Below are 57,671 nucleotides of genomic sequence, written 5' to 3' on the forward strand. Positions count from 1 at the left end.
GAACAATTCCCGACCCGTATTCGCTTCACCGGCGCATCGCTCGCTTATACTTTTGCCGGGATTATCGGCGGTGGATTCGCTCCCTTGATCATGGCGGCGCTGTTCAAAAGCTATTCGGGCTCCAACGCCATCTCGATCTATGTGGCAGGCGCGGCTTGCGTGACGGGATTGGTGCTCTTGCTTGCGCGCGAAACAGCGCATGAACCTCTGGAGGAGTAGCGCTTCTTTCGTGAAACTGGCAGCGACCTCAGGCCGTTGCCGGTCAAAGCAGCGGCGTACAGCTGGCACTCTGCAGGAAGGAACCGACTTCTTCCTTCCAGGACTCATCCGGCACGAAACTGCGGATGACAACAAAGCCTTCGTCCATGTCGGCCTCGATCAGCACGGAGTTTTCTGCCGCCGCAGGCTTGGTCTTGTTGAGTTCAATCATTTGCAGCGGTGTCGCGATGACGAGATCGAGCTGGTCGGCGATCGCGGTGCGATCGTTGATCGAATAGATGTTTTCGCCTTGGCGGTTGTAAACGGAGATTGACCAATAAGGCGTCGTGCCTATGCCGGTGATGTGAGCGGGAAGGTCCTCGATATCGAAACGGCAGGCTGCTGCCTGGAACAGTGGATCGAAGGCGAGCGGCACGGTGCCGGGCGCCCGGTCTCGAGTCACGCTATGGAATTGCCAGTCATCGCCATAGGCGGAAATGCGCGACCAGGCGTTGCGATCGGAATAGAAGGGCACGAGCAGCACAACCGCGATGTGAACGATGCCGGCTCCGATGAGACCAAAGAGCAGGGCGCGAAAAAGCTTACCCATCGCAACTGATCCTCGTGACCGCCGGGAATGTCATGTCGACGAGGCCCGAATTGCTGCCGACAGGCGTGTCATAGAGTGTCATCACCAGCACCATCCGGCCGGCGCCCATCGTGGCAAGCCAGTTTCCCGGTTGCGCCTTGGGCGAAACGAGCACGACGAACTGGCCATTCTCCTGGCGGAGTATTTGCCGCGAATGCAGCGCGGGCAGGCGGTCCTTACCCGGGTCAAGTGCGATCAATGAGCGGTCGGCCGCGTAAAGCGTCCAGAAACGCGAATTGGGACTATTGCCTTCGATCCTGTAGGAGCAGCGCCGGTCCAATGCCTGGCCCTGATTATCATCATAGGCGTAAAAGGCGAGACCCTCGGCAGACCCAAGCGGAAAGGCGCCTTCGCGGGCCGCGCGCGCCTTGGCATAGGGATCTGAGAGGAGGGTGCCGGCTTCCGGATGCCCGGTCCATTGGCCGACGGTCAGCGCGCCAAAGCCATCGAAACGGTTGACCGCATACCATGCGCTCAGCGTGCCGCCGCCAACAGCAATCACAAGCGCAATGAGGGCGAGGAGAACATTTCGAAGCATCGAATCAGGAGTACACGGGAGCGTCGGTGCACGCAATCAAAGCGCGGAGACTTTTGAGGGCAGGATTGGCAGTTTGAGCTGCGGCGCGGCCTTCAGCGCCTGGCCGATTTCGCGGATGGCAGTTGCGGTGGCGCCTGAAAGAACCCGTGGCCGCTCTTCCGCTTTCAGCGCGTCGTCGTCAACGGCTTCTGCCTCTTTGGCCGCCGCCACCTTGTCCTGCTTCGGCATGGTTGGGTCGATGCCCGGGATGGCTTTGAGATCGATGTTCTGATGCGCATAGTTCATGAAGCGCTGCCAGGTCATTGCCGGAAGGATGCCGCCCGTCAATTCCTTGGTCGGCGTGAAATTGTCATTGCCGAACCAGACTGCGGCCGTGTAGTTGCCTGTGAAGCCAACGAACCATGCATCGCGATAGCTTTGCGTGGTGCCTGTCTTGCCCGCCGCGCGCGTCATCGGCAAAGCAGCGCGCCGGCCTGTGCCCCATTCCGGCACCTGCGACAGCATGATGTTCATGTTATCTGCCGCCGTTTGCGAAAGCACCCGATGCGGTTTCACGCCATCCTTCTTCCAATCCCACAGGATGTCGCCATTCTGGCTCAAAATCTGCGTGAAGGGATGACGCATGCCGGCGATGCCGCCAGTCGCGAAGACGTTATAACCGGTTGCCTGATCCATGACGGTCATGCCGGAGGTGCCCAGCACCATGGTCTTGTGCGAGCTGATCGGCGACTCAACGCCAAAAGCCTTGGTCAAGGCTACGATGGGCGCGGTCGTCAGGTAATCCTTGGCGAGCCGCACGGGCACTGTATTGATGGATTTGACCAGTGCGGTGGTCAGGTCGATCTTGCCCAGATATTGGCGAGAATAATTCTGCGGCGACCAGTTGCCCCATGAAACCGCGCCACCGGAGACCAGCGTCTTCGGTGTCATGCCCTTTTCCATGGCGGCAGCATAGACATAAGGCTTGAACGACGAGCCCGCCTGCCGCAGCGCGGCCGTGGCGCGGTTGAACTGGCTTTCGCCATAGTCGCGGCCGCCGACGATCGCCCTGACAGCGCCGTTGTTTTCAAGGACGACGATTGCAGCCTGGGTGACGTGATATTCCTTGCCGAACTGACGAAGGTGATATTCCGCGGATTCCTCCGCTGCCTTCTGGATTCCCGTATCGAGCGTGGTGCGGACGACGAGCGTATGGGTCGGCATTTTCTGCGCGACCTTCTTGACCTCATCGAAGGCCCAATCGAGGAAATAATCCGGGCTTTCCGAGCGGCCCCGATCAACCACGGTTGCGGGATTGCGCCGTGCGCCGACCACCTGGCCTTCGGTCATCAATCCGCCCTGGACGAGATTGGTGAGCACCACGTTGGCGCGGGCACGCGCTGCCGGCAGGTTGACATGCGGCGCATATTTCGCTGGTGCCTTGAAAAGCCCGGCCAGCATTGCCGCCTCAGCCAGATTGACATCCTTGACGCTCTTGCCAAAGTAAAATTCGGAAGCCGCCGCGATGCCGAACGTTCCGCCGCCCATATAGGCGCGGTCGAGATATGTCTGCAGAATTTCCTTCTTGGTGAGGTTTGACTCCAGCCATAGGGCAAGGAAAGCTTCCTTGATCTTGCGGTCAAGGCTTCGCTCATTGTTGAGAAACAGATTTTTCGCCAGCTGCTGGGTAATGGTCGAGCCGCCCTGGACAACGGAATTGGCGCGCAGGTTTTCCGTCATGGCGCGCGACAGCCCGAGGAAATCAATGCCGAAATGGTCGAAGAAGCGACGGTCTTCAGTTGCAAGGACGGCCTTGATGACGTGGTCCGGCAATTCGTCGATGGGTACGGCACTGCGGTGCAGAATACCTCGCTGGCCGATCTCGTTGCCATAGCGGTCGAGGAACGTCACGGCGAAATCATCGCGTGTACGCCAGTTCTTTTCGGTTTCATGAAAGGCCGGGATAGCCAGCGTCAGCATGAGCACGGAACCGACTGTACCCCAGGTGAATGCTTCGCCCAGAACTTCGAATATAGCGCGACGCCAGCCCGTGACATGGAAGCGGCGGAAGAAGATGGTGGTGTCTTCCCAGAATTCTGCAAGGCGAAAGCGCGTTTCGTAAAGGGTCGAATCGATCCAGGCATCAAGCCCAAGCAGTGGCGAGACCTTGAATCGCTTGCGTTTCTTGTCCGGCCTTGGCGCGTTCATCAAACTTCTTGCCTGCCCTGTGCTAAGCCATGCTTGCCCCTGAAGGCACATGGTTTAGCGGATATCACTTAACAGCTTCTTGAGGCGGCTGTTTAGGCTTTAATATGGTCATTTCATCCCACAAAAAGAATACCGCCTTTGTGATTAATGTCACAAGGGTAAGCGCCTCCGATATGGAGATTTGACCGGGACTGTTGCCAAAAAGTTTCCACTTGCAATTGCGCCTGTCCGGTGGATTGGTGTCATTTTTCCAGGTGGGAGCATAGGCATGTCCATTGAACATTGGCTGGCATTCGTTGCTGCATCGGCAATTCTTCTCGCTATTCCTGGTCCGACGATCCTTCTCGTCATCTCCTATGCGCTTGGCCATGGCCGGCGCTTTGCGGCGGCGACGGTTGCGGGTGTTGCGCTCGGTGATTTCACTGCGATGACTGCCTCCATGCTTGGACTTGGCGCCTTGCTCGCGGCATCGGCAGCGATCTTTACCGTGCTGAAATGGGTTGGTGCCGCCTATCTTATCTACCTTGGCATCAAGCTCTGGCGTGCGCCGATCGCCAATCCTGAAACCGGCGAAACGCCGGAAAAGAACGAGAAGGCCCACCGCATCTTCCTCCACGCCTACGTGGTGACTGCTCTCAATCCGAAAAGCATCATTTTCTTCGTGGCTTTCCTGCCGCAGTTCCTCGATACGACCCGCCCGATATTCACGCAAATGGTGATCTTCGAAACGACCTTCCTCGTTCTCGCGACACTGAATGCTGCAACCTACGCTGTGATGGCATCGATGGCGCGCCAGACCATCCGCGAGCCGAAGGTCCAGCGTATCGTCAACCGGACAGGCGGATCGCTGATGATCGGGGCAGGGTTGCTGGCGCTCAGCTGGAAAAAGGCATAGAGAACCTCGATAACTTCACCCTGATGGACATCTGATGCGATTTTCTGCGCTTCCGGTGCTCACGGACCAAAACGTCCGCTGCGCTCCGGTTCTCGAAAACCACACCAGCTGCCTCATCAGGTTGAATTCTCAAAGTTCTCTTCTCACGCAGTTAAGAAAATTTTCTCTATTAAGAATATAATCCTTGACTGCGTAACGGTTGTCCTGTAGGTTTTAGTCATCGTCGGAAATGTGTCCAATACTTCGCGGGCCGGTTAGCCGGGGCGAGTAGATCCGTTTCGGCTCCTACCTCAAGGACAATCCATGATCGTCAATTTTGCCGCCGCCATGCGCCGGCGAAGCGCATTTGCGCTATGCCGCGAATATGGCATATCGGCCGCCGAGGTCGTGCCGCTGCTCGGGCTGACAGAAGGCCAGTTCCTGCGAGCGCTCAAACGCGACGGCCTGTCTTATAGCGATATGCAACAGGGAAGCCGGCAGTTGCGTCTTGCCCAGCGGATCATGGATCTGCTGCGCAAGGAACTGGATACGCTTTCCTCGCTTGATAAAGAAGCGTCGGGCAAAGCGAGGCTCGATGCCCTGGCGCTTCTTGCCCGCACAATTGAGCGCGTGAGCGATCTACAAGAGCGCTTTGCAACAACAAGAGCGCAAACCGTGGGTAGCCTGAGTGCCGATGAGCTTCGCGCCGTCCTGAAACGCATTGATGAAAGGATCGATGAACTTGCTGACAGCCGTGCAAGAGAACTGGTCCAGGAAGAACTTCAACGAAAGGGAGTCGGTAGCGCTCGAACGGGAGTGGATTTGCGAGGGAAGGACGAGGCAGCAACCGCCACACGGTGAATGGCAGACATGGCTGATCCTTGGCGGGCGCGGCTCCGGCAAGACCCGGATAGGCGCGGAATGGGTCAACGGCGTCGCACAAAACTACCGGCCGTTCGCTACGCGTGGTTCATGCAACATCGCGCTGGTCGGCGAGACATTGGCGGATGTGCGCGAAGTCATGATCGACGGGCCGTCGGGTATCATGAAGGTGTCCCGCGCAGAGAGACCACGCTACGAGATGACCCGGCGGCGTCTCGTTTGGTCCAACGGCGCCACGGCGTCGATGTTTTCATCGGAAGACCCGGACAGTCTGCGCGGCCCGCAATTCGACGCCGCCTGGTGCGACGAGTTGTGCAAATGGAAACATGTGCAGGAGACCTGGGACATGCTGCAATTCGGCCTGCGTCTCGGGTTGAACCCGCGGCAGGTCGTAACGACGACGCCAAGACCGCTGCCATTGCTCAAGAATATGCTCGCCGATCCGGCAATTCGTGTGCGCCGCATGACAATGCGCGAGAATGCCGCCAATCTTGCTCCGGGCTACGTCAAGCATGTGAATGGCCTTTATGGCGGCACGCGGCTCGGGCGGCAGGAACTCGATGGCGAGTTGATCGAGGAAAGCCCGGACGCGCTGTGGTCCCGGCTGATGATGGAGAACGTGTTCTCGCCAGACGTGCCGGAACTGAAGCGGATTGTCGTTGCGATCGATCCTCCGGCCAGCGCAACGAAGAAATCCGATGCTTGCGGGATCGTGGCGGCCGGCCTCGATGAAAACGGCATGGCCTGGGTGCTGGCTGACGAGAGTTTTGCACCGGCCAAGCCGCATGAATGGGCGAGACGGGCGATTGCGCTGTTTCACAGGCTGGAGGCTGATTTGATCATTGCCGAGGTCAATCAGGGCGGCGATATGGTCGCTGCGGTGATCGCAGCGGAGGACGATGGCGTTCCCGTGCGTTCCGTGCGGGCCAATCGCGGCAAGGCGCTGCGCGCCGAGCCGATCGCGGCACTCTACGAACAGGGCAGGGTGCGCCATGCGGCGCGGTTTCCACTGCTGGAGGATGAAATGTGCGACTTCGCGCATAATGGCTTATCGAACGGCCGCTCTCCGGATCGTGTGGACGCGCTGGTCTGGGCTCTTAGCGATCTCCTGCGCCGCCGCGATGGCAGCCCGAGGATACGCGTGGTGAGGTGACATTCACGCCATGACGGCCTGCGTCATATTCCTGTTTCTGTTCATTGAAACGCCTTAGCGCTTGGAAATGAAATGGAAAATGTTATATTGGCTTTGGAGTGGGGAACGAGCTTTCGCCTGTCCCCCTTTCCTTATTTGTGAAATTGGACCCGGATTTCGAGATGGTAGCTCGTCCGGGTCTTTTTCATAATAAGGGTGATGCGAAACGGTAAAAACCGCATTGCTGCACCTCCAGGTTCGAAGGCAAGGCCCTGCCCAAGGTCGGGAGGCCAATCTTCTCGATGCAGCGGCTACCTCGATGCTTCTGCTTTTGCCCTCGAAACTCGTATCTCGACCACATTCATGGAATTGCTGCGCACGGCAACGAACGTAGGGTTGTAACTTCGTCGCGCACGACGCGTAGGCGGTTGTCCGCAAGACTGACGCTTTTCAAACAACAGAAAGTACCCCTCGCATGGCACTCAACTGGCCGTGGCGCCGACGCGCTGCGAATGAGAACCCGTATCTGCAGCAGAAGTCGGCGCAGGGCTTTGTCGCCTTGCAATTCGACCGCGAGGCGCGCTGGTCGCAGAGCGGTTATGTCGGGCTTTCGCGGCAAGGTTTCATGCGCAATCCCGTTGCCTACCGCTGCGTCCGTCATCTGGCGGAAGCGGCCGGCGCAACACCCTGGCTGCTCTATGAGGGCAAGACGGAGCACAGCGAGCATCCGATGCTCGATCTTCTGGCGGGCCCGCACCGCGGCACCGACGGCGCCAGCTTTCTCGAAGCGCTGTATGGCCATCTGCTGCTCTCCGGCAACGCTTATGTGGAGCGAGTGCAGAGTGGCGGCGGGGCGAGCGAACTGCACCTCTTGCGGCCGGATCGCGTTCGTATCATCGCCGATGACAATGGCTGGCCGATTGCGCTGAACTACGGTGTCGGCGCGCAGAAGCGCACAATCCCGCTCGATGAGGGGCGCGGACTGCACCTGAAGCTCTTCCATCCGCTCGATGATCATTACGGCTTCGCGCCGCTCGAAGCCGCGCTTATGGCGCTCGATATCCACAACGCTTCCGGCTCGTGGAACAAGGCGCTGCTCGACAATTCTGCGCGGCCCTCGGGAGCGCTCGTCTATGCGCCGGGCGAAACCAGCCACCTGACAGAAGATCAGTTCGAGCGGCTGAAGGGCGAACTGGAAGAGGGCTATACCGGTGCGGCGAAGGCTGGTCGTCCATTGCTGCTGGAAGGCGGGCTCGACTGGAAATCCATGGGACTGTCGCCGCTCGATATGGATTTCATTGCCGCCAAGAACACCGCAAGCCGCGATATCGCGCTGGCCTTCGGCATTCCGCCCATGCTGCTCGGCATTCCCGGCGACAACACCTACGCCAACTACGCCGAGGCCAACCGCGCCTTCTATCGCCTGACGGTGATCCCGATGGTGACACGTACGGCCAAGGCTTTCGCTGCCTGGCTCGGTCCGGTTTACGGCAATGAACTGCGTATTGAACCCGATCTCGATCGCGTCGATGGGCTCTCACAGGAACGCGATGCGCTGTGGCAGCGGATCGGCGCTGCGCCGTTCCTCAGCGATGAGGAAAAGCGAGAAGCAGTCGGCTACGCCCCAACAAATCAGGGAGAATAAGATGACACACTGGTCCGATGCCGCCTGGATTCTGGCGGCAAAGGCGGCGGGCGCTATTGCAGGCTCCGCCGTCTCCCTCGCCTACATGCTGCCGCGCGACAAGAGCGAAGCGGCCATCCGCTTCATCGTCGGCATTGTCTGCGGCCTCGCCTTCGGCGGCGTAGCCGGGATCAAGATCGCTGCCGAACTCGACATTGGCGGTGAGCTCGGGAAAACCGAATTGATGCTGATGGGTGCGACGGCTGCAAGCCTCGCCGCCTGGACCGCGCTTGGCATTTTCGCCCGCATCGCTGCGCGCATCGGTGAATCAAAACCTCCGCAAATCGATAGAAGTCCCTCTGACGAAAGGGATATCGCCAATGTCCGATAGGCGTTTCCTGCCAAGACTTGAGAAAAAATATACCGGACTGACCGTCGAGACCGTGGCGGAGGATGGCAGCTTTTCCGGCTATGCCAGTCTGTTCGGCGAGGTTGATCTGGGCAAGGACGCGATTCAGGCGGGAGCCTTTCTGAAGTCGATCCACACACGTGGCGCCGCCGGCATCCGCATGCTGTGGCAGCACGATCCGAATCAGCCGATAGGCACCTGGACGGAGGTTCGCGAGGACAAGCGCGGGCTCTATGTCGAGGGCAAGCTGGCCAAGGGTGTCGCCAAGGCTTCCGAAGTGCTGGAGCTGATGCGCTCTGGCGCCATCGATGGGCTTTCCATCGGCTTCAAGACGATCAAGGCCAAGGCGGATACGGGTGGTATCAGGCACATCCACGAGGCGGACCTTTGGGAAATCTCGGTGGTGACTTTTCCGATGTTGCCATCGGCGCGGGTGGGGCAGGTGAAGAGCCTGCCTGCGGACGCCATGCCGGACAAGGATTATTCCAACCAGCACAGGCTTTTGTGGAACATCAAGGCCAATGAGGTCCTGATCGAGGCGCTGAAACGTTCGCCGCAGAGCGATTACAACTGCCGCTGGCTGGCGCGCTTGCGGGAAGAGAACGCGGAGCTGAAAAGCCACTCGACGTTCTATGAGCCGTTCCAGATCTGGTACCGCAAGTACAATCCCGACCAGCCGCGTGTTTCAGCGGGAAACCCCGATGGCGGGCAATGGACGGATGGCGGAAGTGGAAGTGGAAGTGGAAGTGGGGGAGGTGAAAGTGTTGTCGGATCGACTAAGAATCCGTCGAGCGGTCAAAGGAACCGTTCGGCGGTTCAGAGAAGCCAAACGGGAAGAGTTGGAGAAAAAATTGACGAAAGCTCATCTTATCGGAGGGGCAAACGCAGGTATCAGATTGCGGGTACCGTTCTTCGTGTTTGTGTAGCGGAAGGCATTTCCCGCTCGCAAGATAGTTATGGCAACAAAAGGTTTAAGATCACCTATGGATGTGCTAATGGGCAGACTATTGTAAAGGAGGGAAGTGGGGATGGGCGAGGGTTCATCAAGGATCCATATTTCTATTTTTAAATCTATGAAATTTGCTGTTGTTTCAGTTTTGTTTTTCATTTCGAGCGGAGATATTTCCATGAGTTCCGAATTAGTCAAAGGACCACTTCCGGATGGATACCAAAGACCAGGTGTGGTCAGCGTTTCACCAGCCGCTTTGAAACAGGCGGAGGATTTCCTTGAGGCTGTCCGGCAATTGCGTCCTGATGAGGAATGGATAGCCGTCTTTGAATGGTATACGGCGCAGAGTTATATAAACAAGGGCGAGACGATCGAACACGACCTCGGCCCTGGTCTTGGTTTGGGTGCTGCTGAAAGACGCGAATTGCCGGAGGAGGCCATTCAGAGTCATGGGGATAGCAAATTCGCTGTACAGATTCCGGCAGAGATTTTGGAGAAATCGGTAGAGCGCTTGATTGATCTAGACGAGAACGCGCAATTGATACTGCGTAACTGATGAGCCAAGATGGCCGGCAGTGGACGGCGATGGGAGCGGGCCCCAATCCATGAAAATACTGCCCGAATTTACCGAAATGTGCGTTTGGTTTAACCCATCTATCTTGGTGGCGTTCCCAGAGGTCAAGGACGAGTTCGCCTTTGCTCTGTCACAGGTTACAGCTCAGCAACGATAGGTTATCAAGCAGTTTCTGTCGGATGTGCTTGAAAACGTGCATGACTCCAAGGAACTAAACAGAATATGGCAAGGAGCCAACTCCAACACCCGCTTCGATAGCGACGACGGTATACGCATGTATTTGGAAGAAATCGTTCGGCGCATAGACTAATCGGAAGGCGCACCGCCCGAACCAGGCTATCGGCACATGGACGGAGGTTCGCAGCGCGACTGCTGTGTAGAATATTACGAATAGATTTGTTTATGAATTTTGAGATCGACGCTGCATTTGCGTTTGCAGGTCAAGCCATTAGCCCGCCGCCCCAAATAATCAGCCGCATTAGAAATCTGATACTACATCCATCCTGAAAGCAGGATTTCCCGCATAGCAACCTTGAAACTTCGCCCGGACTACCGGCGCGGGGCGGCAAGGCTGTGCGCATTTTCAACACTGCATTTTAACAACCAAAAGGAAGAAGAATGAGTAAAGCCAAGCAAGTGCTCGAAACCAAGACTACGAGCGACCCTGAGAGTTTTGAAGAATTTTCCCGCACATTTAACGAATACAAAGCCGCGAATGACGTTCGCCTCGGCGATATCGAGAAAGGTAAGAGCGTCGATGTTCTGACCGCCGATAAAATGCAGCGCCTGGACATCGAAATGGATGCGCGAAAGCGCGCCATGGATCGCTTGGAATTGAAACAGGCGCGTCCGGCGCTGGATGGCGGCGTTCGCCAGGTTTCTTCGCCCGAGCACAAGAACGCCTTTGAAACCTATGTGCGGCGCGGCGATGAAAGCGCTCTGCGTGTCATCGAAACCAAGGCGCATACGATTGGCTCGGCAAGCGATGGCGGCTATCTGGTACCGGAGGAACTGGAGACCCAGATTGGCGCGCGTCTGGCGCAAATCTCGCCGATCCGAGGTATTGCTTCCGTGCGGCAGGTGTCGGGCTCGGTGCTGAAGAAGCCCTACTCGATCAAGGGCCCTTCAGTTGGCTGGGTCAGCGAAACCGATATCCGGCCGCAGACGGAAGGCTCCAAGCTGGCCGAGCTGCAGTTCCCCACCATGGAACTCTACGCCATGCCGGCGGCAACATCCTCCTTGCTCGACGATAGCGCGGTTGATGTGGAGCAGTGGATTTCGACGGAAGTGGAAACGGCCTTTGCCGAACAAGAAGGCAAGGCCTTCATCAGCGGCGATGGCATCAACAAGCCGCGGGGCTTCCTGACCTATGACGTCGTGGCCGAAAGTGCCTGGGCTTGGGGCAAGCTCGGTTCGCTTTCCACGGGCGTTGCCGGCAAGTTTCCCACTGCCGATGCTTCCGACATCCTGCTCGATACCATCTATGCGCTGAAGGCCGGCTATCGCCAGAACGCCAATTGGGTAATGAACCGCAAGACGCAGGCCGAAATCCGCAAGCTCAAGGACAGGGACGGCAACTATCTCTGGACGCCGCCGGCGACGCCTGGCGCCCAGGCCTCGCTGCTCGGCTTCGGGCTTGTCGAGGCGGAGGACATGCCGGATATCGCCGACAAGGCGACGCCGATTGCCTTTGGCGACTTCGCCAGGGGCTATCTGGTGGTGGATCGCACAGGCGTGCGCGTGCTGCGCGATCCTTACTCCGCCAAGCCTTACGTGCTGTTCTACACGACCAAACGCGTTGGCGGCGGCGTGCAGGATTTTGATGCGATCAAGCTGTTGAAATTCGCGGCCTGATCCTCAACCCATTCAGACCAGGACGGCCTGCAAATGGCGTTTTTCTGCGGTCCGGTGCTCACGTACCAATATGTACGCTGCGCTCCGGTCCTCGAAAACCACCATTTTCGTCTCGTCCTGGCCAGAATGGCATACGCCAAATCTTCCTAAGACCTTCGTCGAATTGCTCATTTCACCCAATCCAGTAGTTTCCGGAGCGCACATTTCATGGCAGCGCCATACAATTCGCATCAGCTGAGAATACTCTGGAATATCAAGGCCAACGAAGTTTTGATCGGGGCTTTGAAGCGTAGTCCGCCGCGGGAACATAACCTCCTTTGGCTGGCTAGCCTGGCCCAAGAGAACAATGAACTGAAAAGCCGCTCACTACTCTATGAGCCTTTCCAGATCTGGGTCAGAAAATACAATCCAGACCAACCGCGTGTACCCGCCGGCAATTCCGATGGCGGGCAATAAACGGACGAGGGCGGGAGCGGCGGAGTGACAGGTGGTGCGCAGCTCGCCTCCGGCCATGGGCGGTTTGGCGGTGCGGTGGTGGTTGGACGCAAACCAGAGACTGGCCCCAAGGCACCGGATGGTACCGCGGGACAGTTCGTGGGGCGTGCGGGTGGCCGCGTGCCAGTGGATCAAGGCAGTTCATCCCAACCGGCCACGAAATTCACGGGAGAGACAAGGAAGTTTATCACCCGGCACGCTGCGACAGCGCAACGTGTTGCCGACAAGCTCGGTGTTTCGCGCAATGCAGTGATAGGTGCGGTGGCCAATGAGTACGACACACGCCACAATCCGGATCTCAGCCTTGGCTTGCGAGGCGGGACGGCGCAGGTCGAGAGCGATCAGAGAGCATTGCGATTCAATCATCAGCAACTTGCAGATAATTACAATGCGATTAAAGGCGGCAGTCCCAATTGGGGTGATAAATGGAGAAATCCGGCGATGATAGATGTCGGGCCCGGCAATATCAGAATTGAAACAGCGATTGACCTTTTGGAAGAGTATCACGCGGAACATGCCGCAAGCGGTGATGATCCGCTCGATCTGAATAAATATTTGGGCCACTACGACAAGATGGTTAAGGATTTGACCAACTTCAACAAGACAGACACAACCTTTGCATTTGCCGCGCTGACGATAAGGGATGCCGACAGGTTCTTCTCGAGCAAAGATAATGCTGCCTGGAACGGAATATCCGGCGATCTGAAAGACGCTCTGCGGGTCAGCTATTACAAGATAGGTGAGAAAACGCTGTCGAAAAACATTGACCAGAGAATCGCCATGTCCAGACGCAGCAAGGTGCAGTTTGATTTCAATCCGCATGGGGATGGCGGTCAACAGCATCTCAACAACCTTGAGGTAATCTTGGAAGCTATCAAAGCAGGCGTTGGCTTTGGTGGGCGAAAACCATGAGAACCGCAGTTACATTTAAGAATAATTCACGCTGCGTATAAGTAATACTGTCCATATGGTTCCGATTATAAAAAATGATATCCACAAAATAACCAAAATCGTATAAATCGCATTGCCTTTTTTGAAGAAAAATAACAAAAACGATAGAAACAGCATTATTATTGCTTGAGGTGTCGCGTCTACGAATCTAGATGCAGTATAGTATATTCCTTCAAAATAGTTAAAATCTTTTAAAGATAAATTGGCTATCCATAAAGAAATGGCAAAATAAAGAACTGATATCAAAAATACATGCAAAGTAAGTTTGGGAAATTTCATATTATTATGCATCGCAAGTAACATCTTTTCTAGAGTAAACATAGCCGCTTCCAAGCGGAATCGCGTGCGATTTGATTTCGATCCCCATGGCGATGGCGGTCAGCAGCACCTCAATAATCTTAAAGAGATTCTGGAGGCAATCATGAAGGGACTTGGCTTTAGTAAATGAGAACTTGATCCGCACAATTAGATCAGGAGTTTATGACCAAATACATAAGTAAAATTGTCCAAATTGTGCCAATTCCAAAAACAAACTCCCAAAAAAATGCAACCACTCGATAGTAAATTCCAGTACTGTCTAAAAAAATCATTGCAACCGACAGTATAAATAAAAAAATTGATTGAGGCGCAATGCGCAATAATCTATACACAAAATGAGAAAATTCATGTAAATTTGTCAAATCATCAATCGAAAACGTCAATATCCATAAAGAAAAAAAGAATATATAATCGATATTGCGAAAAAGCATAGAGTTTTTTTGAATATTTTTTCACTATGTTTCATGGAGATTCCTCGCTTAAAAAATAAAATAAAAAAACTGAACAACTGTACTCTAACTATAAGTCACTTTATTGAAAATAAGATTGTGGCATTTTTTAGAGATATTGAAAAAACTTCATAGTAATCCACTTCGATAGTTCCGCCGAGCGAAGGCATGAAGTCCGAACCAACTTGGTCTGGACCTGAACGACAGATTAAACGACGACGTCCTCTCCCCGATAAGGACCCCAAACATGACCATGACACTGATCAAGCCACCGGCTCTTGAGCCGGTGACACTGGCGGAGGTGCGCCAATTCTTACGCCTGGACAGTGATAGCGAAGATGCATTGCTGACTGGCCTTATCAAGGCGGCGCGCGAAACACTCGAGGCGCAGACCGGCCTCGCCCTGATCAACCAGACCTGGCGGTTCTATCCCGATAGCTGGCCGAAAAGCGGTGTCGTCCGGATCGCGAAATATCCGGTTCGCTCCGTCGTTGTTGTGACAGCATATATTGAAGATGGCGCGCCGGTTTCGATTGCCGAGCACGACCTCCATCTCAGTGCCCACGCGAGGCCGGCGCGGCTCTATCTTGCGGCACGCAACCGGCCGGACCAGCCCCTAAGCGGGCTAGAAATCGATTTCATTGCGGGTTTCGGTGAAACCGGAAACGAGGTTCCCGACGCCTTGCGCCATGCCATCATGACGCTGGTTGCGCATTGGTACGAGTTTCGCGGTGTCTATGGCGCTGCGCAACAGCCTGTCTCCTATCCGCCGGCTTTTGAACGGGCGATCGGGCTTTGGCGCAGGGTATCGCTCTGATGCCGGCGCTCTTCCTTGATCCGGGCAGTTTGTCGCGCGAGCTTTTGCTTGAGAAATCCATAATCACTGCCGACGACACGGGCGAACTCGTGGAAAACTGGGTCGAGATCGCCAGCGTCTGGGCGCAAATCGAACCGATGGAGTCCGGCCTGCGCATCCTCGGCGAGCAAGGCCTGCCCGAGATCACGCACCGTATCACACTGCGGATGCGAAGTGACATCGCCAGCACCATGCGCCTGCGTAAGGGGCTCCGCATTTTTCAAATCCTGACACTGCACGATCCCGACGATAGCGGCCGCTATCTGGTCTGCCGCGTGCGCGAGGAGAGCCGATGAAGATCACGATGCAGATGACCGTCGCCGATCTGATCCAGACTTTGCGCTGGCAGGCGATCGAGCTGGCGGAAGATACGACTGCTGGATCTGAAAAAGATCCAGCTGCGAATTCGAAGCGTAACCGCAAGGCTACGAACGAGGCCAAGCCATGACGAGTGCCGGGCTGGAATTGCAGAAGGCACTTCTCGCGCTTTTGAAGGCGGATGGCTCGCTCGAAAAACTGATTGAGGGCCGGGTCTATGACCGTGTGCCGGAGAAGGCGGAGTTTCCCTACGTGACGCTCGGCTCCTCCAATATCTATGATTGGGGCACAGGCACCGAACGGGGCAGCGAACATCTGTTTACGCTTAACATCTGGAACCGGGCGAGCGGCCGAAAATCAGTATTCACGATCATGAACATCATCGAGCGGTTGTTAGAAAAATCGGCACTCACGCTTGTTGGGCACAGGGTGGCGAATCTGGGATTGCAGTATTCCCAGGCGCGCGCCGAGGACAACCGCGATGGCTATCTCGGCATCCTTCGCTACCGGGCCGTGACGGAAGAACTCCCCGCCTGAACTCAAAATCAATCCGAAAGGAAATTCTCATGAGCGCCCAGAGAGGCAAGGATATTCTGTTGAAGGTTGCCGACGCTAGTGGCAGCTATGTGACATGTGCCGGCCTGCGGTCGAAGCGCGTTGCCTTCAACACCGAGACGATTGATGTGACAGACGCCGATGCAGTCGGTCGCTGGCGCGAGCTTCTTGGCGGTGCAGTCCAGCGCGCATCAGTCGGTGGCGGGGGCATATTCAAGGATGCGCAGTCGGATGCGCTGTTCCGGCAGGCGTTTTTCGATGGCGATATCCCGGTCTGGCAGATTGTGTTGCCGGATTTCGGCATGCTGCAGGGACCGTTTCAGATCACAGCGCTTGAATATGGCGGTGCGTACAATGGCGAAGTCACGTTCGAGATCGCGCTGGAATCCGCGGGGCCCCTCCGCTTTACGGAGATTGCATAATGGTGAACCGGCATCGCGGCGAGATCAGCGCGGTCCTGGATGGCCGCGAATGGACACTGTGCCTGACACTTGCGGCTCTTGCGGAATTGGAAGATGCCTTCGGCGCGGAAGATCTGGCCGTCTTGTTGAAACGGTTATCCACGAGCGCACTCTCGGCAAACGACATCGTTAAAATCATCGGAGCCGGGCTACGTGGCGGCGGCAATGAACTGGTGCCGGAGGCAATCGCGCAGATGCGCGCTGATGGCGGAATAACCGGCTTTGCCCGCATCGTTGGCGAATTGTTGAGCGCGACCTTCGGTGAATCAAATTCGGAGCAAGCCGGATCAAGGCTTTGAATATCAACGAGGATCATACCGAGCCATTTCCCTGGGCGGCCATGATGGCGGCGGGGTTCGGCATCTTGCGGCTGTCCTCCGCAGAGTTTTGGGCAATGACACCACGCGAACTCAATGCAGCCTTCCATCGGCCCGCCGTTCGTGTTGTCCCAACACGCACAGCTCTTGAGCAATTGATGCAAGCATTTCCGGATGAACAATAGGAGAAGCAATGCCCGACAACCCTGAATCCACGGTTGAAGTAAAAGGTGATACCAGCGGCATCGACGCAGCCCTGGATGCATTGCAGAAAAAGTCAGAGCTTTTCGGTCGCACGCTGACGAACTCGCTGAAAAGCGCCGCGGTCAGCGGCCAGGATCTCGGCGAGGTTTTGAAACAGCTGGCTATGAGCATCGCAAATATGAGCTTGAGTGCAGGGTTGAAACCCCTGCAGGATCTGGCTTCAGGACTGTTCTCCAGCTTCATCGGAAGTTTCAAAAAGGAACCCGGCGCCTTCTATGGCACACCCCCGTTACCTGCCGACAGGCCGACATTTTTTGCCAAGGGCGGCGTTGTTTCCAACCCTACGTATTTCAACGCAGGCGGGTCGCTTGGCGTGATGGGCGAAGCGGGCACCGAGGCGATCATGCCCCTGACGCGTGGGGCAGACGGGCGACTTGGCGTTGCCACACAGGGTGGCGCCTCAGGGGTGCACGTGACCTTCAACGTGTCGACACCGGACGCCACATCCTTCCGCAAATCCGAGGCTCAGCTTACCGGCATGCTTGCCCGCGCGGCACGCAAGGGCGCCAGAACTTTTTAGGAAACCGATCATGACAGCTTTTCACGATGTCCGGTTTCCGATTGGCGTTTCCTTCGGCGCGACCGGCGGGCCGGAGTGGCGCAATGAGATCGTCCCGCTGACTTCCGGCTTCGAACAGCGCAATTCGCGCTGGGCGCAGTCGCGGCATCATTATGATGCGGGGACGGGGTTGCGATCGCTTGCCGACCTCGACGATGTCATGACGTTCTTCGAGGCACGGAGAGGTTCGCTCCATGCCTTCCGTTTTCGCGATCCGTTCGATCATCTGTCGTGCCGGTCCGGAAAGATGGTTGCACCGGGCGACCAGTTCCTTGGCAATGGCGACGGGACCAATGCCGCGTTCCAGCTGGTAAAACACTACGGCGATTACGTGCGGCCAATCACCAAGGCGCAGGGAGGCAGTGTTCGTGCGGCGGTAAACGGTGTCGAAAAGACAGAGGCGCTGGATTTCGTCGTCGAGCTGGCTACCGGGAAGGTTATCTTCCAGCCGGGTAGAATACCGCCAGCGGGCGCAACAGTGACGGCGGGATTCGGCTTCGATGTGCCGGCGCGGTTCGATACGGACCGGCTGACGATCAGCATCAAGTCATTCAAGGCAGGCGAGATCCCGACCATCCCAATCATCGAGGTAAAGGCATGACAGCAATTCCTCCTGCGCTTGAATCACATCTTGCAGGTGAAGTCACAACACATTGTTTCTGTTGGATCATCCGGCGAAAGGACGGTGTGATATACGGCTTCACGGACCATGATCGGACATTGCTTGTCAGCGGGATCGCTTGCGAGCCGCAAACCGGCCTCAGTGCCAGCGAAGCAACCAACTCGCTGGGGCTTGGGGTAGATAGCGCGGAGATCGAAGGCGCCCTTTCGTCGGCCAGCATCAGTGACAGTGATATCGAGCGAGGGGCATTCGACGCGGCAACAGTGGAAACGTGGCTCGTCAACTGGGTGTCGCCGGATCAATTCACTCTCCTGCGCAGCGCGCGCATCGGCGCGATTACACGTTCAGGCGGCAAGTTCGTGGCCGAAACGAAAAGCAGCTCGGTCGATTTCGACAAGGTCAGCGGCCGGCGGATCACGCGCCACTGCGATGCCCAACTCGGCGATAACCGCTGTTGCTATGCGGGCGGAAATCAAGCGGGGACCGTCACGACGATCATATCGGATCGGGAGATCGTTGTTTCCGGGCTTCAACCTCCAAGCGCCGACTGGTTCGACAATGGTAGGCTGACCTGGACGTCCGGGAACAGTACGGGGCGTACGAATGTTGTTCTTAATCAGGCGCCTAATGGCAATGGCATTCGGCTGAGCCTGCGCGACGCACAGATACCCGATATCGTGCTGGGGGATGGTTTCGCGTTGCTGCCGGGCTGCGACAAGAGCTTCGCGCAATGCAAGGCGAAGTTTGCCAACAGCGCCAATTTTCGCGGGTTTCCGCATCTGCCTGGCAACGATGCCGCCTATAATTATGCCGATGGCAGGGGCAATTTCGATGGAAAGCCACTGGTGCCGTGAGCATAGCAGAGGAAGTTTTGTTCGAAGCCCGCCAGTGGATTGGTACTCCCTACCGGCACGGCGGATCGAGATGCAAGGTTGGTTGCGACTGCCTTGGACTGGTGCGCGGTATCTGGCGGGCACTCTACGGGCAGGAACCGCAATTGGTTCCAGCGTATTCCATGGATTGGGCTGAGACAGGCACAGCCGATCCGCTGCTCGATGCGGCGCGTCTGCACATGACGGAAAAACCGATTATCGGGGCCGAACCCGGCGACCTGCTGGTGTTTCGCTGGCACGATGGTGTAGCTGCCAAACATCTCGGCATCCTCGCAGATCATGGTCGTTTCATTCACGCCTATGAGGGCCACAGCGTTATGGACTCGGCTCTGGTCCCGCAATGGCGCAAGCGGATAGCTGGCGTGTTCGCATTTCCAGATCGTAGTCAGATCCAGTGTTAATTCGGTAATTCCAGAAAGAATTCAATTGCATGGCGACACTTGTTCTCACTGCCGCAGTTGGTGCTCTTACCACCTCGGGAACAATAACTGCAGCGATTGCCTCGGCCGTTGCGTCGGTCGGCGGTTATCTCATCGACCAGGCGCTTTTCGGGCAGACGATCGAAGGTCCGCGCATGTCCTCGATGCGGCCAATGTCCGCCGAGGAGGGCGCGGCGCTCCCACGCGTGTATGGTGCGGTTCGGTTGGGCGGCACGCTTATCTGGGCAACCCGCTTCGAGGAAGTGAAAACCACCTCGCGTCAGGGTGGCAAAGGCGGGCCGAAAGTCACCGAATATACTTATTTTGCCAATTTTGCGATTGCCGTCGCTGAAGAGCCGATCAGCATGATCCGCCGCATCTGGGTCGATGGAAAGGAGCTCGACCAGACACGGTGCACGATCCGTTTTTATGGGGGTACAAGCAGCCAACCGGTTGACCCGTTGATCGAAGCGAAACAGGGACAAGGCAACGCGCCCGCCTATCGCAACACGGCCTATGTCGTGTTCGATCGCTTCGCGCTGGACGATTATGGCAATCGCATTCCGCAGTTCCAGTTCGAAGTCGTCCGAGCGGTGGGCAGCGTCGCGAGTAATCTGAAAGCGGTGGCCCTGGTTCCAGGTGCAACGGAGTTTGGACTTTCCCCACAACTGGTTACCAGTGAGCCATCAAAGGGTAAGACAAAGAGCCTGAACCGCAATTGCCTGCGTGCTGCTACTGATTGGCAGGCCTCAATGGATGAACTCCAGCACCTTTGTCCTTCGCTAAAACATGTCGCCATTGTGGTGCCCTGGTTCGGCGCAGATTTGCGTGCAGCGAACTGCGCAATCAAGCCCGGCGTCATGGACAAGTCCGGATACAAGGAAAGTAGTACCTGGAGGGCAGGCGGGGTCTCGCGGTCACAGGCTCATCTCATTTCGCGCGCTGGCACGGGCGCGGCCTATGGTGGGACGCCTTCCGATCAAAGCGTTATCGATGCTATTCGCGATGCCAAGGCGCGAAACGTGAGTGTCACCCTTTACCCTTTCGTGATGATGGACATTCGCGCCGACAATAATTTGCCGGATCCATATGGAGGACCACGGCAAGGGGCTTATCCATGGCGTGGGCGTATCACGTGTCACCCTGCGCCCTACCAACTGGGCAGCCCCAACAAGTCCGAAGTGGCCGCCGCCCAGGTCAAAACGTTTCTTGGCAGCGTGAAAGCCAGCGATTTCCGGATCAAAAACGATCTGGTCAGCTATCGAGGAAACAAGGACGACTGGGGCTATCGCAGGCTGGTCCTGCATCTGGCCCACCTGGCAGTGTGTGCGGGAGGAGTAGAGACCTTCATAGTCGGATCCGAACTTTGCGGGCTGACGATGATCAGGGATCAGTCCAACGGCTTTCCCTTCGTCAACGCCCTATGTGATCTGGCTAGTGACGTGCGCGGCATTCTCGGCAAAGATTGCAAACTAACCTATGGTGCCGACTGGACAGAATATTTCGGTCACCATCCGCAAGACGGATCTGGTGACGTATTTTTCCATCTCGATCCGCTGTGGGCGCATCCGGCGATCAACGCAGTCGGCATCGACAATTACATGCCGCTCAGCGACTGGCGCGATGAGGATTACAGTGTTCCAAATCCGGACGGGTTTACCTCGCCCTATGATCTGGGCGCTTTGCAAGGTCAGATCGCCTCGGGAGAAGGGTTCGACTGGTACTATAAATCGGCTGATAATCGAGCATTACGGACGCGCACGCCCATCACAGATGGGGCCGGGAAGCCTTGGGTCTATCGTTACAAGGATCTCAACTCCTGGTGGAAAAACAAACACTATAACCGGCAGGGAGGTGTCGAGAGCACGGTGCCGACAGCATGGCAGCCCGAAGGAAAAAAATTATGGCTGACGGAATTGGGCTCCCCGGCCGCCGACAAGGGCCCCAATCAACCCAATGTCTTTCCGGACATGAAATCGTCCGAGGGCGCTTATCCCTATTGTTCCGACCACGGACGCAGCGATCTTGCGCAAAACCGCTTCCTGCGCGCGCATTTCAATTACTGGAACAGTGGTAACAACGGCGCCATGCTTGATCCGGATCGCCTGTACGTCTGGGCCTGGGATACACGGCCCTATCCGGAATTTCCGCTGAACCGGTCGCTTTGGTCCGACGGAGACAACTGGACGACGGGACACTGGCTCAACGGGCGGGTGTCCGGTGTCGCTCTTGATGAACTGCTGGACCTAATTCTTCGCGATTTCGGTATGGCCAATATTGATACCAGCCCTGTGGATGGTTTCGTCAGCGGCTACGTCATCGAAGAACCGACCAGCGTCCGAGCCGCTATCGAGCCCCTGCTTGCCCTTTACGGTGTCGATAGTTTCGAGAGCGGCAACAGCCTGGTTTTCCGGAGCACGGCGCATATGGATGCCACGGCGCCGCTCATCGATGAATTTGTGGAACAGGAGGAAGGCGGACCGGTTATCTGGCGGATGCAGGAACTCACGGATCAGCCTGCACGTATCGAAATAGGCTATCGCGACCCGATGCTGGACTACCAGGCAGCGATGAGTTTTGCCGAGCGCCTCGACGGCAAAGGCACGGAAAACATCGGACTCCCGGGCATGATCGATACGGCGCAGGCGAAATCGCTGGCTGAGGAGGCGTTGCAGACACGCCGGGCCGCGCGGCGAACCGCATCGTTTGAAGTGCCCTGGAAGCAGGCTGCCCTGAAGCCGGGTGATCGGGTGAGAGTTGCCGGCAACACCTCGGCGCCGGATTTCGTCGTGACCTCTATCGAAGATGGGGCGACACGCCGGGTCGAGGCCAGGGCCTTGCCGCAGCATGTCCGCTATCCCGTTCGAGGCGCGCTGCCGGTGCCTGCCGATGGCGGAAAATCCGCGGTTCGCGGGCGGCCATATTTCGAGCTTCTGGACCTACCGATGTGGCCGGGCGTGGACAAGCCCTCGGACCAGTTTCGCATCGCGGCCTTTGCCGATCCCTGGGGCGGGACGAGTGTTTACGCTTCACCCGAAGCAGTTGATTTCAAGCAACGAACTTCAATTGCCAACCGCGCAGTAATGGGGGAGCTCATTGCGCCGCTGGCGGGTGGAACGAGCGGCCGATTGCTGAACGGACGGGCGCTCGACGTGCAGCTCTACCACGGTGAACTGAGTTCAACTTCGTTGTCGCAGATATTCAGCGGCGCAAACTCTGCACTGGTGGCGACTTCCGACGGCAATTGGGAGGTGCTGCAGTTTATCAACGCAGAGGAAATGCAAAGTGATGTGTGGCGATTGAGCGGGCTATTGCGCGGCCAGTGCGGTACCGAGCGCGAGGCTATGCTGTCAAGACCTGCGGGCACACCGTTCATCTTGATGACTGATGCGGTGGGCCCGGCCGGATTGAAATCGGAGGAGACAGGTCTCGAACTTTCCTGGCGCATTGGCGCTTCCGGAGAGGATTTCACCGATCAGTTCTTCAGTACCGTTCAACGGACGGGCGGGTTGCGCGCTCTGCAGCCGCTCGAACCCGTGCAAATCCGGTCACGGACCGCGCCGAACGGTGACGTCCACATCAGTTGGATAAGACGTGGACGAATTGATGCAGACAGTTGGCTCGCGCCAGATATTCCGCTCGGCGAAGAGCGTGAGGCTTACCATGTTGAAATAAGAAAGGATGAAAAGCTGGTTCGATCCGTTGATGTGGAAGGGCCAAACTGGACATACAGTTTCTCTGAACGACAATTCGATCTTGGCACCCTGACGGCCGAAATCGACTTCAGCGTTGCGATGATATCAGCCAGAGTCGGGCCGGGGCGGGCTGCCCGCCGCAAACTGCACTTTAATTGATTCTCAAGTTAACCGTTTTGAAAAAGGAATTTAGGATGAGCACTGAAAAAGCATGGTATCTGTCGAAAACCGTATGGGCGTCGATCGTGACGATCCTGCTTTCCTGTTCAAGCTTCTTTCACATCTCCACCGATGGCATCGACCAGGGAGCGATCACCGATACTATTGTGCAGTTTCTGACCGCCTTGAGCGGTATTGTTGCACTTTTTGGTCGCGTCAGCGCCACTACGCTCATAACACGTAAAGAAATATAGTGTTAAAAGGCGTGAACTTGTGGCAATCCTGACAGTCACATTACCAAACGTTCATGCATCGTTCAGACAGCAACCGATAATAATGACGCCATGATGAAACACCTCTTTATCTCCCTGCCCCTTGCGGGCCTGATCTCGGTCGCTGGCGTCCTCAACGCCGGCACTGCCTTTGCTGCAGATTGCTCCTCTGTGGGGCAACGGGTGGCCGATTCGCAAGGCGGGACACTTGCGCGGGCCACCTCGGTTGTGCAGAACGGCAAGGAAGTCTGCGTCGTGGTGGTTCTGATCCCCGGCAAGGATGGCGAACGTCCGCGCCGTGTGGAAGTCGCCGTACCAGCAAACTGATCCGCCTGATCCACGCCGGCAAGGGAAATCCTGCATGAGAATACTCGTCGTCGAAGATGATCGTGATCTTAATCGCCAGCTCGTCGAAGCTTTGACCGATGCCGGTTATGTGGTCGACAAGGCTTCCGACGGCGAGGAGGGCCACTTTCTTGGCGATACCGAACCCTATGACGCCGTGGTCCTCGATATAGGCCTGCCGCAAATGGATGGACTGACCATCCTTGAGAAATGGCGTAGGGATGGGCGCGTTATGCCCGTGCTGCTGCTCACCGCGCGTGACCGCTGGAGCGACAAGGTCGCCGGTATCGATGCGGGTGCCGATGACTATGTCGCCAAGCCATTTCATATCGAGGAAGTTCTGGCGCGTTTGCGGGCCCTTATCCGGCGCGCTGCGGGTCATGCTTCGTCGGAAATCACCTGCGGGCCACTGCGGCTCGACACCAAGACCTCGAAGGCGACAGTCAACGGTACTACACTGAAGCTCACTTCGCATGAGTTCCGGTTATTGTCCTATCTCATGCATCACATGGATGAGGTGGTGTCCCGCACCGAGCTGGTCGAGCACTTGTACGATCAGGATTTCGATCGGGATTCCAACACGATTGAAGTGTTTGTTGGCCGTTTACGCAAGAAAATGGGTATGGATCTCATCGAGACGATCCGCGGGATGGGATACAGGATCAAATCGCAGGACAAGTCGTAGGACAGCGAGTCGTAGAACATTGGGCGATTCCACCCTCCTGAACGCCATCAAAAGGCAGGACAACGTGTGACAATCCCGCTGACCAGCTATCTTCCCAGCCTGCGTTCCCTGTCGCTGCGTGTCATCATGCTCTCGACGCTGTGGACCATCATTTCCTTCGTCGCCATTGCCACCATCATTTCGACGATCTACGGCGAATCACGCCTCCAGAGCTTCAAGCAGCTGCTTTCCGCCCATCTCTTCAGCGTAATCGCTTCGGTCAGCGTCAATGACGGCACACTTGCCGGTCGTCCGGACCCGGGGGAGGTTCGCTATTCAAGCCCGCTTTCCGGCTGGTATTGGTCAGTCGAACCTGTCGCCGACAATCTGAAGGGTTCGCTCAAATCCGTCTCGCTTGGCGACCGGGAGATAGACTCGCCCTCGACACTCAATGTTCCCTTCGATACGTCTTTTCAACGCTCTTATATAGAACCAGGTCCCAACGGCCAGCAGCTTTCCGTCGTCGAAACCGAAGTTGTTCTTGACGCAGAAAACCGCGTTGCCCGGTTCAGGGTCATGGGAAATCTGAGCGAGGTCGAAGGCGAAATCGCCCATTTCCGTAACACCCTCTATTTCTATCTCGGTATATTTGCTCTTGGTGGCACGCTGATCAACGCGGCCGTGATCCTGTTCGGTCTGCGTCCGCTCGACCGTGTCCGCCGCTCCCTCGGCGATATCCGCGAAGGCAAGGTCTCGCGGCTGGATGAACGCTTGCCCGACGAAATCGCGCCGCTCGCACGCGAAATGAACGCGCTGATCGATAATAATCGCCGCATCATGGAGCGATCGCGCACTCAGGTCGGCAATCTGGCGCATTCGCTCAAAACGCCGCTCTCCGTCCTGGTAAATGAAAGCCGGACGATCGGCGGGAGCGAAGGGCGAATTGTCGCCGAGCAGAGCGAGGCGATGCAGGTCCAGGTACAGCACTATCTCCAGCGCGCGCGCATAGCCGCACAGCGCGACAGCGTGGTATTTCGTGCGCCGGTCACCCCGATCCTCACCCGCCTGGTGCGGGTCGCCACGAAACTCAATCCCTCAATGGATGTTCAGTTTAACAACTACATGGATGATGCGATTTTTGCCGGTGAGCAGGAGGACCTCGAAGAAGTCGTCGGCAACCTTCTGGAAAATGCAGGAAAATGGGGCCGCAGTGTTATCAGGCTTACGCTCGCGAAGGTGGATAGCGGGCTTGAGATCAGCGTCGAGGACGATGGGGCCGGTCTTGCGCCAAGGCAGATCAAGGACGCGCTGACACGCGGCAAGCGACTGGATGAAAGCAAGCCGGGGACAGGCCTCGGTCTCTCGATCGTCAACGACACGGTCCGGGAATATGGCGGTACGCTGCGGCTGGAGCGGAGCCACGAGCTCGGTGGTCTGGCTGCGCGGCTTACACTTCCGGTTGCGGCTACCTGAATCGAGCTTGCAAGCGAGCGACTAATCAGGCCATAAAAGGCCACTACAAAGGACACCCTAAAACGGACCGATGATGAAATTCCATATAGTCATTTCCCTGCTTGCCGCCGCTGTTTTGGCGGGATGTTCCACGACGTCGGCGCCCAAGAGCAATGGCGGAAGCACGTTGAGCAAACTGACGGGTGGCTCCAAACAACCCGCCACAACTGGGGTTCTCGCAGCACTCGGCAATGGTTTGATCGGAAACAATCCATCTCTGGACGCATCGGATCGCAAGCGGGCCCTGCAAGCCGAATACCAGGCGCTTGAATATTCTCCTGCCGGCAAGACGGTCGAATGGAAAAACAGCAGCGGCAGCCACTCAGGTGAGGTCGTCGCGGCGCAGCCTTATCAGGTCGGCTCGCAAAATTGCCGGCAATACACGCATACCGTGCGGATCGACGGTACCCCGCAATCAGCGCGCGGTACTGCCTGCCGGAACGAGGACGGCAGCTGGACACCGCTGACGTAAAGTCTGGCAAGCCAATCTCATTTTAATCGGACGAAGTCAGCCGCGAGCAACCCTCGCGGCTGATTGCATTTATTCGATCTTTTTTCTCCATCATTTCAGGATTTCATTTTCATGGCTGCTTCAGCATTGAACGGGTATTCCTATCAACTCCGTCTATTATCGAACATCAAGGCGAATGAGGTTTTGCTTGCTGCCTTGAAGCTGGCAAATCCAAGCGGGGACAACCGGCAATGGATAGCAAATCTAGAGGCAGAAAATCGTGAGCTGAAATCCTGGTCGACGCTTTATGAGCCGTTCCAGCTCTGGTTTGCATTGAAATATCGCCCGGACCAACCACGCGTGCCCGCCGGCAACCCCGATGGCGGACAGTGGACGGACGACGGTGGAGGAAGTGGTGGAACTGGGGGAACCGCAGCGGGCGGTTCCCGGTTCGTCTCCGGTCGTGGGCGGTTTGGTGGCGCGATTGCGAAAAAGCCGGAGACCGGCCTGACAACGCCCGATGGGACGTCGGTTCAACTTGCGCAAACGGGTGGTGGTGGCCGGCGGAGTGGATCGTCATCCGGCCGGATGATTGGCGGACGGCGCATTCAAACGACGCCGCAGGAAGAGACGCGTATCCAACTCTCGGCGATGAATGCTGAGGCGGCGGTGCGCCGGGTACAAGAACGCGATCCAAACTGGAAGCCACGACCTGGCCTCTATGACAGCGCCGAAGGTGAAATCCGTAACAATGAGCGGATAACCCGCGAAGCGGAATACCGGATGATGGAGCTTGGGCGCGGTGCACAACCGGTTTACGAATGGACGCCCTATGGCTTTCGCACTGTGCAGAACTATACGGGATTCCGCCAAAGTATAAGAGACGGCCTTCGCGATGCGGGCTATAACGATGTCAATGTTTTCATCCGTGGTAGCGCTGTGACAGGGCGAAATTTCAAACAGAATTCGCCCTTCGACGGCGCCGATCGCAGTGACTACGACCTCGCATTGGTAAGTCCGTCCATGTGGCGGAGATTGAACGATTTTGGGACGCCAATGCGGACGGAACGGACACGGACTGCGCCACTGAAAAAGGAGGTTCTCGACGTATTGGGGATTGGGAACCTGAAGCGTTCCCTCCACGCCCAAACAGGACGTAATGTCAGTTTCATGATTTACCGCTCGGAACAGGATGTGGCGTTGCGACCAGGTGAATATATAAGACTTGAATTGAGGATCGAACCGTAGGGAAAAGCAATGATAACGGACGTGCTCTTTGGTATTAAAAACGAAGACATGGAGGAGATAAAGGAAATACTCGAAGATATACTTGACAGAGAACTTCAAGCGAGAGAGGGACTTCATATGGGGGAGTACTACAGTCTACCTTTTCCTGAGGACTATTTATACCTGAGACACAATGCAAATATCGAAGATGGTGAAATTGAAGAGGAAGAATTCCCCGAGTATCCTCTCATTCTATATGTAGAAGATGCCGCTAAATATCCCGAGTATTTCGCTGCAATTCAGGCTAGGTCGGACATTTTCGTTAGATTGCGAACAAATCAATGGCAACCACGTGGAGAATAGAAAGCAAACGCGATCTACCATTTCATAGCGTCAGATAATGACCTCGCGCTGGTCGGCCATCCGTGTGGCGGCGACTGAGCGATATGGGATGCAACTGGGCGATAGGGCGCAAGATCAGTTTCATCGTCCTCTACACTAAGGTATCGCGTCGTGAGTGGGCAACGCTTACAAGATGGAGCACATCTGGGAGCGCACCCCATTCCCGCTGGAGCTATGAACGCCGCCAACCTTTGCGGCGAATTGCCCTATCAATTTAAATCCATTTGGATTTTACGCGGGGGTGGGGGTATGTCTCAGCCATGGTTTTCTGGATTTCCGCTGCTGTTCTGACCGTAGTTGCGACGCTGCTTGTGCTTTTGCCATTGACGCGACGCGTTCAAGCGCCCGTGTCGGACAATCAATATGATGTCGAGGTCTATCGCGATCAGCTGCGCGAACTCGAAGCCGATGAAAAGCGCGGTCTTATCGACCCCGTCAGCAGCGAACAGGCACGCGCCGAAATCGGCCGTCGCCTTCTCAAATCGGCCAAGGCTGTGGAGGACGACAAGGCGATTGTCCGGTCAACGAAAAGCGCGACTCGCGAATGGCTTACGCTTGCAACTGTTCTTGCCATCCCGTTGATTTCGTGGGGTATATACACCAAGCTCGGATCTCCGGATTTGCCGGCCCAGCCGCTGGCTGAACGGCTTGCGAAGCCGGCGGATCAGAGTACGCCAGCCGAATTGGTTGCCCGCGCCGAGGCGCATCTTGCGCTCAATCCCGATGACGGGCAGGGCTGGGAAGTGCTCGCGCCGATCTATATGCGGATGGGGCGGCCCGGAGATGCTGTTGCCGCCTATCAGAACTCCATAAGATTGAATGGAGACAGTGCGGGCCGGCAACTCGGCCTGGGGCAAGCCTTGGCTGCAGAGACTGGTGGTAAGATCACCGCCCGCGCGGAGGAAGCCTTCCAGCGCGCAATGACGCTTGATCCAAAAGACATGCGGCCGCAATTTTATATCATCGATGGCTGGATGCAGCAGGGCCGCCTGCCAGAGGCGCGTGACCTTATCCGCAAGTTGTTGGCGGAAGCGCCTGCGGATGTTCCGTGGCGCGATCAGGCACAAGCCGCCTTGACGAGGCTAGATCATGAGATCGCCGGTGATGCGCCGGACGTCAGCGATGTCGAGAAAACCGGACCGGACGCCTCGCAGGTCGAGGCTGCTGCCGGCATGAACAACCAGGACCGGGCTGCGATGATCGAGGGCATGGTCGCGAACCTTGCCGAAAAATTGAAACAATCGCCTGATGATATTGAAGGCTGGGAGCGGCTTGTCCGATCCTATGTCGTTCTCAATCGGCCCAATGATGCATTGGAAGCGCTGGGCCGGGCGAGAAAGGTGCTGAGTGCAGACAAGCTTGCGCGGCTCGATGCGGTGGCCAACGAGCTTGGCCTTGCCGACGAACCGGATAAACCGGAGAACAATTGATGACGCGCAAACAGAAGCGGCTTTCGGTGATCGGGGGAGGGCTGTTCGTCCTGGCGGTCGCAGCGGCACTGGTGCTATTCGCGCTGCAGCAGAAGATCGCATTCTTTCGCATGCCGTCCGACATCCAGACGTCCGATGTGGAATCGGAGTCGCGCTTCCGCCTTGGCGGGCTCGTCGAAAAGGGCAGCGTCGTACGCGGCGATGGCACGAGGATCAGTTTTTCTGTCACCGATCATGTCAAAAGCGTTCCCGTAACCTATGATGGGATCCTGCCAGATCTTTTCCGTGAAGATCAGGGCGTCGTGATCGAAGGCAAGTTTATGCCCGGCGGCGCGTTTGTGGCCGACAGTGTGCTTGCCAAGCACGATGAGAACTATATGCCGAAGGAAGTTGCCGATAGCCTGAAAGCGAAGGGTGTCTGGCAGGGAGGGAGCAAGCAGTGACCGTCGAACTCGGACATTTCGCCCTGGTGCTAGCCCTGGCGCTTTCGATTATCCAGGCTGTCCTGCCGGTGCTTGGCGCACGCCGCAATGACGATCGCATGATGGCTGTTGCGGTGCCGGCATCGTTTACTGTGTTCGCCCTGATTGCGCTGTCTTTTGCGGCACTGACCTCCGCGCACGTTCTCTCCGACTTTTCCGTGCAGAACGTTTTTGAAAACTCACACTCGCAAAAGCCGCTGCTCTACAAATTCACGGGTGTGTGGGGCAATCACGAAGGCTCGATGCTGCTTTGGGTTTTGATCCTCAGTTTCTTCACAGCGCTCGTCGCCTTCTTCGGTAACAATCTGCCGCCAACGCTAAAAGCCAACGTCCTCGGCGTGCAAGCCTGGATCGGCAGCGCTTTCCTGCTGTTCATCGTTGGCACGTCCAATCCGTTTGCGCGGCTCAATCCGGCCCCCATCGAAGGCCAGGATTTAAACCCCATCCTCCAGGATATCGGCCTCGCGATACACCCGCCGATGCTCTATCTCGGCTATGTCGGTTTCTCGGTCTGCTTCTCCTTTGCGGTGGCAGCGCTGATCGACGGCAGGATAGATGCTGCGTGGGCACGCTGGGTGCGTCCCTGGACACTGACTGCCTGGATATTCCTGACCGGCGGCATCGCCATGGGTTCCTATTGGGCTTACTACGAACTCGGCTGGGGTGGATGGTGGTTCTGGGATCCGGTCGAAAACGCGTCATTCATGCCTTGGCTCGCGGGTACGGCGCTGCTGCATTCGGCGCTCGTCATGGAAAAGCGATCGGCGCTGAAAATCTGGACCGTTCTCCTTGCCATTCTGACTTTTTCCCTGTCGCTGCTTGGTACATTCCTCGTTCGCTCGGGCGTGCTGACTTCAGTCCATACATTCGCCACCGATCCGGGGCGTGGCCTGTTCATCCTGGCAATCCTTGTGCTGTTCATTGGCGGATCACTGGCGCTCTTCGCCTGGCGGGCGCAGACGCTGGCGCCCGGCGGGCTGTTTCAGCCGATTTCGCGCGAAGGCGCGCTGGTCTTCAATAACCTGTTTCTGACCACCGCAGCAGCTACCGTACTGATCGGCACGCTCTATCCTCTGCTGCTGGAATCGCTGACCGGCGAGAAGATCTCGGTTGGCGCACCGTTCTTTAATCTGACATTTGGCCCGTTGATGATCCCGCTGCTTGCAGCCGTTCCATTCGGACCGCTGCTGGCTTGGAAGCGCGGCGATATCCTCGCCGTAGCGCAGCGATTGATGACGGCTTTTTTTGTGGCGCTGCTTGTCGTCGCTTTCGTCCTCTACAAGACCTCGGCTTCCGGCGTGCTCGCCGCCTTCGGAATCGGCCTTGCTGTTTGGCTGATGCTCGGCGCAGTGACCGATCTGTCGCTCAAGGCCGGCATCGGCAAGACCTCCCTTCGTGGGATGGCGCAGCGTATCATGGGCCTGCCGCGCTCGGTATTTGGCACCACCTTTGCGCATTTCGGCCTTGGCATCACGCTGCTTGGCATTGTTGCCACGACGACCTTTGCAACTGAAAGCGTATTGGTGATGAAGCCGGGCGACGGCATCAGAGCTGGTGGATATACACTGCGGTTCGATCGCGTGGATGCTGTCAAAGGTTCGAACTACACCGAGGACCAGGGCAAGTTCACAATCCTGAACGACGAGGGGCAGCCGGTGACCGATCTTGTCTCGGCCAAGCGTTTCTTCCCCGTTCGCAAGATGCAGACGACCGAGGCGGGCATCAAGACATTCATGTTCAGCCAACTCTATGTTTCGCTCGGCGATGCGGCCAAGGATGGCGGTATCGTGGTCCGGATCTGGTGGAAGCCGCTGGTGACGCTGATCTGGCTTGGCGGCGTGGTAATGATGATTGGTGGCGGCATGTCATTGCTCGACCGGCGTCTGCGCATCGGCGCACCCGCCAAGTCTAAATTGGGCAAGCCGCGACCGGCGCGAGCCATCTCATGAGATCGCTGTTTGCAGCTCTCGCCCTCGGCCTGGCACTTTGCTTTGCTGCGACTGGCGCGCAAGCTCTGTCGCCGGACGAAATGCTGTCCAATCCCGTGCTGGAAAAGCGGGCACGTACCATCTCCGCTGAATTGCGCTGTATGGTGTGCCAGAACGAATCCATCGACGATTCCAATGCCGATCTCGCTCGTGATCTACGCGTTCTGGTTCGCGAAAGGCTCGTGGCCGGCGATACGGACGAGCAGGTACTGGCGTTCCTCGTCGCGCGCTACGGCGAGTTTGTTCTGCTCAGGCCGCGCTTGCAGATGAGCACGCTGTTGCTCTGGGGGTTCCCCATTATCGTTCTGCTTGCGGGCGGTGTGGCGATCATCCTGTCGATCCGCCGGCGCCGTACGAGTTCTGTGGAAACGACGCCGCTTTCAGACAGCGAGAAAAAGCAGCTGAAGAAGCTATTCGTTGCCCCGGGCGATTGACGTTTAGCCCTTCGCGGGCAACATGCGTGTTAGCACACGGTCCTTCAGCACGTAATGATGCAATAGCGCTGCGAGGGCGTGAATTCCGGCGATAATGATGATCGCCCAGGCGACGTTGTTGTGCAGCCAGCCAAAAGTAGACCGAAGACCTGGCGCTAGGGCAACGTGAGGGATGGTGAAGAGGCCAAAGAAGGCGAAAGGCTCGTTCTGCACCCAGCGAAACAGGAAGCCGAGTGCCACTTGCAGGCATAGCAAAACGTAGAGCGCGATATGAACGGTCTTGGCGACAATTGCTTGAAGACCGGTCGTTGCAGGCGGCAGCCGACGCCCCAGCGCCAAGCGCCAGACGATACGCGTCGCTATAATGGCGGCGAGCGAAATCCCGAGCGAAATGTGCAGCGTTTGCAATTCCCCGCGCAGTGCAGTTCCCCTTGGTAAAAACCCCCACGTCTCGGCACTGGCAAAAAGCGAAACCACCAGGACCGCTGTCAGCCAATGCAGGATTATCGTCCCCCTGTCATAAACTTGCCGCGTTGACTCCGCGGCTGCGGTGCGGACACCTGGATCTGGCATGATATTTACTCCTGAAATCGCAATCTGGAATGGAACACGCGAAACCGTCGATTATTCGGGCGAGAATGTAAAATGTATTATTTGTAATGGTTTGCGGCGAAAATCAGGCTTCCTCGAAGCCCTTCAAGACCACACTGACATTGCGCGCGTGAACGGATTCGTAGGGCGCGTAGTAGCTGATCGCGCCCGAGGCGAAATCTTTCGCGGCAAAGGTTCTGAGGTCTTGTTCCGCCAGCTCCGGTTCGTGGGGCAGGCATAAGAGCTTGGTTACATAATTGCGTGTGGCCGCGATCAATTCCGGTCCGTAACCGCCCGCAACGATCATTTCCTCCGCACCATGATTGGGCAGGATTTTCTCGATATCCCACGTCGCCATGCGCTCCAGATCACGCAAATGATGTTCCAGCCGTTTCGGCTCAGCGACGTAGGTGATCGGCTCTTCGAGCGCATCGCCGGCCAGCATCAGCTTGCGCTGCGGCAGGATCAGCATCGTCCCGTCATGACTGTGAATGTCGACGCGACGCAGTTCCACATCGATATCGCCGACCTTCAAGTTCAGCTCTGTCTCAAAGGTGCTGTTCGGCATGATGAGCGGTTTGATTGGCGGATTGTCGTTCTCCAGCCGCTCGCGATTGCTGTGCATTGCCTGCAAGGTCAACTCGTTGGCGATGATCTCGCAGTCAGCAAAGACCTCGTTCCCGGCCACGTGATCCACGTGCCAGTGGCTGAGCACAACCCGGATATTGCTGGCCCCGGCATCTTCTAGCGTCTTACGGATAAGCCTTGCATGGGGCAGCGAAATGCTGGTGTCGTAGACCAGCGCTTCGCCGCCAGACACGATCGCGTAGGAACAAACACCCAGTGAGTAGGCGCCGTCGTCAAGCCAGTTTGGCTTGTCCGAGTAAGCCCGCACGCCTTCCATCCGGCCATCATAGAAGGCGAGAACCCCCGGATAGGGCTGGTGAACGCGCATAGTTGATCCGAGCGGCGGCATGATGATTAAACTCCAAATGATGACAATGACTAATCGAACTTCTCGGCGAAAGGCGAAGGATTCAACCTACAGTATATGGATTGGCGCAACAACGGATCATATATTGTCAAAAAATAAAAAATTACGCGTGTAAACTAATTATTTTCGTTGCGTCATATATCAGATTGCTATATCTGAGCGACACAGAAGTTTAAATATTACATTAACAATATATACAGCCGCCCAAAATTTTGCAGCTCACATTACGATTTAACATGTAAATACCGATATCTACACCTAAAAGTTGTAGTATATTTCGGAAGTACACCATTAACGCGCGCATATTATTCACATTAAATATTTTAGAGAGATTGATAATGAGAAAATTGATATTTGAATTAAGTTCATATTCCAAGTCAGAGTGCCTGCCGGGTTCTGTCGGAACGTTCGCAGCGTGCAGTCTGGGGTTCATCCTGATGACAGGAATGATCGGGACGGCGCATGCCCAGGCCAGCATGCCTATCGTATTCGGCGATGCGAATACCAAAGGGGCTGGTCTCGATTCAGTCACTGTCGGTAACGGTGCGCAAAGTACGTCGAAAGACAATATTGCTATCGGCCGCGATGCGCAGGCGGGTTTTGTCGCACCGGCAGGCAGTGCCTTGGAGACCGACAAGCCGGACACGGATCTGAGGGCAATTGCAATTGGCGCAGGAACAAAGGCGCTCGAGCAGGACACCATTGCGATCGGGTTCGGGGCTCTCGCGGAAGACAAGATGACCGGTGCGGTCGCCCTCGGTGCCAATGCGAAAGCATATCTCCTTGGTGGTGTGGCGATCGGCTTTAATTCGGTCACGGACATTGCAGCTGCTTCGACCGCAAATGTGACGATCAATGGCAACCAATATAATTTCGCGGGCAATTCAGCCTACAGTCAAATCAGTATCGGCAATGCAATCCAAAAGCGGCAACTGACCAATATGGCTGCTGGCCAGATCAATGCTGTGAGTACAGACGGCGTCAACGGTTCGCAACTCTTTGCTACCAATTCGGCCCTCGGCACATTGGGGGGAAGGGTGACTGTCAACGAGACGAATATCAGCAAGAACACAGGCGACATCACCAATATTACGAACGGGAAAGCGGGACTCGTGCAGCAGGCGGGGCCGGGGGCAAACATCACGGTTGCTGTGGGCCTAGATGGAGTGGCAATCGATATCGCGGGCAAAAAAGGACCACGCAAGCTGATCAATCTTGAGGCTGGCGTTGCCGATACGGATGCGGTCAATTTCAGTCAGCTGAAGACGGTCGACGGGCGGGTGACAGCGAATGAGACACGGATAAACTACGCCGAGGACAATATTGTTGACCTTATCCAATCAGTTGATCATTTGGAGGACGATGCGCTGCAGTGGGATCCGACCGCCGGAGCGTTCTCGGCACAGCATGGTACGGAAACGACGAGCAAGATCGCCAATGTCAAGGCGGGCACGGACGATACGGACGCAGTCAATGTTGGTCAGTTGAAAGGTCTGGCGGACGCCGGAAAAAAGCTTGGCGATGTGGCCGTGAAATATGTCTGGGATGACAAGAACGGCAACGGTGAGCTCGACGCAGGCGAAGTTGTCGATTACGGCAAGATCAAGCTCGCTGGTGCCGGCGCAAATGGCACAGTCATCTCGAATCTCGGCAATGGCGCTGTCAACGCAACCTCGATGGAGGCCATCAACGGCTCGCAGATATTCGGGATGGCAAGTGCCTTTGGCGGTGGCGCGGGCTGGAATGCAAACGGCGTGTTTACCGGCCCGACCTACAGAATAACTGTCATCAACCAGGACGGGACGCTAACCAGCAAGGATCACGACAATGTCGGTGACGCGCTTGGCGGGCTCGATAACAGTGTCAGGATCGTCAACGCCAAAACTGACAATGTCACTGATCGGCTCAATGCGTTGGGCAATGACGCGCTGATCTGGGACGAAAGCAAGAAAGCGTTCACGGCCGGCCATACGGACATAGCCACCAGAGCGGTTAGTGGCAATAACCGGATTACGGACCTGCAGGCCGGTACCGTGAGCGCAACATCAACCGATGCCGTCAATGGCTCGCAGTTGAACGACACGAATGTTCGGGTGACTGACGTCGAGAACCGCGTGACGGGTGTTGAGAACCGCGTGACGACTGTTGAGGGAGATGTCAACAACATCAAGACGGACATCACCAAGATCGACACTCGCGTCACGAATGTTGAAGGCGACGTCAAGAACATCAGGACTGACATCACCAACATCACAAACGTCACCGACCGCGCTGTGACGTATGAGGGCAAGACTGGAGATCCGAAGACGCTTATCAAGCTGCAGGGCCCGGCATCCTCGGATGGCGGACTGACTGGCGGCACGAAAATCACCAACCTTCAGCAGGGTGCTGTGAACGCCACGTCCACCGACGCTGTCAATGGTGCGCAGCTGAATGCCACCAATGAAAAGATGCAGACGCTCGACGACAATGCCGTCAAGTACAAGCTCAATCCCGATGGCACCAAGACCAATGAAGTCACATTACAAGGCGCAGATCCCAATGCCCCTGTGCTCATCAGCAACCTTGAAGCAGGCAAGACGGACACCGATGCGGTGAACGTCAAGCAGCTGAAAGATACCGTGCAGGAGCAAACTGCCAAGATTACCAACCAATACAACGAGTATCTGGACCAGTCGAAGAGCTATACGGACAATCGTACCAGTAGTGCAGCTGCGACCACGCTCAACCAGTCCAAGCAATACACGGACGAAAAGTTCGCCGAACTTTCCTCGGATATTGGTTCGGTGCGCGGTGAAGCAAGGCAGGCGGCGGCGATCGGGCTGGCTGCATCCTCGCTTCGTTACGACAACAGGCCAGGCAAGATCAGCGTCGCGATGGGCGGCGGTGCCTGGCGAGGGCAGGGCGCCGCGGCATTCGGCGCTGGCTATACCAGTGAAAGCGGCAAGGTGCGGGCGAATGTTTCCGGCGCTGCGAGCGGCGGCGAATTCGGTGTCGGCGCCGGCATCAGCTTCACGCTCAATTGAGCTCATCATGATCAGGCAAGCCTTGAAACGCCCCATTTCGCTGGCTTGCCTGCTCCTGTCCGGTTTGTCGTGCCCACCCGCGGCCGGACAGGAGCTCTCCAATTCCGGTTACAGCATCAAGCCGTCCGAGGTGAGCGTTCCGCAGGGAGCAGAACTCGGTCGCTATCGCCGCACGATCCAGCCCTTCGAAAACTGGGAACTGCGGTGCGATGAAAACCTCAAGGCCAAGAAAAAGATTTGCAATATCACCCAGACAATTCTGGACGGCGAAGGCCGGTTTGCTTTTGGTTGGTCGCTCGCGGCAACGGAGGGCGGCAAACCGATGATGGTGTTGCGGACTCGTCCGGGCCTCGGCCAGAACAAGCCTATCACGTTGAAATTTCCTGGACGCGACGCGCCGGTGATCACTAAGACCTATGCCTGCGATGCCAATGTTTGCGTGACGTATTTACCGGTTGGTCCAGTCTTGCGTGAGCAAATCACTAAAGAGGCAAACGTGCAGCTATCCTATAAAGATACCGCAGAAGCGCCCCTTGTCTTTGAAGCGCCTTTGAAAGGCCTATCGGCAGCGCTTGCCGCAATAAAATGATGAGTGAAGCTGACCCAGCTTCCGCAGAACCTTACAAATTTGTCATAATGCGGAAATGGCTGGGTAACCTTCCTATCTGTATCACTGGTATTACAAGACGATCCAAGATCGATCAGATGTCCAAGGAGATACATTCATGCCGAACATTCGTAAGTCCTCTGTTTACCGCGCGGGCATTGCCGCCGCCCTGTTGTCCTCGGCTCTCGTCGGGGGGCTTCTGGCGACCGGACCGCTCAGCGCCATTGTCCCGGCGCAGGCCGAGGCCGTGCGTGTAGATGCTCCCCAGCAGCCCGGCTTCGCCGATGTTGTCGAAAAGGTCAGCCCCGCTGTCGTCAGCGTTCGCGTCAAGAGCGCCATCCACGATACAGCCGATGACGGCACGGGCTTTCCCGGGATGGACCAGCTTCCCGATGACAATCCCATGAAGCGTTTCTTCTTTGAGTTTGGACAGGGTCAGCAGGGAAAACGCGGCATGGAACAGCGTAAGTCGCAGCGCGAGCAAAACCGCCCGGACCGCATTCGCCCGACCGCACAGGGTTCTGGCTTCTTCATTTCTGAAGACGGCTATCTCGTCACCAACAATCACGTGGTTGAAGATGGCTCGGCATATACTGTCGTTCTCAATGACGGCACCGAGCTCGATGCCAAGTTGATTGGCAAGGACAAGCGTACGGATCTCGCGGTGCTCAAGGTCGATGACAAGCGCAAATTCACCTATGTAAACTTCGGTGACGACAACCAGGTCCGCGTCGGACAGTGGGTCGTGGCTGTTGGTAATCCGTTCGGCCTTGGCGGCACTGTGACGGCTGGTATCGTCTCGGCCCGCGGCCGCGACATCGGTGCAGGTCCTTATGATGACTTCCTGCAGATCGACGCCGCTGTCAACCGCGGCAATTCCGGCGGTCCAGCCTTCAACCTGAACGGTGAAGTGGTCGGCATCAATACGGCGATCTTCTCGCCCTCGGGTGGCAGTGTTGGTATTGCGTTTGCCATCCCGGCGACGACCGCCAAGAATGTTGTCGATCAGCTGATCAAGACCGGCACGGTTTCGCGTGGCTGGATTGGTGTTCAGATCCAGCCAGTCAGCAAGGAAATTGCTGAATCGCTTGGCCTTTCTGAAGAAAAAGGCGCACTTGTTGCCGAGCCTCAGGCCGATGGTCCTGCAGCCAAAGCCGGTGTCGCCGCCGGCGATGTGATCACCGCAGTTAATGGTGACAAGGTCGCTGATCCGCGTGATCTTGCCAAGAAGATTGCTGCAATCAGCGCCGGTAAGGATGCCGAGCTCACGGTCTGGCGCAAGGGCGAGGCAAAGTCGATCAACGTCGCGATCAAGCCATACCCGCAGGACGATCAGCAGGCCAATGCTGCTCCGCAGCAGGAAGAACAGGCAAAACCTTCGGCGCTCGACGATTACGGCCTGACTGTCATGCCATCCGATGATGGCAAGGGCGTTGTGGTGACGGATATCGACCGCCAGGGCGATGCTGCCGACAAGGGTATCACGACGGGCGATATCATTGTCTCGGTCAACAACAAGCCGGTGAAGACCGGTGCGGAAATTGAAACTGCGATTGCAGATGCATCGAAGACCGGGCGTAAGGCCGTTCTTCTCCAGGTGCAGACCAACGACCAGTCGCGGTTTGTGGCTCTGCCTATCAACCAGGGTTGATCCACACGAGATAAGGGTTGCGGCGGCGCTGCATCCCCCACCCCGTCAGCGCCAAAGCACAATAGGGCGGCAGATCCTTCGATAACTCTGCCGCCCGCTTTTTCTTTCTGCGATGTGCGATACTTCACTCATTCACCAAAACCGGCTTAATGTACTGCCATGAAGATTCTTGTGATCGAAGATGACCGCGAAGCGGCCCGTTATCTGGAGAAGGCGTTCGCGGAGGCGGGGCATTCGGCGGATATCGCTGGCGATGGCGAAACCGGCTATACACTGGCGGAACAGGGGACCTACGACGCCCTTGTCGTTGATCGTATGCTGCCGCGCCGCGACGGCCTATCCGTGGTCGCGGCTCTACGCGCCCAAGGCAATGATACGCCGGCGCTGATCCTCTCTGCTCTCGGTCAGGTCGATGATCGTGTCACCGGCCTCAGGGCGGGCGGCGACGATTACCTTACCAAGCCTTACGCCTTTTCGGAGCTCTTGGCCCGGATCGAAGTCCTGCAAAGGCGATCGAGCCCGAAAGAGGCGGAGACTGTCTATCGCGTCGGCGATCTCGAACTCGACCGCCTGTCGCATACCGCCAAGCGGGCCGGTCAGGTCATCATCCTCCAGCCGCGCGAATTTCGTCTGCTCGAATATCTGATGCGCCATTCCGGACAGGTCGTAACGCGAACAATGCTGCTGGAGCATGTCTGGGATTATCACTTCGATCCGCAGACCAATGTCATCGATGTGCATGTCTCGCGCTTGCGCGGCAAGATCGAAAAGGGCTTCGAAACGCCCCTTCTGCACACGGTGCGTGGAGCCGGCTACATGCTGAAGGCGGCTGCCGGAACCAATGCATGAGCCGTTTTCGTGCAATGATGAAAATGACAGCCGTGCGGCTGTCAGCGCTGTATCTCATACTATTCACGATCTGCGCGCTGGTGCTGGTATTCTATATCACCAGTTCGTCCGTCCGGCTTCTGACGACGCAGACGGAGACGGCCATCAATGAAGAAATCGAGAGTATCGGTCAGGTCTATCAACGGGGCGGTATTGTCGGCCTCGTGCGAACGATCGATCGGCGCGGACGTCAGCCGGGCGCTTACCTCTATCTCGTAACGGACCCGGCAGGTCGCATAGTTGCCGGCAATGTCCAGAGCATCGAGGTCGGCGTTTTGCAGACAGAGGGCTGGATAGAGCGACCCATCACCTATGAGCGGTACAATGAGGGTAGCGATCCGCAGGTCCACACGGCCATTGCGAGGGTCATCGTCATGCCGAACGGCATCAGGGTCATGGTGGGCCGCGATCTGGGCGAGCCGGAACAGGTCAGGCTCGTCGTGCGCCGCGCGCTCATGGCCGCTCTCGGCATCATGGGCGTCGGTGCATTCCTGATATGGTTCTTCGTCGGGCGGCGTGCGCTACAGCGTATTGACGAGGTATCGGTCGCTTCGCAGCGCATCATGGGAGGCGATCTGGCGGGGCGGCTTCCCGTGAGCGGATCCGGAGATGAGTTCGACCGCTTGTCGGAAAATCTCAACGGGATGCTGGCGCGCATTCAGGAATTGAACGAAGGCGTCAGGCACGTTTCCGACAACATCGCTCATGATCTGAAGACGCCGCTGACGCGTATGCACAATCGCGCTGAATCGGCGCTTTCGAGCGCCAAGACAACGAAAGCTTATCGCGCCGCCATGGAAGGCATGATCAGCGACTCCGATCAGCTGATCCGTACGTTCAATGCAATCCTGATGATCTCACGCCTCGAATCTGGCTATTCGACCGAGACGATGGAGCCAATTGCACTATCGACAATTGTCGAAGACGTTTTCGAATTATACGAGCCTTCGGCCGAGGAGGCGGGCGTCAAGCTTACGCTAGGACCAATCGACGAAACGCCTGTCAAGGCGAACCGCGAGCTAATCGGCCAGACTATTTCCAATCTCGTGGACAACGCCATCAAATATGCGAGCGTCAGCGATAATCCGGTTGAAGTAACGCTGTCAGTGGACAAGCACGACGACAAGGTCAAGGTTACTGTCGCCGATAACGGTCCCGGAATTCCGGCAGATCAGGTGGCTCGAGCGACCGAACGCTTTGTGCGTCTGGAGGAAAGCCGTTCGCAACCGGGGTCCGGATTGGGTCTCAGTCTTGCCAAGGCCGTCATGAAATTGCACGGTGGCACATTGGAGTTGACTGACAATGCGCCGGGGCTGCGGGCTGTCCTCGTTTTTCCGGTGGGAGAGGAGAATGCATGAGTTCCGGAGCGGCGGGTGCTAGTGCGCCTTTCTTTGCGCAGGCCTTGCGTGATCTGGAACCATTGGATACGCAGAATGCCGATGCTTTGCTCCGTGACCTCCTCGCGCGCGCCTCGGAAAAGGAATGTGCCGGCGTCGGCACATTGACAGCCAACAAGCCTGCGGCCGCCTTTGTTGCAGCAGTCCTCGACCTCTCCCCCTATCTGCGCGCCATTCTGTTACGTCGCCCGCAAATCATCGAACCGCTGTTTGATATGTCTCTGACCAAGCGCCTTGAAGCGCTGATGTTGGAAATTGCAGCGACGAGCGAAGGCGACGCTGTCACCGAAGCCGACCTGATGACTGCGCTTCGGCAAGCAAAGCTTAAGGGCCATGTGCTGATCGCATTGGGCGACCTCTCCGGTCAGTTCGTGACCGCGGAGACGACGCTGTGGCTCTCTCGACTTGCCGAAGAATGTCTTGGCGCCGCCGTGCGATTTCTGCTGCGTGACGCGCACGAGGCCGGCAAGCTCAAACTTCCTGATCTAAAGCATCCGGACAAGGACTCCGGCTGGATCATTCTGGCAATGGGAAAGTTCGGCGCCTTCGAGCTGAATTATTCCTCGGATATCGACTTGATCGTCTTCATCGACGAGCGCAGTCCGGCCATCACCGATCCCTATGAATGCGTCGAGACCTTTTCGCGCTTGACGCGCCGCCTTGTCCGTATCCTGCAAGATCGCACCGCCGATGGTTATGTATTTCGTACCGATTTACGGTTAAGACCGGATCCAGGCTCAACACCATTGGCCATCCCCGTCGTTGCCGCGCTCAACTACTACGAAGGTCGCGGGCAAAACTGGGAACGCGCCGCCATGATAAAGGCGCGGCCGGTCGCAGGCGATATCGATGCGGGAAAGCGATTCGTGGCAGAGCTTGCGCCGTACGTCTGGCGCAAATATCTCGACTATGCAGCGATTGCCGATGTGCATTCGATCAAGCGGCAGATCCATGCGCACAAGGGGCATGGCGAGATCGCCGTACGCGGTCATAATGTGAAGCTCGGGCGCGGAGGTATCCGCGAGATCGAGTTCTTCGTTCAGACCCAGCAATTGATCGCCGGAGGCCGCTTCCCGCAACTGCGCGGTTCCAGCACTGTCGACATGTTGGGTGCGCTGCATGGTCTTGGCTGGATCAGCGAGGAGGCACGCGACACGCTGGCACAGAAATATTGCTTCCTCCGTGATGTCGAGCACCGTATCCAGATGATTGCTGATGAGCAAACGCACATGCTGCCGGAGGACGACGAGAACTTTCTGCGGGTGGCCCACATGACGGGTTACAAGGATGGCGAGACCTTTGCCGAGGATTTTCGGGCAGCGCTTAAGACTGTCGAAACCCACTACGCCGCCCTGTTCGAGCAGGCGCAAGACCTGACAGCCGAGGCGGGCAATCTGGTTTTCACCGGTGACGTCGATGATCCCGATACATTGAAGACGCTGGAGAAATTCGGCTTCGAGCGGCCGAGTGATATCTGCCGGGTGATCCGCACATGGCATTTTGGCCGCTATCGCGCGACCCAGTCGGCGGAGGCACGCGAGCGCCTGACCGAGTTGACGCCGGTGCTACTGAAGGCTTTCGGCGCAACCAGCCGCGCCGACGAGGCTTTGATGCGTTTCGACGGGATGATCAAGGGCCTGCCGGCGGGCATCCAGCTGTTCAGCCTGCTGCAATCCAATCCGCGCCTGCTCGACCTTTTGGTGCTGATAATGGGCGCTGCGCCGCGGCTCGCCGACATCATCACCCGCAAGCCGCATATTTTTGACGGCATGCTCGATCCAGCGATCTTTGCCGATGTGCCGACGCGTGCCTATCTCGCCGAAAGACTGGAGAGTTTCCTCGGCCCTTGCAAAGTCTATGAGGATATTCTTGATCGCCTGCGTATTTTTGCGGCCGAGCATCGCTTTCTCATCGGCATCCGGCTTCTGACTGGCGCGATCAGTGGGGGAAGGGCCGGCAAAGCCTTCTCGCATCTGGCCGATCTCGTCATCGACAGAGCCCTCAAGGCCGTCATGGACGAATTTGCCAGCAAACATGGCAGTATCAGTGGCGGGCGCATTGCCATTCTTGGCATGGGGAAGCTTGGCAGCCGGGAACTAACGGCGGGGTCCGATGTCGATCTCATCCTGCTGTATGACCATGATGAGCATGCCGAGGAGTCGGATGGGGAGAAGGGGCTCGCGCCCTCGCAGTACTATATGCGCCTGACCCAGCGACTGATCGCGGCACTGTCCGCGCCAACGTCGGAAGGCGTGCTCTACGAGGTCGACTTCCGGCTGCGCCCATCCGGCAACAAGGGGCCGGTTGCGACGCACATCGACGCCTTTCGCAAGTACCAGCTAAATGACGCTTGGACCTGGGAGCATATGGCGCTAACGCGCGCCCGGCCGGTTGCCGGCGATGAGACGTTGTTTGCCGAAATTGAAGAGGACGTCAGCGATATTCTGGCCATGCCACGTGATCCGGCAAAGATCGCGAAGGACGTTACCGAAATGCGCGCGATGATCGAGGCGGAGAAGCCGCCGAGCGATGCGTGGGATTTGAAGCTCGTCGCCGGCGGTATCATTGATATCGAATTCATTGCCCAGTTTGCCGTGCTGACGGGAAATGTCGACGGGCCAGCAAATGCGCAACCCACGGCGGAGGTCCTGGAGAAGCTGAAAACGGACTTCGCCGAGCCAGCCGTGACCGACAACCTCGTCGAAGCGGCTCATCTCTATACGGGCATCACCCAGATCATTCGCCTGTGCCTGAACGGCGACGTCAAGCGCGAGGATTTCCCGCCCGGACTGTCTGAATTGCTCTGCCGCGCCTGTGATCTGCCCGATATGGAACGTGTCGAAAGCCAGCTGGCGGAGACCGCGCAATCGGTGCGGAAGACGTTCGATGCCCTGCTCAGGAGCATGCAGAAATCATAGTGCCGTGCAGATGTGGACGGGCATATGGTGGGTCCGGCGTGACTACTCAAACTCGGTGATCTGCAGAACAGCCATTCTCGCAGGAGCCTCGCCGGCGTTGCCGACCATTTCAGTCACACCGGCGGCAAGCAGAAATCCTTCGCCGGGCTGCAGCGTTCGCGTGTCCCCGCTCGACTTCAGTGTCAGTGGACCTTCAACCGCTGCAATGTAGCTCGGACCCTTCTCATTGAAAACCGTATCGCTGGCTCCTGAGCCCAGGGTCTTGATATCCTGCTTCACTTTGAAAGGTCGTTCGGTCACCTTTTGATTTCGAAATATCACCTTCAACGGGTTTGATGATGCGACGTTGACAATCATGCTCGTTGGAGCTCCCAGTGCCGTGCAGATATCTCGGAAGGGCGCTCCGGCACGCATGACATGGGTCGAGAGATAGTGCATCTCACCCCCATCGGTGTTTCCACCTGTATGGACGGTGAGATCAGGCACGAGGAAAGATGCGTTCATAGGTACTTTCGTCGTCGTGCCACCCTTTTCCGCCATCCACCAGAAGCCGGTGCCCTTGATCGTTGTCACGCATTCGATACCGTCATGGACATGGGTTGGAAACAGGCCGTTTCCCTTCACGGCAGTGATCTCGTACCAAACGTCCCAATCGCCAGTGATTGGTACCCCTACGTCACAGGTCCCTTCAGTGATATTCGTGGGTGCGACTTGCTGTGCTTTCAAAGAGGTTGGCGGTGGTATGGCAGCGGCACAACCCAACAGCAGCAGGCATGAGAATTTCTTCAACATGACAGTTCTCCTCTGTGTATAAGGAGAACTATACAGTAATTATCAAAAATTTCATAGTTAGAAGTTAATAAACTGTTGAATTAAGTTTACAATTAGAATGATTTTGTCGGTATGCGCACAGAAACGATTGTACCGACACCCTCGGTGGAACGTATCTTCAATGCTCCACCATGTAGTTGGGTCAACGAACGAGAAATGGCGAGACCTAATCCTGAACCTGCGTGAGATTTTGTGAATTGATTTTCCACTTGTTCAAAGGGTTGGCCGATTTTCTTCAGCGCTTCTTTGGGAATACCGCAGCCCGTATCCTCGATAGTGAAGACAAGCGCACCCGATACTTTCCGCGCGCGAACAGAGATACGCCCGCCCGTATCGGTGAACTTCACGGCATTCGACAACAGATTGATCAATATCTGTTTTATGGCACGGCGGTCGGCATTGAGTGTAACGCTTTCCGCGATCCTGGTATCGACCTTCACATCCTTTTCCTGTGCCTGCAGCGACACGACGCGCACGGTCTCTCGGATAAGCGGGCAAAGATCGATCTCCTCGCGATCCAGCGAGAAATGCCCGGCCTCGATCTTTGACATGTCGAGTATGTCGTTGATGACATTCAAAAGGTAGTTGCCGCTGGTATGGATGTCGTGGACATATTCCACGTAGCGGTCGGAGCCGAGTGCGCCAAACGTTCCAGAATGCATGATTTCCGAGAAGCCGATAATGGCATTGAGTGGCGTACGCAGTTCGTGTGACATATTGGCGAGGAATTCTGATTTCGCCCGGTTTGCCGCTTCTGCACGCTCCTTCTCGACAGCATATTTGCTGTTGAGTTCTGTAAGCTCCAGCGTACGTTCGATCTCGGATTTGCGCGCAAGGCTCAGGTCATGAATGGTTGCCATCAAGCGGCGCTCGCTGTCCACCAATCGTTCTTCGTGCACTTTCAACTGGGTGATATCGGTGCCCACCGACACGAGGCCCCCATCCTGTGTGCGGCGCTCATTGACCTGCAGCCAACGGCCATCGGCCAGCTGCCGCTCGAACGTCAGCGCGCCATTGCGACCGTGTTCATTCGCCATGCGCTTTTCCAGGGCGACAGCGCGGATACGCGGCTCGAGTTCCTCGCGACCGATGCCTGGCAGCAGGCACTCATTGGCGAGCCCTGAATATTCGTTGAATTTGCTGTTCGACATGACCAGGCGGTTATCGGCATCCCACAGAACGAAGGTCTCAGAGATGCTTTCGATCGCTTCCCGGATACGCTGATCGGCCTGTGCTGTCGCCTGAACGAAGCGGTGCTGTTCGCTGACATCGACGGCCACACCGACAAGATGAAGATCACCGACATTTGCATCTGCAACCTGCGCTCGCACCCGCATCCATACCCAATGACCTTCCGCATGGCGCATGCGGAAGACACGGTCCATCTGGCTTATTTCGCCGGCTGCCACCTGTGCCGCAAGGCTATAGAGCTTGTCGTCGTCTGGATGGATGATCGACGATATATCGCCGAGCGAGAGAATGGCGTCGTAAGCCTCGTAGCCGAGCATCTCATACATGGAGCGCGACCAGTAGACCCGACCGCGCGCCATGTCCCAGTCCCACAGGCCGCAGCGGCCCCGCGCCAGTGCCGTATCCACCCGTGCTTGTGTGTGCTGGTAAAGCTCGTCCGCATCCTGCGCGCGAGCCGCTTGGCTGAAATAGGCATAAAGAACAATAAGCATGATCGTTGCCGTGCCGGCGAACATCGTGACGTTGATTGAGACAACACGACGCCAGTCGGCGAAGACGGCCTCGACAGGGTGCATGACAAAGACTGAATAGGCGCCATTGCCCGAACGGCTGAAGGCGGCGAGGGCAGGTGTGCCTTCAACTTTTACGGGCATTGCGCCGGCCCGGTCTCCAAAGAGGAAAAGCGGTTGCCCTTCGGTGACGAAGCGCTCGAGATTCTTGTTGCGCCAATAGTCACCACCATCCGATGAGACGACGATGTTCGCTTCATCATTCGCGATGGCAAACCACATGCCCGACGGGATCAGATCATTGGCACGGATTTCGCTGACAATGTTCTGCAGGTCACCCACGCTCAGTTTTTGGCCGCCGTTCATGCGATTGTCGATGACGCTCGCCACATGGGTTGCGGCCATGGACAAGGTTGCGCGGGCTGTACGCTCCGTGTCGTCACGCCAACCGAGAAGTGACATGGAGCGCGCGAGAGCGAGTGCCAGCAGGAAGACGATGATGAGCGGTGGAATCGCGCGACGCAGATAGGGCTCGGCGGCAAGCAGCTTGCCATAGGCGGGATCGGCGAGAAGTTTTATGTGACCCGAAAGCCGGTTGCGCCCTCGCGCATCGTTCCGGCTTTTGGCATAATTCTTCCCCGTCGGCGCGCGATACGCGTCCGCATTTGCCATCGAATGGCCCCCTCATTTTACCTTTGTAATCAGTGATTTGCTTCGGCACGCCGCACATCCGAAGCACCTGTAGTGAATCAAAACTGATTCTGCGTGTCTAGTCCCTTTGTTAAATATTTATCAATACTTATGGCGGGCCAAAACTATAATCAGACGACGAGTCATAACTCCTTGAAATGACTCAAGATACCCTCGGGCTATGCCCGAGGACGATGAATAAACAGGCAGTGGATAACCTCCGGACGGGCCTCTCAGGCTAGCGTTCGCTCGACGATATCCCGCACGTCGGCGGAAAGTCCCGTCTCTCGAGCGATGTTCGCCAGCGATTCACGCGCATGCTCGCGCCGTACGGGTTCGAAGGATCGCCACGAGCGCATCGCCGTCAGAAGCCGCGCGGCAAGCTGCGGGTTCTTTTTGTCGATGGTCAGGATTGTCTCGGCAAAGAACTTGTAGCCGGCGCCGTCGGCGCGATTGAAGCCCGTCTGATTACCGCTGGAAAATGCGCCGATCAAAGCCCGGGTGCGATTGGGATTATCAAGCGAGAACAGCTTGTGTGTCATCAACTCGCGCACCTTGTCCAGCGCCCCATTTCCCGGTTGCATCGCCTGCACTACGAACCATTTGTCCATGACGAGTGGATCATTGCCGAAACGCGCCTCGAAGGCCTGCAGCGCATGGTCTGTCGCATCGCTGTCGCCAAAGCGCTGGACGAGCACACCAAGCGCAGCAGCCCGATCTGTCATATTGTCGGCGTTTTTGAACTGCGTCGCGGCCCGCTTCGAACTACTCTCGGCGACGCTCAGATAATCGAGCAGCACGTTGCGCAGCGCTCTGCGACCTGCTCCGGCCGCGTCCGGCTTGAACGAGCCCTCCTGCGCGAGCTCGCTATAAGTTTGCGCGAACTTCCCCGCATGTGCTTCGGCCATGGCGCTTATCAATGCATCACGGCTGCCAAGAATGGCGTCCGGGTCGATATTCGCGCCAAGTTCACGCGCAATGTCGCTTTCGGACGGGATACTAAGGCACAGCGCCCGAAATGCCTCGTCCAGCGTTACGTTGAAGGCGATTTCGCCGAGGAGCTTGATCGACGAGTTCTCGATTGTCGCCGGCTTGCCGCCGCGGACGCGTTTGGCATTGCTCGTCAGCTTGGCATTGAGCAGTTGGGTAAGGGCTTGCCAGCGTGTCACCTCATCGCCGTCGTTGCGGGCGAGGAAGGCGAGGTCGGTCCGGGTCAATTCGCTCGTAAGCGTCACGGGTGCCGAAAAGCCGCGCAGCAGTGAAGGGACCGGGCGTTCCGGGATACCCGAAAAACTGAAACGCTCCTTGCGCTTGCGCAGATGGATGACGTCGTCCTTGACCAGACCGCCCTTGGCCGAACGCGGCTTGAGCTCACGACCTTTGGCACCGAGCAGCGCAAACTGCACGGGGATGTGCATCGGCTTTTTCGAAGTCTGGCCCGGTGTCGGCTTCAGCGACTGTTCGATCTCGATTTCGAAGGTCTTGGTTGCCTGATCATAGTCGTAGGTGATGGCGAGATTGGGAGTCCCGGCCTGGTCGTACCAGAGCGCAAACTGGCTGAGATCTTCGCCCGACGCATCTTCGAAGACCTTTATGAAATCCTCGATCGTCGCGGCATCGCCATCATGGCGCTCGAAATAGAGGTCCATGCCCTTGCGGAAGAGTTCCGGCCCGAGAATGGTACGGATCATGCGCACGACCTCGGAACCTTTTTCGTAGACGGTCGAGGTGTAGAAATTGTTGATCTCACGGAATTGGCGCGGACGCACCGGGTGGGCGAGGGGCCCGGCATCTTCCGGGAACTGATGCGCCTTGAGGCCCTTCACCTCGGCGATGCGCTTGACGGCGCGCGAGCGCATGTCGGCGGAAAACTCATGGTCGCGGTAAACGGTCAGCCCTTCCTTCAGGCAAAGCTGGAACCAGTCGCGGCAAGTGATTCTGTTTCCTGTCCAATTGTGGAAATATTCGTGAGCGATCACCGCTTCGATTCCGGCATAATCCGTATCGGTCGCGGTGTCTGGATCGGCCAGCACGTACTTGTCGTTAAAGACGTTGAGCCCCTTGTTTTCCATAGCGCCCATGTTGAAATCGGACACAGCGACGACATTGAACACGTCGAGATCATATTCACGGCCGAAGACATCCTCGTCCCATTTCATCGAACGCTTGAGTGCATCCATGGCATAAAGCGCGCGGGGCTCCTTGCCGTGCTCGACATAGATGCCGAGATCGACATGACGCCCCGAGGCGGTTGTGAAGGTGTCGGTGATGACGCCAAGATCGCCGGCGACGAGCGCGAACAGATAGGCTGGCTTCGGATGCGGATCGTGCCAGACAGCAAAATGCCGGCCGTTGGTAAGTTTGCCCTTATCTTGGGGGTTGCCATTCGACAGCAGCAATGGTGCTTCGCTGTGTTCGGCTTCGATACGCACCGTGTAGACGGAGAGCATGTCCGGCCGGTCGAGGAAATAGGTGATGCGGCGAAAACCTTCCGCCTCGCACTGGGTGCAATAAACGTCGCTCGACCGATATAGCCCGGTCAATTGCCGATTGGTGGTCGGATTGATCTCCGTGGTTATTTCGAGCGTGAAAGCGCCATTTTCCGGCAAGCCGCTAATTTCGAGACGATCTGGCGTCGCTACGTAGGCATTGTCGCCAAGAACAGCGCCGTCGAGGCGGATATCAACCAGCTTTAGGTCATCGCCGTCCAGAATGAGAGGAGCGTCGGATGCAACACCCTCCCTGCGCTCGATCTGCAGTGTGGATTTGACGACTGTGCGCTCGGGATGGAGACTGAAATCGAGGTGGGTTTCGGGAATGAGAAAATCGGTGGGCTTGTAATCTTCCAGATGAAAAACCTGGCCGGTATCGGTACGCATCGTCTAACTGTCCTTATTGATGGCGGGGACCCTATCGATCTTTCTTGTGGGGCACAACAAATGCCGATTTGTTTGGTTCACAAACGCAACGTGAATGATTGCCCACTGGTGTGGCCGCTTAAACCATCCTAAAGATATATCAGTTTACAATTCCATACCGCCGCCGACCACTCTTTCTTCCAGGATGTAAAACCGTGTCCACTATCGTTCACCCGCGAGATGGTGAACCACTTGTCGCAGATCGTGCGCGCAGCACCAATGTCATGCTGGGAATTGGCCTCAAGGTCGCTTCGGTCTGCGTATTCGTCTGCATGTCGAGCCTCTTGAAAGCATCTGACGGTATTCCGGCGGGCCAACTCGTGTTCTTCCGCTCCTTCTTCGCAATTTTTCCGGTCATTGCCTTCATTGCATGGCAGGGGCAGATGGCTGTGGCGTTCAAAACGAGCGAGCCCTTCAGCCATTTCTGGCGCGGCTTCGTCGGCGTCAGCGCCATGAGCCTCAGCTTTTATGGTCTGACCAAGCTTCCCTTGCCTGAGTCCATCGCAATCAGTTACGCGACGCCGCTGCTGACCGTCGTATGCAGTGCAATTTTCCTGCGCGAAACGGTGCGGCTCTATCGCTGGTCGGCGGTGTGCTTCGGTCTCGTCGGCGTCGTCATCATCCTTTGGCCGCGCATGTCGTTCTTTATCGGGGAAACCGAGTTTGGTGCGGATCAGGCTGTCGGCGCGTTGGCGACACTGGGCGGTGCGGGGCTCGCCGCCATTGCCATGCTGCTCGTGCGCAAGCTGGTGCAGACGGAGCGCACGCCGACCATCGTTGTTTACTTTTCCATCGCCTCAAGCGTCATTGCGCTGGTCAGCCTTCCGTTTGGCTGGGTCTGGCCGACTGGCTTTCAGGCGACCTGTCTGATCTTCGCCGGAATTGCGGGCGGCGTTGCGCAAATTCTTCTCACAGAGAGCTACCGCCATGCCGACATGTCGGCGATCGCTCCGTTCGAGTATACCTCCATGTTACTGGGGCTCGCCCTCGGCTATCTGCTCTTCGGTGATATCCCGACAGCGGAGATGATCACCGGAGCAGCAATCGTCATCAGCGCTGGCATCTTCATCATATATCGCGAGCATCGGCTCGGCCTCGCCCGGGCACGTGCCCGCAAGGTCTCGACGCCGCAGGGATAGAATTATTCCTCCTGAGCCGCCTCGCTCAGCGGGTGCAACTGGAAAGTCTCCGGCGTCTGCGGCCGGTCATGCGGGCGAATGGCGAAATCGGGACGCTCTGAAGGAGCTTGCGACGCACGGCGAAGGCTGCGCCAGAACGCATAGGAACCATAGGCCGCATAGCTGATTGCCATCGTGACAAAGAAACCCGAAGGGCCGTTCAGATCCATCAACCGCCCGGCGATCTGAGGGCCGATCATGCTGCCGACGCCATAAACAATGAGCAGGCCACTGGAAATCTTGACGAATTCGCTGGGCTCGGCGAAGTCGTTGGCATGCGCCACATTGAGCGAATAGATCGGAAACAGCACCGTCCCGAAAACAAACATCAACGTATAGACCACCCACGGCGTAGTGGGCTGGACCATGATCATCGTCAGCGATATCGCGACACCGCCGATCCCGGCCACGACCATCACGTAGCGCCTGTCGACGAAGTCCGAGACACGGCCAATCGGGTACTGGAAGATTGCTCCACCGATCATCGAACTCGCGATCATCGTCGCAATGCCGAAAGTCGACAGGCCGATCTCGCGGCCATAGATCGCCGACAGGAAGTTCCACGCACCGGCGATGATCCCCGCCAGAAGCGAGCCAATCAACGCAGCGGGTGACTTTCGGTAGAGCTCGGGAAGGTCCAGCGATACCTGCGTCAGCGGGCGTGGTGACTGTGCATTTGAAAGACCTGTCGGCACCAGAGCGCCAGCATAGATCAACGCCCCGATCATGAACAAAGCCTGTGTCGCGGGGTCGCCGAACGGCAAAATATACTGGCCAACGAGAAGTCCGAGCATGGAAACGATCATGTAGATCGAAAACACCATGCCGCGTGTCGAATTGGTGACGCGCTCGTTCAGCCAGCTTTCGATCACCATGTAACTGCCGGCCAATGAAAAACCAGCCAGCGCCCGAAACAGCGTCCAGGCCCAGGGATCGATGATCAGACCGTGCATCAGCATCGACATGCTGAGGAGCGTGAGCAGCACGGCAAAGACCCGCACATGGCCAACGCGGCGCACGAGGCGCGGAACGATGATGCAGCCGCCGGTGAATGCCAGCGCATAACCGGTTCCTAGCCAACCGATGGTAGTCGGCGACCAGCCTTCCATGCCCGCGCGCAAGGGGAGCAGGATTCCCGCTAGGCCCCCTGCCGTCAGCATCAGAAAGGTGCTGGTCAATAATGCCGCGATCGGCAAGAGCTGGCGAAACATATATGTATCCTGCGTTTCAATGCCCGAAACTACAGGCTTGGATTGGCTCGCGAGCCTGAAATTACGACACGGCGATTCCAGTTTTGCGCCAATCTAGTCCGTCAATGCACGCAGTCGTATCTTGACGTTGACGAAATCGCGCCAGGCGAAGCGCTTTTGGGCCGGATTTCGCAAAAGATAAGCCGGATGCAGCGTCGGCATCACCGGAATCTGGATGCCGGACGCGGTCAGATGGGCTTTCCAGTTTCCGCGCAGGCGCAAAATACCTTCTGTCGCATTGGTAAGCGCTTTGGCGGCCGGGCCACCGAGCGCGACGAGCAGCCTTGGATTGGCGAGCTCAATCTGGCGCTCGAAGAATGGTCGGCAAATCTCCGTTTCAAGCGGCGTTGGCGTGCGGTTGCCAGGCGGACGCCATGGAATGGTATTGGCGATATAGACGCTGGTCCGATCAAGGCCGATGGCCGCAAACATGCGATCGAGCAGTTGCCCCGAACGGCCGATGAAAGGAACACCTTCGAGGTCTTCTTCACGGCCCGGAGCTTCGCCCACGAACATGATCGGAGCAGCAGGATTGCCGTCGGCGAACACGAGGTTCTTGGCAGTGAATTTCAAGTTGCAACCGTCGAACGCGGCGAGCTGCTCGCGCAATTCCTCCAGCGTAGCTGCGCTTGAAGCCATCTGCCGCGCCATCGCAATTTTGGCATCGTCCGGGACAGAGGCCTTGCTGAGGATGGATGGAGCCGGTTGGCTAGCTGCCGGTTGTTCAGGTCGCTGCTGCTGGGGAGGATGCTGGGAAGGCCGAGCGGCCTGCGCGGGCGAAGCCGCAACACGCTTTGCCTCGATTTGGGAGAAGCGGTCGACCGGCGCATCTTCGAGCGGCGTATCGACGCCGGCCTCGGCATAGAAATGCAGCAGTTCGCGCAAATTGGTCAAGCGATAATCCTTTTGTCACTGAAGTCGCAAATTGCCGGCACAATTGCAAGGTCAGGAGGAAGGAATGCGTGGCTCCTGCACCAGATAAAACACGCGTTTGGGTGTGAAATCAGCAATAGGAAAATCAAAGCTCGCACCAAAACCCGGATCGATCTTGCCATCCCGGAACACCATACGATCATAGGGCTCGAAGTCGTCGCTGAAAGTGCCGTAACCGGTCGATTTGATCATGCCCCTCTTGTCACCTGGCTGGTAGAAGGAAAGTCCATCGCCATAATCGCTTGGCACGTTAAGCTGTTCCTGCAGTTCAAACTCGAACTCGACCCAGGGATGACCGCTGCTGTTGGTGGCCCGGACGCGCAGATAGAATAGAATCCCGGCATCCTCGCTCGGGTTAAGCTGCGCTACTTTTTCGGTGCGAATGATGAGTGTGGTTGGCGTTACCGAGGGGAATTCTTCCGTAAGGATGATTGGATCCTGCATCGTTCCTGTGCCACTGATGGACCGAATGATGAAGCCGCCAAGCTCATCGGAAAATGAGTAAGGCCCCGCAGTCCAAAGCCGCGGATCTTCTTGTGCCGATCCTGTTGGAACGTAACCGACGAAAAGCATGCAGATGGCCATCATGCCACGCAGCATCCAGTCCGTGCAGTATCGTTTCATCAGGTCTCCCATCGGTTGGCATGCGAGACAATAAGCTGAATTATGACTGAAACCGCATCCCGTGCAAACAATCTATGAAAGTGCAAAATATTGACGTTTACGTTAAAGTAATCTAGATTCCGCCAACCGTCGTGAAATGAGGGCAATTGGCCGCATCTGGAATGCATGACTGTCTATGCCATATGGCTATTGTTGCGTTACAAATCGGGAAAATACTGCACAAAAGTGCGTACGGGAATGATCATCAGGAGGATTGCATGAGCGAGGTAACCGAACTTCCAGAGCGCGAGAGCATGGAGTTTGATGTCGTCATAGTTGGAGGAGGGCCGGCTGGTCTATCCGCAGCGATCAAGCTCAAGCAGATCAATCCGGAATTGTCGGTTGTGGTCCTGGAAAAGGGCGGCGAAGTCGGTGCGCACATCCTTTCGGGCGCCGTGGTCGACCCGATCGGCGTCGACAAGCTCCTGCCGGGCTGGCGCGACGAAGAAGGGCATCCCTTCAAGACGCCGGTTACGGCCGATCATTTTCTGGTTCTCGGGCATTCAGGCTCGGTGCGTCTCCCGAATTTCGCCATGCCGCCTTTGATGAACAATCATGGCAACTTCATTGTCTCGCTGGGCAATGTCTGCCGCTGGCTCGGCACCAAGGCAGAAGAACTGGGCGTAGAAATCTACCCCGGCTTTGCCGGCTCGGAAGTGCTTTACGACGACAACGGCGCTGTTGTCGGTGTTGCCACCGGTGACATGGGCATCGAGAAGGATGGCAGTCCCGGACCAGCCTACACGCGGGGCATGGCGCTGCTTGGAAAGTATATCCTGATCGCGGAAGGCGCGCGCGGTTCGCTCGCCAAACAATTGATCAACAAATTCAAGCTCGATGAAGGTAAGGAGCCGGCGAAATTCGGTATCGGATTGAAGGAATTGTGGCAGGTAGATCCTGCAAAGCACAAGCTGGGTCTCGTGCAGCATTCGTTCGGCTGGCCGCTGGACATGAAGACGGGTGGCGGGTCATTCCTCTACCATCTTGAGGACAATACGGTCGCCGTCGGCTTCGTCATGCACCTCAACTACAAGAATCCCTACCTTTCGCCATTCGAGGAGTTCCAGCGCTTCAAGACCCATCCGTCCATTCGTGGCCTCTTCGAAGGCGGCAAGCGCCTGGGCTATGGTGCGCGCGCGATCACTGAAGGCGGTTGGCAGTCGGTGCCGAAGCTGTCCTTTCCCGGAGGAGCGCTGCTCGGCTGCTCGGCCGGCTTCGTCAATGTGCCGCGTATCAAGGGTTCGCACAATGCCATGCTCTCCGGCATGCTCGCTGCCGAACATGTGGCGGAAGCGATCGCCGCCGGGCGCGCCAATGACGAGCTTATTGCTTACGAGAATGCCTGGCGCTCAAGTGAGATCGGCAAGGATTTGAAGCGTGTGCGTAACGTCAAGCCCATGTGGTCGAAGCTCGGCACAATCGGCGGCGTCATGCTCGGCGGCCTCGATATGTGGCTCAACACGATCTTTGGCGGCTGGTCACCCTTCGGCACGTGGAAACATGGCAAGTCCGATGCGGCCTCACTCGAACCTGCGAGCAAATACGCTCCAATCGCCTATCCAAAGCCCGATGGCGTCCTGACCTTCGACCGCCTGTCTTCGGTGTTCCTGTCGAATACCAACCATGAGGAAAACGAGCCGGTTCACCTGATTGTTAAAGATATGGACCTGCAGAAAAGCTCTGAACTCGAAGTCTACGCGGGACCGTCGGCACGTTACTGCCCGGCCGGTGTCTATGAGTGGGTCGAGGAGGCAACCGGGCCGAAGTTCGTGATCAACGCGCAGAACTGCGTGCACTGCAAGACATGCGATATCAAGGATCCCAACCAGAACATCAACTGGGTGCCACCACAGGGCGGCGAAGGACCGGTCTATCAGAATATGTAATTGCCTTGCCTCAGTACCGTTTGTTGATCTGGACCGCCATTGTCATCAACACCGCTAATCGAAAAGCGTAGCAGCAGCGGCAAATGATCCGAGCCGACAGGCTGCAGTGTTTCGACTCGCGTTTGGATAATTCGGTCCGAAACGAGGATGTGATCGATCGGCAGGCCAATCCAGCGCGCCGCATGCGCCAATGTGCCGTTGACGAGCCAGCTCGGGCGCAACCCTTCGGCTGAAGATGTTTTACTCGCTTCGGTGATGGCTTTCAGCGTCTGGCTCCAGGATGTCGCGTTGAAATCACCGGCAATAATCATTGGACCTTGCAGCCGCTCGAGGTAGGGCTCGATCGTCGCAACGTTTTCGGCTTGGCCATAGGGCCACGGCCAGTCGAGGTGGATCGCAGTAATAACGGCGCTGCGTCCGCCGAAATCAATGCGTGCCAAACCAATCAGACTGTCGACACATTGTGGCGTAGTACCGAGCGCGAATGGGCGGCGGGAGAGAATTGCAACGCCGCCAATGTGGCTGCGGTTAGGGCAGTAGAGATTATAGGGATAGCGTGCTTCAATCGCTTTCAGTTTGGGGCGCCACGCTGTGGATACTTCCTGCAGGGTGATGACATCGGGGGCTTCTTGCGCGATCAAGCGAAGGACATCAGCCTGGTGACGATTGTCGTAGCGCAGGTTCAGCTGCATCAGTTCGTATTCCGGCTGGGCTGTTTCAGCTTCTGCGGAAGGTGCAGGGGAGGGAACAAGCACTGAACCAAGTGCGGTCAGTGCCAACACCATTGCCATCAAACCTTCCCGCCACAGTCCAAGAATAAGGGCTGGGATCGCCGATATGGCCATCAGCACCGCAAGATGCATGCGGAAATGCGCAAAGGAATCGAACAGCGGATGGGCAGCGCCGAAAAATCCCAATACCAGCGGCAGCGAAAACATCACCGGTATCAATACGGCGGCAAGTCTAATCCACGATAGCCTGTTCTCTGTCGTCATGCTCCGCATTAAACCGGCAATTGCGACGCAATCAAGATGGCAGCGCTAGTGATCTCGGGACAACCCGCAGCTCCGTTCGCCCGCACTTTATACAACCCTGCATTCGTTGTGGTCTGCGACAATTCCAGCCATGTGTGGAGGAGTTTT

The 57,671-nt window shown here is 56.9% G+C and carries 51 protein-coding genes and 3 pseudogenes (1 of these 54 running past the window's edge); 42 read left to right on the forward strand and 12 right to left on the reverse strand.

Going from position 1 to position 57,671, the window contains the following annotated elements:
• Positions 1-219: the final stretch of an MFS transporter gene (locus tag LB462_RS00770; protein ID WP_224505525.1), read on the forward strand. It extends 1,092 nt beyond the left edge of the window; the window shows 219 of its 1,311 coding nt (coding positions 1,093-1,311); the start codon falls outside the window, past its left edge; its stop codon occupies positions 217-219.
• A gap of 43 nt (positions 220-262) precedes the next feature.
• On the opposite strand, the gene LB462_RS00775 is transcribed toward LB462_RS00770, so the two are convergent.
• From LB462_RS00775 to LB462_RS00785, 3 genes are read right to left on the reverse strand one after another with little or no spacing between them, the layout of a single operon-like run.
• Positions 263-808, reverse strand: coding sequence for a DUF1254 domain-containing protein (locus LB462_RS00775; protein WP_224505526.1), 546 nt, complete (start codon positions 806-808; stop codon positions 263-265).
• Positions 801-1,385, reverse strand: coding sequence for a DUF1214 domain-containing protein (locus LB462_RS00780; RefSeq protein ID WP_224505527.1), 585 nt, complete (start codon positions 1,383-1,385; stop codon positions 801-803). The genes LB462_RS00775 and LB462_RS00780 overlap by 8 nt, the downstream gene beginning before the upstream one ends.
• A 36-nt stretch (positions 1,386-1,421) precedes the next feature.
• Complete coding sequence (locus LB462_RS00785) at positions 1,422-3,572, reverse strand: transglycosylase domain-containing protein (protein WP_224505528.1); 2,151 nt, start codon at positions 3,570-3,572, stop codon at positions 1,422-1,424.
• 268 nt (positions 3,573-3,840) lie between these two features.
• On the opposite strand from LB462_RS00785, the gene LB462_RS00790 reads away from it, so the two are divergent.
• The 32 genes and pseudogenes from LB462_RS00790 (at position 3,841) to LB462_RS00945 (ending at position 32,408) form a co-directional block, all read left to right on the forward strand.
• A complete protein-coding gene (locus tag LB462_RS00790; RefSeq protein WP_224505529.1) occupies positions 3,841-4,467 on the forward strand; it encodes a LysE family translocator in 627 nt (208 codons plus the stop codon).
• A 303-nt stretch (positions 4,468-4,770) separates the two neighbouring features.
• Positions 4,771-5,307: a hypothetical protein gene (locus tag LB462_RS00795; protein ID WP_224505530.1), complete on the forward strand. Its 537-nt coding sequence runs from the start codon at positions 4,771-4,773 to the stop codon at positions 5,305-5,307.
• Positions 5,189-6,481, forward strand: a complete 1,293-nt coding sequence (locus LB462_RS00800; protein WP_255626388.1) for a DNA-packaging protein — start codon at positions 5,189-5,191, stop codon at positions 6,479-6,481. Before LB462_RS00795 ends, LB462_RS00800 begins: the two co-directional genes overlap by 119 nt.
• Positions 6,482-6,935: 454 nt before the next feature.
• A complete protein-coding gene (locus LB462_RS00805; protein WP_224505531.1) occupies positions 6,936-8,105 on the forward strand; it encodes a phage portal protein in 1,170 nt (389 codons plus the stop codon).
• 1 nt (position 8,106) lies between these two features.
• Entirely contained in the window at positions 8,107-8,475 is a 369-nt protein-coding gene (locus tag LB462_RS00810) for a DUF6107 family protein (RefSeq protein ID WP_224505532.1), read from the forward strand.
• Positions 8,465-8,944, forward strand: a pseudogene (locus tag LB462_RS00815) (HK97 family phage prohead protease); the annotation flags it as partial. The gene LB462_RS00810 and the pseudogene LB462_RS00815, both read left to right, overlap by 11 nt.
• Positions 8,945-9,521: 577 nt before the next feature.
• Positions 9,522-9,998, forward strand: a complete 477-nt coding sequence (locus tag LB462_RS00820) for a hypothetical protein (protein WP_224505533.1) — start codon at positions 9,522-9,524, stop codon at positions 9,996-9,998.
• 636 nt (positions 9,999-10,634) lie between these two features.
• Positions 10,635-11,870 carry a phage major capsid protein gene (locus LB462_RS00825; protein WP_224505534.1) on the forward strand — a complete coding sequence of 412 codons (1,236 nt, stop codon included), beginning with the start codon at positions 10,635-10,637 and terminating at the stop codon, positions 11,868-11,870.
• A 756-nt stretch (positions 11,871-12,626) separates the two neighbouring features.
• Positions 12,627-13,277: a hypothetical protein gene (locus LB462_RS00830; protein WP_224505535.1), complete on the forward strand. Its 651-nt coding sequence runs from the start codon at positions 12,627-12,629 to the stop codon at positions 13,275-13,277.
• Between the two features lie 1,053 nt (positions 13,278-14,330).
• Positions 14,331-14,900 carry a head-tail connector protein gene (locus LB462_RS00835; protein WP_224505536.1) on the forward strand — a complete coding sequence of 190 codons (570 nt, stop codon included), beginning with the start codon at positions 14,331-14,333 and terminating at the stop codon, positions 14,898-14,900.
• Positions 14,900-15,235 carry a phage head closure protein gene (locus tag LB462_RS00840; protein ID WP_224505537.1) on the forward strand — a complete coding sequence of 112 codons (336 nt, stop codon included), beginning with the start codon at positions 14,900-14,902 and terminating at the stop codon, positions 15,233-15,235. The genes LB462_RS00835 and LB462_RS00840 overlap by 1 nt, the downstream gene beginning before the upstream one ends.
• The gene (locus LB462_RS00845) at positions 15,232-15,387 is read left to right on the forward strand and encodes a hypothetical protein (RefSeq protein ID WP_224505538.1); all 156 of its coding nucleotides are present in this window, start codon (positions 15,232-15,234) and stop codon (positions 15,385-15,387) included. The genes LB462_RS00840 and LB462_RS00845 overlap by 4 nt, the downstream gene beginning before the upstream one ends.
• On the forward strand, positions 15,384-15,794 hold the full coding sequence (locus LB462_RS00850; RefSeq protein ID WP_224505539.1) for a DUF3168 domain-containing protein: 411 nt from the start codon (positions 15,384-15,386) through the stop codon (positions 15,792-15,794). Before LB462_RS00845 ends, LB462_RS00850 begins: the two co-directional genes overlap by 4 nt.
• A gap of 29 nt (positions 15,795-15,823) precedes the next feature.
• Positions 15,824-16,234, forward strand: a complete 411-nt coding sequence (locus LB462_RS00855) for a phage major tail protein, TP901-1 family (RefSeq protein ID WP_224505540.1) — start codon at positions 15,824-15,826, stop codon at positions 16,232-16,234.
• Positions 16,234-16,572: a gene transfer agent family protein gene (locus tag LB462_RS00860; protein ID WP_224505541.1), complete on the forward strand. Its 339-nt coding sequence runs from the start codon at positions 16,234-16,236 to the stop codon at positions 16,570-16,572. Before LB462_RS00855 ends, LB462_RS00860 begins: the two co-directional genes overlap by 1 nt.
• Entirely contained in the window at positions 16,569-16,775 is a 207-nt protein-coding gene (locus tag LB462_RS00865) for a rcc01693 family protein (RefSeq protein ID WP_224505542.1), read from the forward strand. The genes LB462_RS00860 and LB462_RS00865 overlap by 4 nt, the downstream gene beginning before the upstream one ends.
• Positions 16,776-16,783: 8 nt before the next feature.
• Positions 16,784-17,374, forward strand: a complete 591-nt coding sequence (locus LB462_RS00870) for a phage tail tape measure protein (RefSeq protein WP_224505543.1) — start codon at positions 16,784-16,786, stop codon at positions 17,372-17,374.
• Positions 17,375-17,381: 7 nt separating this feature from the next.
• On the forward strand, positions 17,382-18,014 hold the full coding sequence (locus tag LB462_RS00875; protein WP_224506016.1) for a phage distal tail protein, Rcc01695 family: 633 nt from the start codon (positions 17,382-17,384) through the stop codon (positions 18,012-18,014).
• Entirely contained in the window at positions 18,011-18,889 is an 879-nt protein-coding gene (locus tag LB462_RS00880) for a phage/gene transfer agent baseplate hub protein (RefSeq protein WP_224505544.1), read from the forward strand. The genes LB462_RS00875 and LB462_RS00880 overlap by 4 nt, the downstream gene beginning before the upstream one ends.
• Positions 18,886-19,329 (forward strand): NlpC/P60 family protein, encoded by a 444-nt coding sequence (locus LB462_RS00885; protein ID WP_224505545.1) that lies wholly within the window; start codon positions 18,886-18,888, stop codon positions 19,327-19,329. The genes LB462_RS00880 and LB462_RS00885 overlap by 4 nt, the downstream gene beginning before the upstream one ends.
• A 29-nt stretch (positions 19,330-19,358) precedes the next feature.
• Positions 19,359-23,201, forward strand: a complete 3,843-nt coding sequence (locus tag LB462_RS00890) for a baseplate multidomain protein megatron (protein WP_224505546.1) — start codon at positions 19,359-19,361, stop codon at positions 23,199-23,201.
• Positions 23,202-23,236: 35 nt separating this feature from the next.
• Positions 23,237-23,455, forward strand: coding sequence for a hypothetical protein (locus LB462_RS00895; RefSeq protein ID WP_224505547.1), 219 nt, complete (start codon positions 23,237-23,239; stop codon positions 23,453-23,455).
• 93 nt (positions 23,456-23,548) lie between these two features.
• Complete coding sequence (locus LB462_RS00900) at positions 23,549-23,800, forward strand: hypothetical protein (protein WP_112528083.1); 252 nt, start codon at positions 23,549-23,551, stop codon at positions 23,798-23,800.
• A 34-nt stretch (positions 23,801-23,834) separates the two neighbouring features.
• Positions 23,835-24,503 carry a response regulator transcription factor gene (locus tag LB462_RS00905; protein ID WP_224505548.1) on the forward strand — a complete coding sequence of 223 codons (669 nt, stop codon included), beginning with the start codon at positions 23,835-23,837 and terminating at the stop codon, positions 24,501-24,503.
• A gap of 150 nt (positions 24,504-24,653) precedes the next feature.
• The gene (locus LB462_RS00910) at positions 24,654-25,955 is read left to right on the forward strand and encodes an ATP-binding protein (RefSeq protein ID WP_224506017.1); all 1,302 of its coding nucleotides are present in this window, start codon (positions 24,654-24,656) and stop codon (positions 25,953-25,955) included.
• Between the two features lie 70 nt (positions 25,956-26,025).
• Entirely contained in the window at positions 26,026-26,466 is a 441-nt protein-coding gene (locus LB462_RS00915) for an RT0821/Lpp0805 family surface protein (RefSeq protein ID WP_370637016.1), read from the forward strand.
• A gap of 111 nt (positions 26,467-26,577) precedes the next feature.
• Positions 26,578-27,693 (forward strand): hypothetical protein, encoded by a 1,116-nt coding sequence (locus LB462_RS00920; protein ID WP_224505549.1) that lies wholly within the window; start codon positions 26,578-26,580, stop codon positions 27,691-27,693.
• A 9-nt stretch (positions 27,694-27,702) separates the two neighbouring features.
• Complete coding sequence (locus tag LB462_RS00925) at positions 27,703-28,035, forward strand: hypothetical protein (RefSeq protein ID WP_224505550.1); 333 nt, start codon at positions 27,703-27,705, stop codon at positions 28,033-28,035.
• Positions 28,036-28,334: 299 nt separating this feature from the next.
• Positions 28,335-29,504 (forward strand): c-type cytochrome biogenesis protein CcmI, encoded by a 1,170-nt coding sequence (ccmI, locus tag LB462_RS00930; protein ID WP_224505551.1) that lies wholly within the window; start codon positions 28,335-28,337, stop codon positions 29,502-29,504.
• Complete coding sequence (gene ccmE / locus LB462_RS00935) at positions 29,504-29,947, forward strand: cytochrome c maturation protein CcmE (protein ID WP_114432062.1); 444 nt, start codon at positions 29,504-29,506, stop codon at positions 29,945-29,947. The genes ccmI and ccmE overlap by 1 nt, the downstream gene beginning before the upstream one ends.
• Positions 29,944-31,935, forward strand: coding sequence for a heme lyase CcmF/NrfE family subunit (locus LB462_RS00940; protein WP_224505552.1), 1,992 nt, complete (start codon positions 29,944-29,946; stop codon positions 31,933-31,935). The genes ccmE and LB462_RS00940 overlap by 4 nt, the downstream gene beginning before the upstream one ends.
• Positions 31,932-32,408, forward strand: coding sequence for a cytochrome c-type biogenesis protein (locus LB462_RS00945; protein ID WP_224505553.1), 477 nt, complete (start codon positions 31,932-31,934; stop codon positions 32,406-32,408). The genes LB462_RS00940 and LB462_RS00945 overlap by 4 nt, the downstream gene beginning before the upstream one ends.
• Positions 32,409-32,411: 3 nt before the next feature.
• Here the strand turns inward: LB462_RS00945 and LB462_RS00950 are convergent, their stop codons facing one another.
• Together LB462_RS00950 and LB462_RS00955 are read right to left on the reverse strand one after the other, a co-directional pair.
• Positions 32,412-32,981: a cytochrome b gene (locus tag LB462_RS00950; RefSeq protein WP_224505554.1), complete on the reverse strand. Its 570-nt coding sequence runs from the start codon at positions 32,979-32,981 to the stop codon at positions 32,412-32,414.
• 103 nt (positions 32,982-33,084) lie between these two features.
• Positions 33,085-33,975, reverse strand: a complete 891-nt coding sequence (locus LB462_RS00955; protein WP_224505555.1) for an MBL fold metallo-hydrolase — start codon at positions 33,973-33,975, stop codon at positions 33,085-33,087.
• Positions 33,976-34,934: 959 nt separating this feature from the next.
• On the opposite strand from LB462_RS00955, the pseudogene LB462_RS31740 reads away from it, so the two are divergent.
• From LB462_RS31740 to LB462_RS00985, 7 genes and pseudogenes are all read left to right on the forward strand, one after another.
• Positions 34,935-36,113, forward strand: a pseudogene (locus LB462_RS31740) (hypothetical protein); the annotation flags it as partial.
• A gap of 246 nt (positions 36,114-36,359) precedes the next feature.
• Positions 36,360-37,019, forward strand: a pseudogene (locus tag LB462_RS31745) (YadA-like family protein); the annotation flags it as partial.
• 7 nt (positions 37,020-37,026) lie between these two features.
• The gene (locus LB462_RS00965; RefSeq protein ID WP_224505557.1) at positions 37,027-37,608 is read left to right on the forward strand and encodes an invasion associated locus B family protein; all 582 of its coding nucleotides are present in this window, start codon (positions 37,027-37,029) and stop codon (positions 37,606-37,608) included.
• A gap of 136 nt (positions 37,609-37,744) precedes the next feature.
• Entirely contained in the window at positions 37,745-39,277 is a 1,533-nt protein-coding gene (locus LB462_RS00970) for a Do family serine endopeptidase (RefSeq protein ID WP_224505558.1), read from the forward strand.
• 159 nt (positions 39,278-39,436) lie between these two features.
• A complete protein-coding gene (locus LB462_RS00975; RefSeq protein WP_112527581.1) occupies positions 39,437-40,126 on the forward strand; it encodes a response regulator transcription factor in 690 nt (229 codons plus the stop codon).
• On the forward strand, positions 40,123-41,523 hold the full coding sequence (locus LB462_RS00980; protein ID WP_224505559.1) for a sensor histidine kinase: 1,401 nt from the start codon (positions 40,123-40,125) through the stop codon (positions 41,521-41,523). Before LB462_RS00975 ends, LB462_RS00980 begins: the two co-directional genes overlap by 4 nt.
• Positions 41,520-44,480 carry a bifunctional [glutamine synthetase] adenylyltransferase/[glutamine synthetase]-adenylyl-L-tyrosine phosphorylase gene (locus tag LB462_RS00985; RefSeq protein WP_224505560.1) on the forward strand — a complete coding sequence of 987 codons (2,961 nt, stop codon included), beginning with the start codon at positions 41,520-41,522 and terminating at the stop codon, positions 44,478-44,480. The genes LB462_RS00980 and LB462_RS00985 overlap by 4 nt, the downstream gene beginning before the upstream one ends.
• A gap of 42 nt (positions 44,481-44,522) precedes the next feature.
• Here LB462_RS00985 and LB462_RS00990 read toward each other — a convergent pair whose 3' ends face one another.
• The 3 genes from LB462_RS00990 to pepN all read right to left on the reverse strand — a co-directional run bounded on the left by LB462_RS00990 (position 44,523) and on the right by pepN (position 50,580).
• The gene (locus LB462_RS00990; protein WP_224505561.1) at positions 44,523-45,272 is read right to left on the reverse strand and encodes a cupin domain-containing protein; all 750 of its coding nucleotides are present in this window, start codon (positions 45,270-45,272) and stop codon (positions 44,523-44,525) included.
• 92 nt (positions 45,273-45,364) lie between these two features.
• The gene (locus LB462_RS00995) at positions 45,365-47,683 is read right to left on the reverse strand and encodes a PAS domain-containing sensor histidine kinase (protein ID WP_224505562.1); all 2,319 of its coding nucleotides are present in this window, start codon (positions 47,681-47,683) and stop codon (positions 45,365-45,367) included.
• Positions 47,684-47,934: 251 nt separating this feature from the next.
• A complete protein-coding gene (gene pepN / locus LB462_RS01000; protein WP_224505563.1) occupies positions 47,935-50,580 on the reverse strand; it encodes an aminopeptidase N in 2,646 nt (881 codons plus the stop codon).
• Between the two features lie 263 nt (positions 50,581-50,843).
• On the opposite strand from pepN, the gene LB462_RS01005 reads away from it, so the two are divergent.
• A complete protein-coding gene (locus LB462_RS01005) occupies positions 50,844-51,758 on the forward strand; it encodes a DMT family transporter (protein WP_224506019.1) in 915 nt (304 codons plus the stop codon).
• 2 nt (positions 51,759-51,760) lie between these two features.
• Here LB462_RS01005 and LB462_RS01010 read toward each other — a convergent pair whose 3' ends face one another.
• The 3 genes from LB462_RS01010 to LB462_RS01020 form a co-directional block, all read right to left on the reverse strand.
• On the reverse strand, positions 51,761-53,008 hold the full coding sequence (locus LB462_RS01010) for an MFS transporter (RefSeq protein WP_224505564.1): 1,248 nt from the start codon (positions 53,006-53,008) through the stop codon (positions 51,761-51,763).
• 93 nt (positions 53,009-53,101) lie between these two features.
• The gene (locus LB462_RS01015; RefSeq protein ID WP_224505565.1) at positions 53,102-53,941 is read right to left on the reverse strand and encodes a uracil-DNA glycosylase; all 840 of its coding nucleotides are present in this window, start codon (positions 53,939-53,941) and stop codon (positions 53,102-53,104) included.
• Positions 53,942-53,992: 51 nt separating this feature from the next.
• Positions 53,993-54,604 carry a hypothetical protein gene (locus LB462_RS01020; protein ID WP_224505566.1) on the reverse strand — a complete coding sequence of 204 codons (612 nt, stop codon included), beginning with the start codon at positions 54,602-54,604 and terminating at the stop codon, positions 53,993-53,995.
• A gap of 257 nt (positions 54,605-54,861) precedes the next feature.
• Between LB462_RS01020 and LB462_RS01025 the strand changes: the two genes are divergently transcribed.
• Positions 54,862-56,529 carry an electron transfer flavoprotein-ubiquinone oxidoreductase gene (locus LB462_RS01025; RefSeq protein WP_224505567.1) on the forward strand — a complete coding sequence of 556 codons (1,668 nt, stop codon included), beginning with the start codon at positions 54,862-54,864 and terminating at the stop codon, positions 56,527-56,529.
• On the opposite strand, the gene LB462_RS01030 is transcribed toward LB462_RS01025, so the two are convergent.
• Positions 56,517-57,524 carry an endonuclease/exonuclease/phosphatase family protein gene (locus tag LB462_RS01030; RefSeq protein ID WP_224505568.1) on the reverse strand — a complete coding sequence of 336 codons (1,008 nt, stop codon included), beginning with the start codon at positions 57,522-57,524 and terminating at the stop codon, positions 56,517-56,519. The two genes, LB462_RS01025 and LB462_RS01030, sit on opposite strands and share 13 nt — an antisense overlap.
• Between the last annotated feature and the right edge of the window lie 147 nt (positions 57,525-57,671).

Source organism: Phyllobacterium chamaecytisi (assembly GCF_020164455.1).
Classification (GTDB): domain Bacteria; phylum Pseudomonadota; class Alphaproteobacteria; order Rhizobiales; family Rhizobiaceae; genus Phyllobacterium; species Phyllobacterium chamaecytisi.

Bases quoted from the DNA above. Each gene is read 5' to 3' on its own strand.
- LB462_RS01020 (WP_224505566.1), bottom strand. From the start codon at position 54,604: ATGAAACGATACTGCACGGACTGGATGCTGCGTGGCATGATGGCCATC.
- LB462_RS00900 (WP_112528083.1), top strand. From the start codon at position 23,549: ATGAAACACCTCTTTATCTCCCTGCCCCTTGCGGGCCTGATCTCGGTC.
- LB462_RS00915 (WP_370637016.1), top strand. From the start codon at position 26,026: ATGATGAAATTCCATATAGTCATTTCCCTGCTTGCCGCCGCTGTTTTG.
- LB462_RS00895 (WP_224505547.1), top strand. From the start codon at position 23,237: ATGAGCACTGAAAAAGCATGGTATCTGTCGAAAACCGTATGGGCGTCG.
- LB462_RS00990 (WP_224505561.1), bottom strand. From the start codon at position 45,272: ATGTTGAAGAAATTCTCATGCCTGCTGCTGTTGGGTTGTGCCGCTGCC.
- ccmI (WP_224505551.1), top strand. From the start codon at position 28,335: ATGGTTTTCTGGATTTCCGCTGCTGTTCTGACCGTAGTTGCGACGCTG.
- LB462_RS01010 (WP_224505564.1), bottom strand. From the start codon at position 53,008: ATGTTTCGCCAGCTCTTGCCGATCGCGGCATTATTGACCAGCACCTTT.
- LB462_RS01005 (WP_224506019.1), top strand. From the start codon at position 50,844: ATGCTGGGAATTGGCCTCAAGGTCGCTTCGGTCTGCGTATTCGTCTGC.
- LB462_RS00890 (WP_224505546.1), top strand. From the start codon at position 19,359: ATGGCGACACTTGTTCTCACTGCCGCAGTTGGTGCTCTTACCACCTCG.
- LB462_RS00950 (WP_224505554.1), bottom strand. From the start codon at position 32,981: ATGCCAGATCCAGGTGTCCGCACCGCAGCCGCGGAGTCAACGCGGCAA.
- LB462_RS00985 (WP_224505560.1), top strand. From the start codon at position 41,520: ATGAGTTCCGGAGCGGCGGGTGCTAGTGCGCCTTTCTTTGCGCAGGCC.
- LB462_RS00860 (WP_224505541.1), top strand. From the start codon at position 16,234: ATGGTGAACCGGCATCGCGGCGAGATCAGCGCGGTCCTGGATGGCCGC.
- LB462_RS00795 (WP_224505530.1), top strand. From the start codon at position 4,771: ATGATCGTCAATTTTGCCGCCGCCATGCGCCGGCGAAGCGCATTTGCG.
- LB462_RS00850 (WP_224505539.1), top strand. From the start codon at position 15,384: ATGACGAGTGCCGGGCTGGAATTGCAGAAGGCACTTCTCGCGCTTTTG.
- LB462_RS00905 (WP_224505548.1), top strand. From the start codon at position 23,835: ATGAGAATACTCGTCGTCGAAGATGATCGTGATCTTAATCGCCAGCTC.
- LB462_RS00880 (WP_224505544.1), top strand. From the start codon at position 18,011: ATGACAGCAATTCCTCCTGCGCTTGAATCACATCTTGCAGGTGAAGTC.
- LB462_RS00780 (WP_224505527.1), bottom strand. From the start codon at position 1,385: ATGCTTCGAAATGTTCTCCTCGCCCTCATTGCGCTTGTGATTGCTGTT.
- LB462_RS00805 (WP_224505531.1), top strand. From the start codon at position 6,936: ATGGCACTCAACTGGCCGTGGCGCCGACGCGCTGCGAATGAGAACCCG.
- LB462_RS00820 (WP_224505533.1), top strand. From the start codon at position 9,522: ATGGGCGAGGGTTCATCAAGGATCCATATTTCTATTTTTAAATCTATG.
- LB462_RS00825 (WP_224505534.1), top strand. From the start codon at position 10,635: ATGAGTAAAGCCAAGCAAGTGCTCGAAACCAAGACTACGAGCGACCCT.
- LB462_RS00995 (WP_224505562.1), bottom strand. From the start codon at position 47,683: ATGGCAAATGCGGACGCGTATCGCGCGCCGACGGGGAAGAATTATGCC.
- LB462_RS00975 (WP_112527581.1), top strand. From the start codon at position 39,437: ATGAAGATTCTTGTGATCGAAGATGACCGCGAAGCGGCCCGTTATCTG.
- LB462_RS00925 (WP_224505550.1), top strand. From the start codon at position 27,703: ATGATAACGGACGTGCTCTTTGGTATTAAAAACGAAGACATGGAGGAG.
- LB462_RS00970 (WP_224505558.1), top strand. From the start codon at position 37,745: ATGCCGAACATTCGTAAGTCCTCTGTTTACCGCGCGGGCATTGCCGCC.
- LB462_RS00835 (WP_224505536.1), top strand. From the start codon at position 14,331: ATGACCATGACACTGATCAAGCCACCGGCTCTTGAGCCGGTGACACTG.
- LB462_RS01030 (WP_224505568.1), bottom strand. From the start codon at position 57,524: ATGACGACAGAGAACAGGCTATCGTGGATTAGACTTGCCGCCGTATTG.
- LB462_RS00945 (WP_224505553.1), top strand. From the start codon at position 31,932: ATGAGATCGCTGTTTGCAGCTCTCGCCCTCGGCCTGGCACTTTGCTTT.
- LB462_RS00980 (WP_224505559.1), top strand. From the start codon at position 40,123: ATGAGCCGTTTTCGTGCAATGATGAAAATGACAGCCGTGCGGCTGTCA.
- LB462_RS00775 (WP_224505526.1), bottom strand. From the start codon at position 808: ATGGGTAAGCTTTTTCGCGCCCTGCTCTTTGGTCTCATCGGAGCCGGC.
- pepN (WP_224505563.1), bottom strand. From the start codon at position 50,580: ATGCGTACCGATACCGGCCAGGTTTTTCATCTGGAAGATTACAAGCCC.
- LB462_RS00965 (WP_224505557.1), top strand. From the start codon at position 37,027: ATGATCAGGCAAGCCTTGAAACGCCCCATTTCGCTGGCTTGCCTGCTC.
- LB462_RS00955 (WP_224505555.1), bottom strand. From the start codon at position 33,975: ATGCCGCCGCTCGGATCAACTATGCGCGTTCACCAGCCCTATCCGGGG.
- LB462_RS00785 (WP_224505528.1), bottom strand. From the start codon at position 3,572: ATGAACGCGCCAAGGCCGGACAAGAAACGCAAGCGATTCAAGGTCTCG.
- LB462_RS00790 (WP_224505529.1), top strand. From the start codon at position 3,841: ATGTCCATTGAACATTGGCTGGCATTCGTTGCTGCATCGGCAATTCTT.
- LB462_RS00840 (WP_224505537.1), top strand. From the start codon at position 14,900: ATGCCGGCGCTCTTCCTTGATCCGGGCAGTTTGTCGCGCGAGCTTTTG.
- LB462_RS01025 (WP_224505567.1), top strand. From the start codon at position 54,862: ATGAGCGAGGTAACCGAACTTCCAGAGCGCGAGAGCATGGAGTTTGAT.
- LB462_RS00870 (WP_224505543.1), top strand. From the start codon at position 16,784: ATGCCCGACAACCCTGAATCCACGGTTGAAGTAAAAGGTGATACCAGC.
- LB462_RS00920 (WP_224505549.1), top strand. From the start codon at position 26,578: ATGGCTGCTTCAGCATTGAACGGGTATTCCTATCAACTCCGTCTATTA.
- LB462_RS00810 (WP_224505532.1), top strand. From the start codon at position 8,107: ATGACACACTGGTCCGATGCCGCCTGGATTCTGGCGGCAAAGGCGGCG.
- ccmE (WP_114432062.1), top strand. From the start codon at position 29,504: ATGACGCGCAAACAGAAGCGGCTTTCGGTGATCGGGGGAGGGCTGTTC.
- LB462_RS00855 (WP_224505540.1), top strand. From the start codon at position 15,824: ATGAGCGCCCAGAGAGGCAAGGATATTCTGTTGAAGGTTGCCGACGCT.
- LB462_RS00845 (WP_224505538.1), top strand. From the start codon at position 15,232: ATGAAGATCACGATGCAGATGACCGTCGCCGATCTGATCCAGACTTTG.